This is a genomic window from Silanimonas sp. (assembly GCF_027530345.1).
Taxonomy (GTDB): domain Bacteria; phylum Pseudomonadota; class Gammaproteobacteria; order Xanthomonadales; family Xanthomonadaceae; genus Silanimonas.
Genome location: NZ_JAPZQK010000022.1, coordinates 56,894 through 114,564 on the forward strand (window position 1 = coordinate 56,894; position 57,671 = coordinate 114,564).

At 69.8% G+C, this 57,671-nt stretch carries 43 protein-coding genes (2 of these 43 running past the window's edge); 28 read left to right on the forward strand and 15 right to left on the reverse strand.

Going from position 1 to position 57,671, the window contains the following annotated elements; genetic code table 11:
• The 4 genes from O9255_RS11615 to O9255_RS11630 form a co-directional block, all read right to left on the reverse strand.
• Positions 1–803 carry the 5' portion of a transporter substrate-binding domain-containing protein gene (locus tag O9255_RS11615; protein WP_297867024.1) on the reverse strand. The gene continues 13 nt to the left of window position 1, outside the view, so 803 of the gene's 816 nt are visible here — the first part of the coding sequence; it begins with the start codon at positions 801–803; its stop codon lies beyond the left edge, outside the window.
• A gap of 48 nt (positions 804–851) precedes the next feature.
• The gene (locus O9255_RS11620) at positions 852–4,151 is read right to left on the reverse strand and encodes an amidohydrolase family protein (RefSeq protein WP_297867025.1); all 3,300 of its coding nucleotides are present in this window, start codon (positions 4,149–4,151) and stop codon (positions 852–854) included.
• Positions 4,152–4,229: 78 nt separating this feature from the next.
• Entirely contained in the window at positions 4,230–4,475 is a 246-nt protein-coding gene (locus tag O9255_RS11625) for a DUF1289 domain-containing protein (protein ID WP_297867026.1), read from the reverse strand.
• 5 nt (positions 4,476–4,480) lie between these two features.
• A complete protein-coding gene (locus tag O9255_RS11630) occupies positions 4,481–5,134 on the reverse strand; it encodes a DUF480 domain-containing protein (protein ID WP_297867027.1) in 654 nt (217 codons plus the stop codon).
• A 116-nt stretch (positions 5,135–5,250) separates the two neighbouring features.
• Here O9255_RS11630 and O9255_RS11635 point away from each other — a divergent pair, with 116 nt between their 5' ends.
• On the forward strand, positions 5,251–6,834 hold the full coding sequence (locus tag O9255_RS11635) for an FAD-binding domain-containing protein (RefSeq protein WP_297867028.1): 1,584 nt from the start codon (positions 5,251–5,253) through the stop codon (positions 6,832–6,834).
• 18 nt (positions 6,835–6,852) lie between these two features.
• On the opposite strand, the gene O9255_RS11640 is transcribed toward O9255_RS11635, so the two are convergent.
• The 3 genes from O9255_RS11640 to O9255_RS11650 form a co-directional block, all read right to left on the reverse strand.
• Positions 6,853–9,354 carry a TonB-dependent receptor gene (locus O9255_RS11640; RefSeq protein WP_297867029.1) on the reverse strand — a complete coding sequence of 834 codons (2,502 nt, stop codon included), beginning with the start codon at positions 9,352–9,354 and terminating at the stop codon, positions 6,853–6,855.
• Between the two features lie 193 nt (positions 9,355–9,547).
• Entirely contained in the window at positions 9,548–9,934 is a 387-nt protein-coding gene (locus O9255_RS11645) for an STAS domain-containing protein (protein ID WP_297867030.1), read from the reverse strand.
• Positions 9,931–12,258, reverse strand: coding sequence for a SpoIIE family protein phosphatase (locus O9255_RS11650; protein ID WP_297867031.1), 2,328 nt, complete (start codon positions 12,256–12,258; stop codon positions 9,931–9,933). The genes O9255_RS11645 and O9255_RS11650 overlap by 4 nt, the downstream gene beginning before the upstream one ends.
• Before the next feature lie 88 nt (positions 12,259–12,346).
• On the opposite strand from O9255_RS11650, the gene O9255_RS11655 reads away from it, so the two are divergent.
• From O9255_RS11655 to O9255_RS11665, 3 genes are all read left to right on the forward strand, one after another.
• Positions 12,347–13,654, forward strand: a complete 1,308-nt coding sequence (locus O9255_RS11655; protein ID WP_297867032.1) for a flavohemoglobin expression-modulating QEGLA motif protein — start codon at positions 12,347–12,349, stop codon at positions 13,652–13,654.
• A gap of 693 nt (positions 13,655–14,347) precedes the next feature.
• Positions 14,348–16,627, forward strand: a complete 2,280-nt coding sequence (locus tag O9255_RS11660; RefSeq protein ID WP_297867033.1) for an NADP-dependent malic enzyme — start codon at positions 14,348–14,350, stop codon at positions 16,625–16,627.
• Positions 16,628–16,638: 11 nt separating this feature from the next.
• Positions 16,639–17,646 carry a glycosyltransferase gene (locus O9255_RS11665; protein ID WP_297867034.1) on the forward strand — a complete coding sequence of 336 codons (1,008 nt, stop codon included), beginning with the start codon at positions 16,639–16,641 and terminating at the stop codon, positions 17,644–17,646.
• Positions 17,647–17,649: 3 nt separating this feature from the next.
• Here O9255_RS11665 and O9255_RS11670 read toward each other — a convergent pair whose 3' ends face one another.
• Entirely contained in the window at positions 17,650–18,597 is a 948-nt protein-coding gene (locus O9255_RS11670) for a glycosyltransferase (RefSeq protein ID WP_297867035.1), read from the reverse strand.
• Between the two features lie 195 nt (positions 18,598–18,792).
• Here O9255_RS11670 and O9255_RS11675 point away from each other — a divergent pair, with 195 nt between their 5' ends.
• The 7 genes from O9255_RS11675 to O9255_RS11705 all read left to right on the forward strand — a co-directional run bounded on the left by O9255_RS11675 (position 18,793) and on the right by O9255_RS11705 (position 26,233).
• Positions 18,793–19,212, forward strand: coding sequence for a universal stress protein (locus O9255_RS11675; protein WP_297867036.1), 420 nt, complete (start codon positions 18,793–18,795; stop codon positions 19,210–19,212).
• Between the two features lie 98 nt (positions 19,213–19,310).
• The gene (aceE, locus tag O9255_RS11680; RefSeq protein WP_297867037.1) at positions 19,311–21,995 is read left to right on the forward strand and encodes a pyruvate dehydrogenase (acetyl-transferring), homodimeric type; all 2,685 of its coding nucleotides are present in this window, start codon (positions 19,311–19,313) and stop codon (positions 21,993–21,995) included.
• Between the two features lie 25 nt (positions 21,996–22,020).
• Positions 22,021–23,169, forward strand: coding sequence for a GGDEF domain-containing protein (locus O9255_RS11685; protein ID WP_297867038.1), 1,149 nt, complete (start codon positions 22,021–22,023; stop codon positions 23,167–23,169).
• Between the two features lie 65 nt (positions 23,170–23,234).
• Positions 23,235–23,609, forward strand: a complete 375-nt coding sequence (locus tag O9255_RS11690; RefSeq protein WP_297867039.1) for a hypothetical protein — start codon at positions 23,235–23,237, stop codon at positions 23,607–23,609.
• Positions 23,610–23,642: 33 nt separating this feature from the next.
• Entirely contained in the window at positions 23,643–24,395 is a 753-nt protein-coding gene (locus O9255_RS11695) for a TerC family protein (RefSeq protein ID WP_297867040.1), read from the forward strand.
• A gap of 24 nt (positions 24,396–24,419) precedes the next feature.
• Positions 24,420–25,481 (forward strand): methyltransferase, encoded by a 1,062-nt coding sequence (locus O9255_RS11700; protein ID WP_297867041.1) that lies wholly within the window; start codon positions 24,420–24,422, stop codon positions 25,479–25,481.
• Positions 25,482–25,492: 11 nt separating this feature from the next.
• Complete coding sequence (locus tag O9255_RS11705; RefSeq protein ID WP_297867127.1) at positions 25,493–26,233, forward strand: pseudouridine synthase; 741 nt, start codon at positions 25,493–25,495, stop codon at positions 26,231–26,233.
• A 17-nt stretch (positions 26,234–26,250) separates the two neighbouring features.
• Here the strand turns inward: O9255_RS11705 and O9255_RS11710 are convergent, their stop codons facing one another.
• A complete protein-coding gene (locus O9255_RS11710) occupies positions 26,251–28,161 on the reverse strand; it encodes an aspartyl/asparaginyl beta-hydroxylase domain-containing protein (RefSeq protein ID WP_297867042.1) in 1,911 nt (636 codons plus the stop codon).
• Positions 28,162–28,174: 13 nt separating this feature from the next.
• A complete protein-coding gene (locus tag O9255_RS11715) occupies positions 28,175–28,756 on the reverse strand; it encodes a 2OG-Fe(II) oxygenase (protein WP_297867043.1) in 582 nt (193 codons plus the stop codon).
• Between the two features lie 57 nt (positions 28,757–28,813).
• Between O9255_RS11715 and O9255_RS11720 the strand changes: the two genes are divergently transcribed.
• Positions 28,814–30,685 (forward strand): tetratricopeptide repeat-containing sulfotransferase family protein, encoded by a 1,872-nt coding sequence (locus O9255_RS11720; protein ID WP_297867044.1) that lies wholly within the window; start codon positions 28,814–28,816, stop codon positions 30,683–30,685.
• Positions 30,686–30,781: 96 nt separating this feature from the next.
• Here the strand turns inward: O9255_RS11720 and O9255_RS11725 are convergent, their stop codons facing one another.
• Complete coding sequence (locus O9255_RS11725) at positions 30,782–33,688, reverse strand: TonB-dependent receptor (RefSeq protein ID WP_297867045.1); 2,907 nt, start codon at positions 33,686–33,688, stop codon at positions 30,782–30,784.
• Positions 33,689–33,966: 278 nt separating this feature from the next.
• The gene (locus tag O9255_RS11730) at positions 33,967–34,902 is read right to left on the reverse strand and encodes a carbohydrate kinase family protein (RefSeq protein WP_297867046.1); all 936 of its coding nucleotides are present in this window, start codon (positions 34,900–34,902) and stop codon (positions 33,967–33,969) included.
• A 185-nt stretch (positions 34,903–35,087) separates the two neighbouring features.
• On the opposite strand from O9255_RS11730, the gene O9255_RS11735 reads away from it, so the two are divergent.
• The 15 genes from O9255_RS11735 to O9255_RS11805 all read left to right on the forward strand — a co-directional run bounded on the left by O9255_RS11735 (position 35,088) and on the right by O9255_RS11805 (position 54,519).
• Positions 35,088–36,134 carry a rod shape-determining protein gene (locus tag O9255_RS11735; protein WP_297867047.1) on the forward strand — a complete coding sequence of 349 codons (1,047 nt, stop codon included), beginning with the start codon at positions 35,088–35,090 and terminating at the stop codon, positions 36,132–36,134.
• Positions 36,135–36,165: 31 nt separating this feature from the next.
• Positions 36,166–37,155 carry a rod shape-determining protein MreC gene (gene mreC, locus O9255_RS11740; protein WP_297867048.1) on the forward strand — a complete coding sequence of 330 codons (990 nt, stop codon included), beginning with the start codon at positions 36,166–36,168 and terminating at the stop codon, positions 37,153–37,155.
• Positions 37,152–37,646: a rod shape-determining protein MreD gene (gene mreD, locus O9255_RS11745; RefSeq protein ID WP_297867049.1), complete on the forward strand. Its 495-nt coding sequence runs from the start codon at positions 37,152–37,154 to the stop codon at positions 37,644–37,646. The genes mreC and mreD overlap by 4 nt, the downstream gene beginning before the upstream one ends.
• Positions 37,643–39,604, forward strand: a complete 1,962-nt coding sequence (gene mrdA / locus O9255_RS11750; RefSeq protein WP_297867050.1) for a penicillin-binding protein 2 — start codon at positions 37,643–37,645, stop codon at positions 39,602–39,604. The genes mreD and mrdA overlap by 4 nt, the downstream gene beginning before the upstream one ends.
• The gene (rodA, locus tag O9255_RS11755; RefSeq protein WP_297867051.1) at positions 39,601–40,707 is read left to right on the forward strand and encodes a rod shape-determining protein RodA; all 1,107 of its coding nucleotides are present in this window, start codon (positions 39,601–39,603) and stop codon (positions 40,705–40,707) included. The genes mrdA and rodA overlap by 4 nt, the downstream gene beginning before the upstream one ends.
• A 602-nt stretch (positions 40,708–41,309) precedes the next feature.
• A complete protein-coding gene (gene mltB, locus O9255_RS11760; protein WP_297867052.1) occupies positions 41,310–42,311 on the forward strand; it encodes a lytic murein transglycosylase B in 1,002 nt (333 codons plus the stop codon).
• The gene (locus O9255_RS11765; protein WP_297867053.1) at positions 42,311–43,369 is read left to right on the forward strand and encodes a septal ring lytic transglycosylase RlpA family protein; all 1,059 of its coding nucleotides are present in this window, start codon (positions 42,311–42,313) and stop codon (positions 43,367–43,369) included. The genes mltB and O9255_RS11765 overlap by 1 nt, the downstream gene beginning before the upstream one ends.
• Before the next feature lie 113 nt (positions 43,370–43,482).
• Positions 43,483–44,736 (forward strand): D-alanyl-D-alanine carboxypeptidase family protein, encoded by a 1,254-nt coding sequence (locus O9255_RS11770; RefSeq protein WP_297867054.1) that lies wholly within the window; start codon positions 43,483–43,485, stop codon positions 44,734–44,736.
• Between the two features lie 15 nt (positions 44,737–44,751).
• Entirely contained in the window at positions 44,752–45,030 is a 279-nt protein-coding gene (locus tag O9255_RS11775) for a DUF493 family protein (protein WP_297867055.1), read from the forward strand.
• A complete protein-coding gene (lipB, locus tag O9255_RS11780) occupies positions 45,018–45,695 on the forward strand; it encodes a lipoyl(octanoyl) transferase LipB (RefSeq protein WP_297867056.1) in 678 nt (225 codons plus the stop codon). The genes O9255_RS11775 and lipB overlap by 13 nt, the downstream gene beginning before the upstream one ends.
• 16 nt (positions 45,696–45,711) lie before the next feature.
• Positions 45,712–46,707 carry a lipoyl synthase gene (lipA, locus tag O9255_RS11785; protein ID WP_297867057.1) on the forward strand — a complete coding sequence of 332 codons (996 nt, stop codon included), beginning with the start codon at positions 45,712–45,714 and terminating at the stop codon, positions 46,705–46,707.
• A gap of 69 nt (positions 46,708–46,776) precedes the next feature.
• A complete protein-coding gene (locus O9255_RS11790; protein ID WP_297867058.1) occupies positions 46,777–48,969 on the forward strand; it encodes a carboxy terminal-processing peptidase in 2,193 nt (730 codons plus the stop codon).
• Positions 48,970–48,985: 16 nt separating this feature from the next.
• Entirely contained in the window at positions 48,986–49,873 is an 888-nt protein-coding gene (gene yedA / locus O9255_RS11795) for a drug/metabolite exporter YedA (RefSeq protein ID WP_297867059.1), read from the forward strand.
• 158 nt (positions 49,874–50,031) lie between these two features.
• Entirely contained in the window at positions 50,032–50,910 is an 879-nt protein-coding gene (locus tag O9255_RS11800) for an ABC transporter ATP-binding protein (RefSeq protein ID WP_297867060.1), read from the forward strand.
• A 12-nt stretch (positions 50,911–50,922) separates the two neighbouring features.
• Positions 50,923–54,519, forward strand: a complete 3,597-nt coding sequence (locus tag O9255_RS11805; RefSeq protein WP_297867061.1) for a M1 family aminopeptidase — start codon at positions 50,923–50,925, stop codon at positions 54,517–54,519.
• Between the two features lie 100 nt (positions 54,520–54,619).
• Here O9255_RS11805 and O9255_RS11810 read toward each other — a convergent pair whose 3' ends face one another.
• The gene (locus O9255_RS11810; protein WP_297867062.1) at positions 54,620–55,333 is read right to left on the reverse strand and encodes a WYL domain-containing protein; all 714 of its coding nucleotides are present in this window, start codon (positions 55,331–55,333) and stop codon (positions 54,620–54,622) included.
• Positions 55,334–55,344: 11 nt separating this feature from the next.
• On the opposite strand from O9255_RS11810, the gene O9255_RS11815 reads away from it, so the two are divergent.
• Positions 55,345–55,734 (forward strand): hypothetical protein, encoded by a 390-nt coding sequence (locus O9255_RS11815; protein WP_297867063.1) that lies wholly within the window; start codon positions 55,345–55,347, stop codon positions 55,732–55,734.
• A 174-nt stretch (positions 55,735–55,908) separates the two neighbouring features.
• On the opposite strand, the gene O9255_RS11820 is transcribed toward O9255_RS11815, so the two are convergent.
• On the reverse strand, positions 55,909–57,087 hold the full coding sequence (locus O9255_RS11820; RefSeq protein WP_297867064.1) for an ABC transporter permease: 1,179 nt from the start codon (positions 57,085–57,087) through the stop codon (positions 55,909–55,911).
• Positions 57,084–57,671, reverse strand: the 3' end of a protein-coding gene (locus O9255_RS11825) for an ABC transporter permease (RefSeq protein ID WP_297867065.1). The gene runs 675 nt beyond the window's last position; only the last 588 of its 1,263 coding nucleotides appear in the window; its start codon lies off the right edge, out of view — the gene reads right to left on this strand; it ends in the stop codon at positions 57,084–57,086. Before O9255_RS11825 ends, O9255_RS11820 begins: the two co-directional genes overlap by 4 nt.

A 57,671-nucleotide genomic window follows, 5' to 3' on the forward strand; every position in this document is an offset into this window, starting at 1 on the left:
CCGCCATCCGAGGCGCCGCGGGCGCGGGCGAGCTCGCCCTGGTAGGCCTCGCTCTCGCGCACTTCGGCCACGGCCTGCCAGACGCGACGGGCGAGTTCCGGGTGCCGGGCCACCAGTGGCTTCGACAACGCGAGGAAGTACGGCTTCTCCACCAGCGGGCGCTCGACCACCTCGAGCTCCATGAGCCACGGGTGTCGCTGCTGGCGGAGCTGGTGCATCTGGTCGGTGCCCACGGCAGCGGCGCCGATCCGTCCGGCCGCGAGCTTGCGCAACAGCGCCTGCGGGCTCGGCGCGGCGTCATCCACCGCGTAGCCGCGCCGGCGCAGGTCCTGCGCGATCGACGTGGCGGGTTCGGCCCCGATGGTGCCGACCAGGCCGGTGATGCGCTCGCCGTCGAAGCCGAGCGGCGTGCCGCGCCGCCGCACCAGCACGTAGCCGCCCTCGAACATGCGCTGCGCCGCATCGGGCGCTTCGCCGCCGGGAAACGCTGCGAAATCCTGCCGCTCCGGCGTGACGCTGATGCCGAAGGTGCCATCGACGCGGCCGGCGCGTAGGTCGTCGTGGCAACGGCGCCAGGGCCGTCCCTGGTACTCGAAGCGCACGCCGGTGCGGGCGGCAACGGCGTCGAGCATGACGAAGTTCAGGCCGACCTTGCCCCGCGTGCGCCACGGCAACACGTCGCTGTCCTCGAAGCACAGCACGAGGGTCCGGGGCGCGTCGTCCGCCGGCGCGGTGGACGGAGGCGCCGGGCGGGACAAGGCCACGCCCGGAAGCATCGCGAGGATCAGCAGGAGACGTCGCATGGCCGCGAGCCTATCGATTTCTTGGGCGACTTTGCGCCCATTCGCACGTCAATTCCTGCCAGCGTCCTCCACCCGGCTGGCGTTCACGCGGCCGGCCCAGGACCCGCCGTACTCCCAGGGCATCGGCGCTCGGTGGCCCTTCGGGCAGTGGCAGGGCGCGGTGGGGCCCCACTCGGCGCCGCGCATCAGGCCGTTGCCGAGGCGCTGCCAGTAGAACGTCGGGGCCGGGGCTTCACGCCCGCCGATCTCGGCGAGGGTGGTGGCGTCGAACAGGCGACCGTTGACCATGACGTGCGTGGTCTTGGCACTGTCGTGCAGGTTCTCGAGCGGATTGCCGTCGACGATGACGAGGTCGGCCTTCTTGCCGGCTTCGATCGAGCCGAGGTCGGCGCTGTAGCCGAGATGGTCCGCGCCGTCGATGGTGAATGCCCGCAGCGCCTCGAAGTTCGTGAAGCCGCCCTGCGCCAGCGACCACATCTCCCAGTGCGAGCCGAGGCCCTGCAGCTGGCCGTGGCCCCCCACGTGCACGCGCACGCCGGCATCGCGGAGTGTCTTGAGCGATTCGGCGACGGTGATGTGCCAGTAATCCCAGTCCGGGCCGGTCTCGCGGCGGATGGCGCGGGCCTCGAGCGTCTCGCGCGGGAAGAAGCGCAGCAGGCGCTCGTTCTGCCAGACGTTGTCGCGGGCGTACCACCAGTATTCGCCGGAGAGTCCGCCGAAGCTGACGTTGAGCGTCGGCGTGTTGCGCACGTCGGTCTGCCGCCACAGCTCGATCACGTCGCGGCGCAGCGGCGCCACGGGCAGGTTGTGCTCGATGTTGCTGCTGCCGTCGACGATCATCGTCAGGTTGTGCTGGAAGGTGCTGCCGCCTTCCTCGACGGTCATCATCCCCAGCTCGCGGGCGGCCTGGTTGATCTGCTGGCGCTGGTCGCGGCGCGGCTGGTTGTAGCTCTTCACAGCGAACACGCCGTTGGCGCGCAGTCGGCGCAGGTGCGCGCGGGCATCGTCGATCGAGTTCACCACCGCCTTGAAATCGCCGTCGGCGCCATAAAGGATGGTGCCGGTCGAGAACACGCGCGGGCCGAGCAGTCGCCCGGCCTCCACCAGCTCGGCCTGCGAGAACACGGTCTCGGTGTTGGCCGATGGATCGAACATCGTGGTGACGCCGAAGGCGAGGTTGGCCGCGTAGCTCCAGTTCGCCTGCGGGATCACGCCGCTGAAGAAGTGGCTGGCGTGCGCATGCACGTCGATGTAGCCGGGCAGCACGGTCTTGCCGCTCGCGTCGACCACGCGAGCGCCCTGCGGGACGTCGACTTCGCCGGCCCGGCCGACGGCGACGATGCGGTCGCCGCGCAGTAGGACCACGCCGTCCTCGATCACCTCCTGCTCGCTCTGCGCGTTGCGCATCGTCACCACGCGGCCGCCGGTGATGGCGACGACGTCGGTGGGCGTGTCGACCGGAACGCGCAGGCCGAGCGCCCTGCCGCCGTCGTCCTTCGACGCGGCGACGTCGCGGCTCACGTAGCGCTCGCCGACCAGCCAGTGCAGGGTGTCGGCGTCCGACCAGTGCAGGTAGGCACCGACATCGGTCGAGAGCGCGGTGACCGGCACCGCCTTGGTGTCCTTCGACAGCGCCACGGCCGCGCCGGTCTGCGGCAGCGGCGCCACGTAAGCGTTGTAGAGCTCGGTGAAGGCGACGCGCAGGCCGTCGGGCGAGACGCTGACCGCGTCGACGTACTTCAGGTCGAGCACGTCGCGGCGGTCCTCGCCGTGCATTCCCACCGACGCGAGCTTCTTCGACAGCCCACCGCCGGTCAGGAACAGCACGCGCGTGCCGTCGGCGTTGAATTGCGGCTCGCGGCCATCGTCCGCCAGCTTGCGCGGCTCCCCGCCTGCGGCGGGCATGACGAACACCCCGGCGTCGCGGCCCCAAGCGCTGCCGATCACCGAGTTGCCGCGATCGCGAACGAAGACGATGTTGCGGCCGTCCGGCGAATAGCGAGGGCCGTAGTAGACGCCGCGCACGGTCGTCAGCACGCGCTCGGTGCCGCTGGCGATATCGCGCTCGACGATCTGGCCACGCGCCTCGTCGTTCCACGTGGTGAACAGCAGCTTGCGACCATCCGGCGAGAACGCCGGCTGGTACTCGAAGCGGTCGTCGTGGTCGGTGAGTGCGCGCGGCGTGCCATTGCCCTCGCGCAGCCACAGGCGGCCGACCGCGTGGAAAGCCACGCGGCGGCCGTCATTCGACGTGGCGACGTCGCGGACCATCCGCGGCGCGAACGTGCCGGTCGGCAGGGTCTTCTGTTGGCGCGGCGCCTCGGTGACGCGCTGCTCGACCTCGGCGCTGAACGGGATGTTCGTCGCCTCGCCGCTGCCCGCGTCGACCCGCCAGAACTTGCCGTCCTTGCCCCAGACCACGAGCGCGGCGCCGTCCGGCGTCCAGTCGAAATTGGCGTAGGGCCCGAAGATCGCCCAGCCCTCTTGCTGGTCGCGCTCGAGGCCGTCCCACAGCGGCCGCACCTGGCCCGATTCGAGGTCCATCAGGTGGAGCACGGACTTCTCGCGCACGCGCTTCACGAAGGCGAGCGTCTTGCCGTCCGGCGAGGGCTGCGGGCGCACGGCGCCGCCGGGGCTGCTCACCATCGTCTCGATCTCGCCGGTCTGGCGGTCGAGGCGCTTGATGGCGTAGATCAGGCCGTGCGGGTTCTTGTTGTACTGGAAGGACGGGCCTTCGCTGACGTCCTCGCTGAAGTAGACGTAGCGGCCGTCCGGCGACACGGCGGGTTCGCCGAGGTCCTGCTGGTCGTTCTTCTGCGTCGTCAGCTGCAGGCCGTCGCCGCCGTCGCGGTGGTAGAGCCACAGCTCACCGGCGCCGAGCGAGCGCATGCCGGTGAAGTGCTTGCGGCCGACGAGGTACTGGCCGTCCGGCGTCCAGGCCGGGTTGTTGAGCAGGCGGAAGCGCTCCTTCGTCACCTGCACCGGGCGCGTGCCATCGGCCTGCATGCGCCAGAGGTTGTTGCCGCCGTCGCGGTCGGAGGTGTACGCGATTTCGCGGCCATCGGGCGAGTAGCGCGGCTGCACGTCCCAGGCCGGCCCCGAGGTGAGGCGCGTGGCGCGGCCGCCGGCGATCGGCAGGCGGTAGAGGTCGCCGAGCATCGAGAACACCATCGCCCGGCCATCGGGCGCGACGTCGAGGTCGAGCCAGGTGCCTTCGTCCGTCGTGAAGCGCACGGTCTTCGTCGGACCGTGTTCGCCATTGACGTCCCAAGCCGGGCTGTCGGCGGCGAACGGGGCGGAGGCGGCGAGGGCGAGCGCGGCGGCGATCGCGAGTCGGGTGTGGCGCATGCGTGGGTTCCCCTGGGGCGAGCCTCCGAGCGTAGCGGCAGTGGCGTGGCCCGGCCTGTGCCGAAGCGCAGGGTTCGCTCAGCGGGCGTCGGGGAAACGGCGGGCGCGAGCGTCGCGCCGGGCGGCGGCGGCTCCCAGGATCCGCGACCGTTCCTCGTCCGTCGCCGCATGCCAGGCCTTGATCTCCTCCAGCGTCCGCCCGCAGCCGACGCATTCGTCGGCATCGTCGAGGCAGCACTGGCGGATGCAGGGCGACGCCGACGTGGGCGCCTCGTCGATGGGGCGACGAGGAGGCAGGGCCATCGGCGGCCGAGCCGGCGCCATGCGGCTCAGTCCCCGGGGCGCTCGCCGGCGGCGAGCCGGGCTTCCAAGGCACCCAGCCGGGCCTCGAGCGCCTCGATGCGAGCGAGCAGCGCATCGTCGCTCCGCGAGGCCGGTTCGCGCGCGGGCGCGGCGCCGGTGTCGAGGGCCAGGGCGCTGAAATCGATCGGCCCGCAGAGGAGGTGCGCCCAGCGGCCCTCGCGCTGCCCGGCGGCACGCGGCAAGGCCACGGCGAAGCCGCGGGCCGCGAGACGCTCCAGCGCATGGGCGAGGTCGTCAGCGTCCGCGTAGCGATGCAGGCGCTCGCTGCGCGAGAGCAGTTCGGCCGCGGTCTGCGGGCCGCGCAGCATCAGCAGGGCCAGCGCCACGAGCTGGCCACGGGTGAGCTCCAGCGTGCGCGCAGCGCTGTGCTCGAAGCGCAAGGCGCGGGCACCGTCGACGCGCCGCGCGAGGCCCTTTGCTTCCAGTCCGCGCAGCGCGCGCGCCACCTCCCCGGTCTCCAGCGCCATCACCGGTTCACGGCTGGTCTTCTGGTTGGCTGCTTGAAGGGCCCCGTTCTCGGTCAGCGGGTACTGCTCGGGCGTGGTGGCTTCCTTCTCGACGAGGCAGCCGAGCACGCGGGCTTCGGCGGCGTCGAGCAGGAGGGTGGGGGCATCGGTCATCGCTAGGGCCTTGCGGCGACGGGCCGCGCGGGAATCAGAGGCCGCCAGACTAGCCGAGCGCGCCACCTTGCGGCCGTTTCACCCGGGCTGCAGCGCGGCTTCGGCAGCATCGCGCCATGCCCCATGCCCTCGTCTGGTTCAAGCGCGACCTGCGCACCGTCGATCACGCGCCCCTGCTCGCTGCCGCGGCCAGCGGGCGGCCGGTGCTGCCGGTGTACGTCATCGAGCCAGACCTTTGGCGGCAGGACGACGCCAGCGCGCGGCAGTGGGCGGTGGTGCGTGAGGCCCTCGACGAATTGCGTGCCGCCCTTGCCGCGTGCGGCACGCCGTTGCTCGTGCTTCGCGGCGATACCGTCGAAGCCTTCGACGCATTGCATCGCGCCTTCGGCCTCGTCGAAGTCCATGCCCATGAGGAAACCGGCAACGCCTGGACCTTCGCCCGCGACCGCCGCGTGGGTGCGTGGCTGCGCGAGGCCGGCATTCCCTTCATCGAACATCAGAACGGCAGCACGGTGCGCCGTTTGCGCCGCCGCGATGGCTGGGCGCGGCACTGGGAAGGCCACAACGGCGAGGCGCCGCTGCCGGCGCCTGTCGCGCTGATGCCGGCTCGCCCGCTGAACACGATCGATCACGCCTCCGGGCCTGCCCTCGCCGACCTCCGCTGCGAGGCTTTGCCCGACGCCCGCGACCTCGGCCTCCCCAGCGACCCCTGCCCCGGCCGCCAGCCCGGCGGTCGGGCTTCGGCGCTGCGCCTGCTCGGCAGTTTCGTCGACGGCCGTGGTGCGACCTACTCGCGCGGCATGAGCAGCCCGATCAGCGCGCCGAAGGTGTGTTCGCGGCTGTCGGTGCATTTCGCCACCGGCACGCTGTCGATCCGCGAGGCCGTGGCCGCCTCGCGCGCCGCGCAGTGGGCCGGGCGCGGCACGCCGGCGAGGGCCCTGCAGAGCTTCGAATCACGCCTGCACTGGCAGGGCCACTTCATGCAGAAGCTCGAAAGTGAACCGGCGATCGAATTCCGCAACACGCACCGCGGCTTCGACGGCCTGCGCGAAGGCGAATTCGACCCGTCGGCCTTCGAGGCATGGCGCACGGGGACCACCGGCTGGCCGTTCGTGGACGCGTGCCTGCGCATGCTGGCCGCGACCGGATGGATCAACTTCCGCATGCGCGCGATGCTCGTGGCGGTGGCCAGTTACCACCTGTGGCTGCACTGGCGCGAGACCGGCCTGCACCTCGCGCGGCAGTTCACCGACTACGAGCCCGGCATCCATTGGCCGCAGGTGCAGATGCAGAGCGGCGTCACCGGCATCAACATCCCGCGCATCTACAACCCGGTGAAACAGGGGCTCGACCAGGACCCCGAGGGCACCTTCGTGCGCCGCTGGGTGCCTGAACTCGCCGCGTTGCCGGCGCCTTGGATCCACCTGCCGTGGCAACTGCCGCCGGCCCAGCTCGCGAAGCACGGCGTGGTGTTGGGCCGCGACTACCCCGAACCGGTCCGAGACCACGAGCAGGCCGCGCGCGAAGCGAAGGCAAAGCTCACGACGTTGTGGCGCGAGCACCCGGGCATGCGCGAGCTGGCGCGCGGCGTGCTGCGGAAGCATGGCAGCCGGATGAAGCAGACGAGGCCGCGACTGGAGGGCCGGAAAAAAGAAAGCCCTGCGCCGCACGGGGCGACGCAGGGCAGCTTGTTCGACTGAGGCCGATTCGGCGGGCGATCAGAAGCTGTAGTTGATGCGGCCGTAGAGGAAGCGGCCCGAGCGGCCGAACGGCGAGAAGTTCGAGAACGGCGTGTTGCCGGTGGTGTTGAGGCTGGCCGGCAGCGGGTCCGGGTACTCGTCCGCCAGATTCTCGACGCCGATCGCCAGCTCCAGACCTTCCCACAGCCTCACCCGGCCCTCGAGGTCGACCAGCACCTTCGGGCTGAGCACGAAGTCGTTGGCCGCCGTGGTGCCCGGGGCGAGCACTTCGCCGTAACGCGTCGCCCGCAGCGTCGCGCCGAAGCGGTCGAGCGACCAGCTGAGGTTGGCGCCGTACTTGTCCTTCGGCGAGCCTTCCTCGAAGGTGAGGACGTTGACGCGGTCGAACAGGCGGATGGTCGGGTCGATGGCGGCGATCGGCGCCGTGGTCGGCACGCGGGTGACGTCAGTGTTGTTCCAGTTGGCGAGCAGCGTCACGTCGAAGCGGCCGGCCGTGGCGGTCTCGAACGGCACGGTGAACACCACGTCCACGCCCTGCGTCTCGGTATCGACGCCGTTGATGAAGAAGCGGCCGCCGCCGATGCCGACGAAGCCCTGCGCGGTCAGGAAGTTGCGGACGCTCACCTGCGTGAGGTTCTCCGACAGCACGATGCGGTTGTCGATGTCGATGCGGTAGGCGTCGATCGTCAGCGTGGCCTCGCCGAAGTTGAACACCGCGCCAAACGAGACGTTCACCGACTCCTCGGCCTCCAGCGGGCGCGCGCCGAGGGCCGCCGCCACCGGGCTCGTGGCCGGGAAGGTGGTGATCTCGAAGGGCACGCCGTTGATGAAGTTGGTCGACGTGGCGGTGAAGAACTGCTGCTGCGGCGAGGGGGCGCGGAAGCCGTTCTGCAGCGAGCCGCGCAGCGCGAAGGCCTCGCTGAAGTCGTAGCGCATCGCCACCTTGCCGCTCAGGTTGCTGCCGAAGTCGGAGTAGTCCTCGCCGCGGATCGCCACCGAGCCGAGCAGCTGGTCGGTGAGGTTGGCCTCGAGGTCGACGTACAGGCCGACGGCGTTGCGCGATTCGTCCACTTCGTTCGACGGCCGGAAGCCCGGGAATACCTGGGCGCCAGAGGCGGTGGGCGCGCCGTTCAGCAGGGCGCCGCCGTTGATGTAAGAGTTCGGCTCGCCGGCGAAGATGCGGTAGGTCTCCTCGCGCGCTTCGAGGCCGGCGCTCAGATAGAGGTCGGAAGCGAAGGCGTCCAGCGCGAAGCTGCGCGTGCCGCCGAAGTTGAACGTCGCCTGCGTGTAGTCGAAGCCGCCGGCCTGGAAGGTGCGCTGGCTGGACGGGCCGATCGAGCGGTTCAGCGTGTTCTCGATGGTGAAGTCCATCTCGTTGCGGCCCCAGACCACGGAGCTGTCCATGGACCACTCGCCCCAGTTCCACTTCACGCCGCCGGCCGCGCTCGAATCGATCACGGTCGGCGCGATGATCGGCAGGAAGCCGTCGGGGTAGATCGAAGTGATGTTGCGGGCGTCCTGCGCCGGGCGGTAGAAGCCGGCGGAACGCGCGTCGCGGTCCTGCCGACTGGCCCAGCCGTACAGGCGGGTGCCGTTCTCGAAGTCGATACCGGCGTTGGCGAACAGCGTCTTCTGGTCGAGCTCGGGTTCGCCGTACCAGGCGTTGAAGCGGTTGAAGGTGCGCTCGCGCGGATCGAAGGCGCCGCCCACCAGCGGGTACTGCTGGCGCACGTCGTAGCCGCCGCGCTCGGTGCGCTCCTGGTCCTTCAACTCGGCCGCGATGGTGAGGAAACCGGCGCCGCCGAGGGAGAGGCCCTTCCACGCGGAGATGGTCGTGGTCTCGCCGTCGGTGACGCTGCGCGAGATGCGGCCGGGCGACGGCCACGTGGCATTGGCCGGGGCCGTTCCGGTGATCACCTCGTAGTCGCTATCGCGCTGGCCGTAGCTGACGGTGATGCCGCCGCCCGTGTCGTCCTCGCGCAGCAGCACGTTGATCACGCCGGCAATGGCGTCGGAGCCGTACTGCGCCGAGGCGCCGTCGCGCAGTACTTCGACGGTGCGCACCGCAGCGGTGGGGATGGTGTTCAGGTCGACGGCGGCGGAGCCGCGGCCGGCGGAGCCGTTGACGTTCACCAGCGAGGCCGAGTGGCGGCGCTTGCTGTTCACCAGCACGAGGGTCTGGTCGGGGGCAAGGCCGCGAAGCTGGGCCGGTCGCACGGTGTCGGTGCCGTCGGTGAGGCCCGGGCGCGGGAAGTTGAAGGAGGGCAGCGCGACCGACAGCGCCTGGTTGATCTCGGGCGAGCCGGTGCGTTCGAGTTGCTGGACGCCGATGGCGTCGACCGGCGCGGCGGTGTCGTTGCGCGAACGGCCGGCAACGCGCGTGCCGGTGACGACGATGGCGTCGAGGGTCTGGGTGTCGTCGGCGGCCTCGGTGCTGACGGCGGCGTTCGACTGGGCATGGGTGGCGCCGGCGGACAGGGCCGAGGCGATGGCAAGAGCAAGCAGGGCGGGTCGGTTCATGGCGACATCCTTGGGCTGGCGGTTCGGCGCGGCAAGACGGAGCGGGATTCCCATCGGGAATATGGAAGTTCCGTGACGGAAGATGCGCGGCGCCGGCGCCTGCGACAAGCCCCTGGAGCCTGCCGACGCGTGTTCCTCACGCCACGCACACGCCCCTGCCCCCCCGTAGGCGGCCCCGGGGCCCTGTGGGCTCTCAGTCGTCGTCGCCGGAAAGCACGCGCTTCTGCATGGCGTCGAGGTAGGCGTCGGCCTCGGCGGTGGAGCTGAAGATCTCCGAGAACGGCACGGCCTTCACCAGGTCGAAGACCTTGCGGATCTGCGGCTGGGGGTTTGCCACCAGCACCTTGCCGCCGCGGCTACCGAGACTCTTGCGGGCGCGGAACACCGTGCGCAGGCCGGCGGAGCTGATGTACTCGAGGTCCGACAGGTCGAGCACCAGCAGGTTGACCGAGGCGTCGGCCAGCACCGGTTCCAGTTCGCTGTCGGCGCTCTGGTAGGTGTGGGTGTCCAGGTGGCCGGCGAGGCGGCAAGTGCGCTTCGGGCCGCTGCCCTCGATGGCGATGCGGAGGTCGTCGGTCATTTCGGCGGATTCCTTGGCAGGACGAGGGTGAGTCGGTTGCGGTCATCCTCGCGCGCGTAAACCGCATCGAGGCTCATGGTCTTGATCAGGTGCAGGCCGAGGCCGCCGATCGGGCGGTCGAGGTCGTCGGGGTCCAGCTCGAGGTCCGGGGCGTCGAGCGGATTGAAGGCGCTGCCATCGTCGATGATCCGGAGCGTCATCGTGCGCTCGGTGAACGACAGGTCGACCGTGCATTCGGCGGCCCCGCCATGGTCGATGGCGTTGGCGACGAGTTCCTCCAGTACCAGGCGGACGTCCGACTGCCCCTCGGTGTCGATGCCGTGGCTGCCCAGGCATTCGTCGATGGCGCGATTCATCGCCCGCAGGCCGGACGGCCAGATCGAGAAGTGCAGGGGGTCGTTGGCGGGCTTCTCGGGGGCGACCAGCCCGACCGCCAGCACGGTGATGTCGTCGGCGGGCTCGGCACCGGCCGCGAAGGCCTCGACGGCGGCGACCACGTCGGCCACCACCTGCTCGGCGCTCCGACCGGGCTTCAGCGCGTCGCGCAGTCGCGCTTCGCCGAAGAGCTCGCCACTGCGGCTGCGCGCCTCGGTGACGCCGTCGGTGAAACAGAACAGCACGTCGCCCGGCGCCAGCATGCCGGCATAGCCCTCGCCGTAGGCGTCGGGGTCGATGCCGAGCGGGGCGCCGGTTTCCATCTCGAACAGCTCGATGCGGCCGTCGGCGCGAACGATGAAGGGCAGCTCGTGGCCGGAACTCGCCAGCTCGAACATGCCGGTGTGGGGGTCGACGAGCCCGCACAGGGCCGTCGCGAACATGCAGCTGTCGTTGCCTTCGGCCAGCCGCGGCGCGGCCCGTGCCAGCATCAGGGCCGGGGAGTCGGTGCTGCGGGCCGTGGCCTCCAGCACCGCGACCGTGCGCGCCATGAAGAGCGCGGCGGGCACGCCCTTGTCGCTGATGTCGCCGATGCCGAACCACAGCATCCCGTCGTCGCGCGGGTGGAAAGCGTAGAAGTCGCCGCCCACGCTCTTCGCCGGCTTCAGCACGGCGTGGATGTCGAGATGGCCTTCGTGCACGTCGACCGCGGTGGCCGGCGGCAGCATCGACTGTTGCAGGTCGTGGGCGAGGCGCAGTTCGCTGTCGAGCTTCTGCTGCTCCTGCGCCATGCGCTGGGAATGCGCCATCTGCTGGCGCAACGCGGAATCGGCGCTGTCCAGCACGCGGGCCAGCTGGCCGACCTCGTCCTTCCGCACCAGCAGGAGCGTCGGCATCTCGAAGCCGTCTTGCGCCAGCCGCTGCGCCGCGTGGCCCAACTGCACCATCGGCCGGGTGACGCTGCGGGCCAGCGCATTGCTGAGCAAGGCGAGCAGCGCGATCACCACCATCGTCGCGCCGACGAAGCGCCACGCCGTCTCGCGCAGGGGCGCCAGCACGGTGTCCTCGTCCATCAGCACCATCAAGCCCCAGCCATCGCCGAGGGCTTCATGGACGCCGCGCAGCCCCGGGCCGAGCGGGCGAAGGGCGACGCCCGCGTCCACGCCCTGGAGGGCACCGCGATGCTCGTCGAGCGCGGTGGCAGTGGGCGGCGGTGTGCCGATGGAGAGCCAGTCGGAATCGCCGATCCACAACGGGCCCTTGTGCAGCACCGCGCGGAACCGCTTGTCGTTGCGGAACGGCGCCAGCGCCTGGTTGAAGCGGTCGATGGGCACGTCGAGGCTGACCATGCCGCGGCGCTCGCCGGCGGGGCCGGGCGGCAACGGCTGGTTCAACGTGATCATCCAACGACCGCCGGCGGTGTCGTTGAAGTAGGGCGCCGACCAGCGCGCCTGGTCCGCCGCCAGCGTGTCGCGGAACCAGGGCTGCGCTTCCACGTCGAGGCCGCGCGCCGTGAGGTCGGTTTCCGCCAGCCCCCGGCCCTGCTTGCCGACGTAGCGGGCCCAGACCGCGCCCGGCGTGGGCGAGGCCGCCGGCGCAAGCGCCACCAAGCCGCCCGCGGTATTCGGCTCGCTCAGCACGGTGGCATCGAGCAGGGCGCGCAGACGCGTGGCATCACCGCCGGCCGCGGCCTCGCTGCGGGCCAGCGTGCCCGCGCTGACTTCGACCGCCTGCAGCAGCGCCTGGAGTTCCGCCGAGGCGCGACGCAGCTCGCGAAGTGCCGAGGCTTCGGCATCCTCGAGGGCGCGACGCTCGGCGACCGCATGGATGGCCAGTCCACCCGCGGTCGCGACGGCGGCGGCCAGCACGCCGAACCACAGCGCGATGCGCGTCCGCAGGCTGTGGCGCCAGGAGGGGCGGGCGGACGAAGCGAGGGCGGAGGCGGCCATGGGCCAAGGCTGCGGCGCGCGGCGGTGGCGGTCAACGGGGGGGATGCCGGGGGTATGCTGACCGTCGCACTTCCGAGGAGGGCTGCCGATGCCCGACGGCACCGCGCTGCAGAGCCTGGCCGAACTGGACGCCCGGATGGTGCGGGCGACGCGCCGCCTGCGCCTGTTGCAGGCGGTGAGCTGGAAACAGCGGGTGCAGCGCGAGTTCCTCGACCGCTGGCGCCGCGGCGTGCACCGGCTTCCCGAGCCCGACTACGTGGCCGAGGACCACGCAGAGGTCCGCGCCGAGCTGCGCGCGATCGCCCAGGCCTGCGACCCACACCAGCCCTTGGGGCTGTACATCCGCCGCACGGCCGACAGCTGGCACACCGCCGCCCTGTTGCTCGAATCGGTCGGCACCGCGGCGGTCACCGACCATTCCATCCGCCTGTTCGGCCGTCCGGGCGACGCGCTGCCGGGTGGCACCGTGTCCGGCGTTGACGCGGCCATGCACTTCATCCGCATCGCCGACGAGCTCGATGCCGAGTTGCGGGCCGTCGACACCGACGACGATGCCGTGGAGGCGCCGGTCGTCCGCGAGCGCCTGCAGCAGGACATGGACGGCTTCTTCGGGCCCGGCAAGGTCAGCGTCGAACTGGACGCCGACCTCATCGCCAAGGCCGCGGCCGGCCCCACGCGCATCCGCCTGCGCACCGGGGCGGCCTTCAGCGAGTACGACATCCACCAGCTCCGCGAGCACGAGGCCTTCGTGCACACGCTGACGGCCCTCAACGGCCGGGAGCAGCCGCATTTCGCCTCGCTTTCGCGCACCTCGCCGCGGATCATCGCCACGCAGGAAGGCCTGGCGACCTTCGCCGAGCTGATCACCGGGCATATCGATATCGAGCGCATGAAGCGCATCAGCCTGCGCATCCTCGCCATCGACATGGCCCTGCGCGGCGCCGATTTCATCGACGTGTTCCGCTTCTTCCTCGACGCCGGCCAGCGCGAACCGGAGAGCTTCTCGTCCGCGGCCCGCGTGTTCCGCGGCGTGCCGGTGACGGGCGGCGCGGCCTTCACCAAGGATGGCGTCTACCTCGCCGGGCTCGTGCGCGTGCACACCTTCTTCCGCTGGTGCCTGCGGCAGAAGAAGCTGGCCCTGACGCACCGGCTGTTCGCCGGGAAGATGACCCTCGAGGACGTGTTCGACCTCGCGCCGGCCTTCGAGAGCGGGGCCATCGCCCCGCCGCACTACCTGCCGCCCTGGGCGAAGCGCGCCAACGGGCTGGCCGGGATCCTCGCCTTTTCGCTGTTCGCGAACACGATCCGGCTCGACAAGGTCGACATCGAGAACCTCGATGCGGTGCCGCGGCTGTTCGGCGCGGCGGCGTCGGAGCCGCGGGAGGCGGGGCGGTAGCGGACGTTGGCGAGCCTCGCCCAGCCAGTGCCAAGCCCGGGGTGCGAGGCTGGTCCGCCCCGTCGCCATCACAGCAAGAAACCCGGCTGTCCGGCCGAAGGGGTCATCCTGACCCTCGGCCGGATGGCGCATCCCTGCGCCACCGCTTCGCGGCGGGCGCCTGGTTGGCGCGTCGGGGCTCCTTATTCGCCTCGCACCCCGGGCTTGGCACTGGCTGGGCGCGTTCCCTGCAAGTTCGCGGCACAGCGCCATGGGTGCCTCACGTAGCGAGGCTCCGCCCTGACTGAAGCCGCGAGGTGGGCGTGTGAGCCAGTTCCGTCCGCGTGTTCGCGCTGTACTGCGGGTTGTTGCAAGCGAGCTCGCGCACCAGCCGCAAGGGATTGTGAGCGAGGCGAATAAGGAGCCCCGGCGCGCTGTTGAGGCGCAAGCCCCGAAGGGGTCGCTCAGGATGAGCGATCGATCCGAGGGGCATGGATGCCCCCTTCGGATCGACCGCCGGCAACCTCGAGAGAGAGGTGACGGGGCGGGCCAGCCTCGCTTCCAATCCCTTGGGGCGAAGCGCGTTGGGTGCTGTAGTCCATCCCGGCACCGGAGCTGGCCTTGCGATGAGCCGCCATGCGCCCATACGCCGCCGTCCGCTGCCGTCACGAAGCCGTGGCTAGAATGCGGATTCGCCTTCGAAAGACCCCAGTGATGTCCGAACACGACGCGTTCAAACAGGCCGCCCTCGACTACCACCGCCAGGCCCCGGCCGGGAAGATCAAGGTCATGCCGACCAAGGCGCTGGTCACCCAGCGCGATCTCTCCCTCGCCTATTCGCCCGGCGTCGCCGCGGCCTGCGAGGCGATCGTCGCCGACCCGGCCACCGCCAGCGACTACACCGCGCGCGGCAACCTCGTGGCGGTCATCTCCAACGGCACCGCGGTGCTCGGCCTCGGCGACATCGGTCCGCTGGCCGGCAAGCCGGTGATGGAAGGCAAGGGCGTGTTGTTCCAGAAGTTCGCCGGCATCGACGTGTTCGACCTCGAAGTGGCCGAGAAGGACCCGGACAAGCTCGTCGACATCATCGCCTCGCTGGAGCCGACCTTCGGCGGCATCAACCTCGAGGACATCAAGGCGCCGGAGTGCTTCATCGTCGAGCGCAAGCTCCGCGAGCGGATGAACATCCCCGTGTTCCACGACGACCAGCACGGCACGGCGATCATCGTCGGCGCGGCGATGACCAACGCCCTGCACGTCGTCGGCAAGCCGATCCACGAGGTGAAGCTGGCGGTCAGCGGCGCCGGTGCGGCGGGCATCGCCTGCCTCGACATGCTGGTGACGCTCGGCATGCGCCGCGAGAACATCCTCGTCGTCGACAAGGATGGCGTTCTGCATACCGGCCGCACCGACCTCAACGAAGGCACGGTGCGCTACGCCCGCGAGACGCCGTTCCGCAGCCTCGCCGAGATCGTCAACGGCGCCGACGTCTTCCTCGGCCTCTCCGCCGGCGGCGTGCTGAAGCCGGAGATGGTGGCGACGATGGCGCCGCGCCCGATCATCTTCGCGCTGGCGAATCCCAACCCCGAGATCCACCCGGCCGACGCCAAGGCCGCGCGCCCGGACGCGATCATCGCCACCGGCCGCAGCGACTACCCGAACCAGGTCAACAACGCGCTCTGCTTCCCGTACATCTTCCGCGGCGCACTCGACGTCGGCGCGACGACGATCAACGAGGAGATGAAGCGCGCCTGCGTCATCGCCATCGCCGAGCTGGCCCGCCGCGAGGCCACCGACCTCGGCAGCGCCTACGGCGGCGAGCCGGTGCAGTTCGGCGCCGAATCGCTGATCCCGCGGCCCTTCGACCCGCGCCTGCTGGTGTCGCTGGCCCCGGCCGTGGCCGAGGCCGCGATGCGCTCCGGCGTGGCCACGCGCCCGGTCGATATCGCGCAGTACCGCGATCGCCTGAGCCAGTGGGTGTTCCGCACTGGCCTGATGATGAAGCCGGTGTTCGACCGTGCCCGCGTCAACCGCCAGCGCGTGGTGTACGCGGAAGGCGAGGAGGAGAACGTCCTGCGCGCCGTGCAGACGGTGGTGGACGAAGGCCTGGCCTTCCCGATCCTCGTCGGCCGCCCGGCGGTCATCGAGCGCCGCATCCAGCGCCTCGGCCTGCGCATCCGTCCCGGCGTCGACGTGCAGATCACCAACATCGACGACGACCCGCGCTTCAACGAGTACTGGCAGCTCTACCACCAGATCATGCAGCGCAAGGGCGTCACGCCCTCGGCCGCCAAGGCGATCGTGCGCGGCCGCGACACGGTGATCGCTGCGCTGATGGTGCGACGTGGCGAGGCCGACGCGATGCTCTGCGGCATCGTCGGCCGCTACGCCCGCAAACTGCGCTACGTGCGCGAAGTGCTGGGCCTCGATGACGGCAGCAAGGGCCTCTCGGCGCTCTCGGCCGTGCTCAACGACAAGGGCGTGTTCTTCTTCGCCGATACGCACGTTCAGGTCGATCCAAGCGCCGAGCAGATCGCCGACTGCGTGCAGCAGGCCGCGTTCCGACTGCGCCTGTTCGGCGTGGCGCCGAAGGTGGCGCTGATCGGCCATTCGAACTTCGGCAGCTCCGAGGCCCCGAGCGCGCAGAAGCTGCGCGACGCGCTGGCGATCCTGCACGAGCGGGCGCCGAAGCTCGAGGTGGAGGGCGAGATGCACGCCGACCTCGCCTTCAACGAGGAGCTCCGCGAGCGCGTGTTCCCGAATTCGCGCCTGAAGGGCCGCGCCAACCTGCTGGTGTTCGCCAACATCGACGCCGCCAACGCGGCCTACAACATCACCCGGGCGATGACTGACGGCGTCGGCCTCGGCCCGATCCTGATGGGGCTCTCGAAGTCGGCCCACGTGTTGACGCCCTCGGCCACCATCCGCCGCATCGTCAACATGACGGCCGTCGCGGCGGTGGATGCACTGATCCGCGCGGAGCGCGCGGTCTGATCCGCGTCGGGATGGTGGGCGCGGTCACCACTGCCGAGGCGGGCGAGGCCGCGGCCCCGCGCGCCACCATCCTGCTGCTCGCCTACCGGATGGGCGGCACCATCCGCGAGGCCCTCGAGAGCGCCGTGGCGCAGACCGTGCCCTGCGAGATCATCGTCTCTGACGATGCCTCGCCCGAGCCCGACGACGGTTTCGCCATCGCCGAGGCCTTCGCCCGCGAGTACCGCGGCCCGCACCGGCTGGTGGTCCGGCGCAACGAGCGCAACCTCGGCCTGTGTGCCCACATCAACGTGGTCGCGGCCGAGGCGACCGGCGCCATCCTGCTGTTCCAAGCGGGCGACGACCGCTCCCATCCCGATCGTGTCGCCCGCGCGCTGGCGTTCTTCGACGCCCATCCCGACGTCGCCCTCGTCGGTACGACGGTCGACGAAATCGATGCCCAAGGGGCGGTGATCGCGCGTCGCGCCCGCGACCCCGGCTTCCGTCGCGCCGACCAGCGGTGGCTGCTCGAGCGCGGCAGCTTCGTCTGCCTGCTCGGCGCCTCCATGGCGATGCGCCGGTTCGTCCTCGATGACCTGCCACCCCTGCAGGGCATGGTCGAGGACAACATGATCACGTTGCGCGCGGCCCTGTTCGGCGAGGTGCACTGCCTCGACGAACCCTGGCTCGATTACCGCATCCACGCGGGGAACCTGCATGGCTGGGTGTTCGCCCACGGGGGTGGCCCGGACGCGAAGCGCCAGCGCTACGAGCGCACGCTGCGGATGTACGCCGAGATCGCCGACGACGCCGAGCGCTGCGCTCGCACGGCGGCCGTGCCGGAGCCTCGGCGCGCGCTGGGCCTGCAGCTCGCCGCGATGTACCGCATCGAGGCCAACGCCCGTCGCGCCATGCTGGAGGGCCGCAAGCGCGACTGGTGGCCGCACATCGTGGCGGGATTCCGCCATCCCGGGCTGCGGCGCAAATCCTTCGAGCGCCTCTTGAAGCTGGCGGTGCCGCGGCGATTCCTGAAGCTCTGACGCTCAGGCGTTCGACCGCGCCCGTCGGATGCGGCTGAGAATCCGGCCGCCGAGGCGCATCGCCAACAGCAGCGCCGGCCCCTGATTGCCGTACAGCATCTGCCGGTAGCGCCACAGGGCCCGCCACAGCGGAGTGGCCCGCCGCCCGCTGGTGGTATCGGCCAAGGCGCTCGAGAGTGCGCCGGCCGCCTCCCGGCAGGGCCATGGACGCGCCGCCGCGGCGTCGAGTGCCGCCGCGCAGGTGGACAGCCATTGCTGGGCCTCGCGCGCGCGACGCTGGTGTCGGTCCGGAGCGCCGCCGCGCGGGGCATGGCCGATGCGGGTCTGGGCGTCGGCGTGGCGGCGGAAATCCACCATCACTTCGTCGACGTAGACCACGCCCGCGCGCTGCGATGCGGCGAAGGCCAGCCAGCCGTCGTACCAGACGCCTTCGGGGAAGGGCAGGGCCTGCGGAAGGAGGGTGTTCCGGAACAGCGCGGCATGGCCGGACACGCTGTTCTCGAAAGCGAGGGCGACATTGCCGCGGCCCCGCACCATGCGCCGCTGCCCGCCGAGGGTGTTTCCGGTGGGGCGGCCCGTCGAATCGACGACGGCGGAATCGCCGTAGGCGAGGTCGGCGTCGCCGATCGCCGCCATGAGGGTTTTGAGCTTGCGGGCGGACCACACGTCGTCCTGGTCGCAGGGCGCGATGAAGTCGCCGCGGCACAGGGAAAAGGCTCGCGCGAAGTTGGCGTTGACGCCCAGGCGCCGGGGGTTCCGATGCAACTGGATGCGGTGGTCGCGGCGCGCGGCCTCCTCGACGATCTCGACGGTGCGGTCGTTGGAGGCGTCGTCGACCACCACCAGCTCCAGCTCGCGGTGGGTCTGCGCGAGTACCGAGGCCAGCTGGGCTTCGATGTAGGCCTCGCCGTTGCAGGTGCACAGCGCGACGGAAACGAGCGGGGAGGGCACGTGGGCGGGCGGGGAGCGGCTGGGGTGCGGCCATGATCGCCGAAACGCATCGATCGCGCACTCCGTGGGGCCTGCCGGACTGCCCCGCGACGGCGATTGCAGCACGCCGGTTCCGGAATTGATCGACGCCAAATGGAGGGTCGTCGCCCCGGGGCATTCTGGTGACCACCCCTTCCAACGACGAGGAGCACCACCATGAACGTCCTGATCGCTGTCGACGGCAGCGCCTTTGGCACCAAAGCCCTCGACTACGTGCTCGCCCGGCCCGCCATGTTCGGGCAGGCGGCGCTTACGCTGATCCATGTTGCACAGCCGCTGCCGCCGCGCGCTGCGGCCGCCGTGGGTGCCGAGATCGTGGCGGCGCAGTACACCCATGAGCATGACGACGCGCTCCGTGAAGCGCGCGGGCGACTGGCGGCGGCGGGGCGCACGGCTCGGGAAGTCGTGAAGGTGGGCCATCCGGGAAGCTTGGTGGCCGAGGAGGCTGAAGCCGGCGGGTACGACGCGGTCGTGATGGGATCGCACGGCCACGGCGCCTTGGCCGGCCTGCTGCTCGGCAGCACGGTCAGCAAGGTGCTCGCGGGCTGCCGCACGCCCGTGCTCGTGGTGCGCTGACGCCTGCCGTACGCCCGCGTATTCGTATGCAGCCCCGCCGGCGTCGCGCCGGCCACTGTTAGACTTCCAGCTCTAGTTTCCACGCGGAGCGGGAAGGCATGAACTGGCTGCAGGACGTTTTGGCAAACGACATCGACCCCACCGAGACCCAGGAGTGGCTGGAGTCGATCAAAGCGGTCATCGATGCCGACGGCCCGGAGCGCGCGCACCACATCCTCGAGCGGATGGTGGAGCTCACGCGCCGCGCCGGTGCGCACCTGCCCTTCGTGCCCACCACCGAGTACATCAACACCATCCCGGCGCATCTCGAAGCGAAGATGCCAGGCGATGCGCAGATGGAGTGGAAGCTCCGTTCGCTGATCCGCTGGAACGCGCTGGCCATGGTGGTGCGGGCCAACCGCAAGCCCGGTGAGCTCGGTGGCCACATCGCCAGCTTCGCGTCGGCGGCCACGCTGTACGACGTGGGCTTCAACCATTTCTGGCGCGCGCCGAACGAATCGCATCCGGGTGACCTGCTCTTCATCCAAGGCCACAGCTCGCCGGGCGTCTACGCCCGCGCCTTCCTCGAAGACCGCCTGACGGAAGACCAGCTCAACCACTTCCGCATGGAAGTCGACGGCAAGGGCATCTCGAGCTACCCGCACCCGTGGCTGATGCCCGACTTCTGGCAGACGCCCACCGTGTCGATGGGCCTGGGGCCCATCGCCGCGATCTACCAGGCGCGCTTCTGGAAGTACCTCGAAGCCCGCGGCCTGATGCCGGTGAGCGACCGCAAGGTGTGGTGCTTCATGGGCGACGGCGAGTGCGACGAGCCCGAGAGCCTCGGTGCGATCTCGCTGGCCGGTCGCGAGGGCCTCGACAACCTCGTGTTCGTCATCAACTGCAACCTGCAGCGTCTCGACGGCCCGGTGCGCGGCAACGGCAAGATCATCCAGGAGCTGGAAGGCGTCTTCCGTGGCGCCGGCTGGAACGCGCTCAAGGTGGTCTGGGGCAGCTACTGGGATCCGCTCCTTGCCAAGGACACCAACGGCGTCCTCAAGAAGCTGATGATGGAGACCGTCGACGGCGAGTACCAGAACTGCAAGGCCTTCGGCGGCGCGTACACGCGCGAGAACTTCTTCGGCAAGTACGAAGAGACCAAGCAGATGGTCGCCTCGCTGTCCGACGAGGACATCTGGCGCCTGAATCGCGGCGGCCACGACCCGCACAAGGTCTACGCGGCCTATGCCACCGCCACGGCGCACAAGGGCCAGCCCACCGTGATCCTCGCCAAGACGGTGAAGGGCTACGGCATGGGCAAGGCCGGTGAGTCGATCAACATCACCCACCAGCAGAAGAAGCTGGACGACGCGGCGGTGAAGGCCTTCCGCGACCGTTTCAACATCCCGGTCAGCGACGAGCAGCTGCCCTCGGTGCCCTTCTACCACCCGGGCCCCGATGCGCCGGAAGTGAAGTACTTGAAGGAGCGCCGCGCCGCGCTCGGCGGCTCGCTGCCGCAGCGCCGCGTCAAGGCCAGCGAATCGCTGCCGGTGCCGGAGCTGGCCGTGTTCGACCGCCTGCTCAAGGACAGCGGCGACCGCGAGATCAGCACCACGATGGCCTTCGTGCAGGCCCTCAACGTGATCCTGCGCGACAAGGCGATCGGCCCGCGCACCGTGCCGATCATCTGCGACGAAGCGCGCACCTTCGGCATGGAAGGCCTGTTCCGCCAGATCGGCATCTACTCGCCGTTCGGCCAGAAGTACAAGCCGGTCGATGCCGACCAGCTGATGTTCTATCGCGAGGACACGGCCGGCCAGGTGCTGCAGGAAGGCATCAACGAAGCGGGAAGCTTCTCGAGCTGGATGGCCGCGGCCACCAGCTACAGCACCAACGACGTGCCGATGCTGCCGTTCTACATCTTCTACTCGATGTTCGGCTTCCAGCGTATTGGTGATTCGGCCTGGCAGGCTGCCGACATGCGCGCCCGCGGCTTCCTGCTTGGCGCCACCGCCGGCCGCACGACGTTGAACGGCGAAGGCCTGCAGCACGAAGACGGCCACTCGCAGCTGCTGGCCGGCAACATCCCGAATTGCCGTCCGTACGACCCGACCTTCGCCTACGAAGTGGCCGTGGTGCTGCAGTACGGCATGCAGCGGATGATGGCGGAGCAGGTGGACGAGTATTACTACCTGACCCTGATGAACGAGAACTACACCCACCCGGAGATGCCGGAAGGCGCCGCGGAGGGGATCATCAAGGGCATGTACCTGCTGAAGGACGCCGGCAAGCCGAAGAAGGGCGAGCTGCGCGTTCAGCTGATGGGCTCGGGCACGATCCTGCGCGAGGCGATCTTCGCGGCGGAGCTGCTCGACAAGGAGTTCGGCGTGTCGTCCGACATCTGGAGCTGCCCGAGCTTCACCGAGCTGCGTCGCGACGGCTTCGACGCCGAGCGCTGGAACCGCCTGCATCCGGAAGCGAAGACGCCGCGCAAGGCCTACGTCACCGAGCTGCTGGAAGGCCGCCAGGGCCCGGCCATCGCCGCCACCGACTACGTGCGCCAGTTCGCCGACCAGATCCGCGCCTTCGTACCGATGAAGTACACGGTACTCGGCACCGACGGTTTCGGTCGTTCGGACACCCGCGCCAACCTGCGTCGCCACTTCGAGGTCGACCGCTACTACATCGCGCACGCCGCCATCGCCGCGCTCGCGGCCGAGGGCAAGATGAACGCCAAGGACGTGGCCCGCGCGATCAAGGTGTTCAACATCGACGCCGAGAAGGCCAACCCGATCGGCGTCTGACGGTCGAAGGCGAGGGGGAAGGCCGATGCTCGACCAACCGACCCTGCTGTTCGTGCTGGCCCTGTTGCAGGGCCTGCTCGCCGTGGTGGCCCTGTCGCTGCGTGTCGGCCTCGGCGAGAACGCGCGCGGCCTCGGCACCTGGACGGCCTCGCTGGTCTGCGTGGCCGCGCCAGCCGCCCTGCTGGCCATGGGTTTCTCGCAGAGCACGGAAGCCATCCTCGTGCAGAACGCGCTGTGGGTCCCGTCGATGGTGCTCACCGCCATCGCCATTCGGCGCTTCTTTGGCTTTCCGGGCCGGGAGCGGGTGTTCGCCGCCATCGCCCTGTGCACCTATGGCGTGGCCGCGATGGCTACCGTGCTCGCCGGATGGGCGGAGTTCCGCCTGGTGGTGCTCGCGTCGCTGCACGTGGCCTGCCTGGTCGTGGGCCTGCACGCCTTGTTGCGGGCGCATCCGCGTCTGGCCGGCCTCGGCCCCCTGCTGATGGCGGTAGGCCTGGTGATGCTCGCCCTCGTGCAGAGCTGGCGCGCGGCGACCGTGCTGTTCGAAGGCGCGGACGCCGTGCGTTTCCTCGTCGGCGGGCTGGTTGTGCCCGTGCTGCTGGTCTCCACCATGCTGGCGCTGACCTGCATCACCGTCGCTTTCATCCTGCTCGCCACGGACCGGGTGCGTCGCGACCTCCACAGCATGGCCTCGCGCGATCCGCTGAGCGGGCTGCTGAACCGTCGTGGTTTCCATGAGCTCGCCGACCCGCTGCTTGCGCTGTCAGCGCGGCGCGACGCCCCGGTGGCGCTGGCCGTGATCGACCTCGATGACTTCCGCCGGCTCAACGACGAAGGGGGGCACAGCCTGGGCGACCACGCCATCGCCCGGGTCGGGGCCCGCCTGCTCGCGGAGTCGCGGGCCGAGGACGTCGTGGCCCGTTTCGGCGGCGAGGAATTCGTCGTGCTGATGCCGCTGACCGACGCCGAGGGGGCGAAGCGGTTCGCCGAGCGCCTGCGGCTGGCCGTCGCGGCGGAGTTGGCGGGCCTCGCGTTCGCGCCAAGCGGCTTGACCGCGAGCATCGGGCTCGTGGCGGCCCGCGGCCCGGCCGAGTTTCCAGCCCTGTATCGTCGCGCCGACGAAGCGCTCTACCAGGCCAAGGCCGAGGGCAAGAACCGCGTCGTCCTCGCCTGACGACGCCACGGTGACGGCCTGCCCCTCAGGCTGCGCCTCCCGACGCCCTGATCCGGACCGCTTCCATGCCCAAGACCACGCTGATCCTCGCCGCCCTGCTGATCGCCCTGGGCGTCGGTGCTTTCGCGATCTCGTCTGGTGACGGTTCTCCGAGCCGCACCGCCCTGATGCCGGCCTACGTCGGTGCCGCGCTGGCCCTGCTGGCCGGTCTTTCGCTGGCCTTCGAGGGCGCCCGCAAGCACCTGATGCACGTGGCCGCGCTGGTCGCGCTGCTTGGGGCCTTGGCACCGGCCGCGGCGCTGGTGATCCGCGCCGCGCGCATGAGCCCGCTGGCGCTGGGCGTCAACCTCGGCATGCTGGTGCTGTCGGCCACGCTGCTCGCGCTCATGGTGAAGTCCTTCATTGCCGCCCGTCGCGCGGGCGCCATCGGCCTGCGCTAATCTCGGCGGGATATCGGCAGCGAGGAGATCCAGATGTTCGAGTGGTTGGCGTCCCCCGAAGCGTGGATGGCGCTCGGCACCCTGATCGCGCTCGAGGTCGTGCTCGGCGTCGACAACATCATCTTCATCAGCATCCTCGCGGGCAAGCTGCCCGAGCACCAGCGCGCGACGGCGCGGCAGGTCGGCATCGCCGTCGCCGCGGTCAGTCGGCTGGGCCTGCTCTTCGCCATCGCCTGGATCGTCTCGCTGACCGCCCCGGTGTTCACCCTGTGGGGCAACGAATTCTCCTGGCGCGACCTCATCCTGATCGGCGGTGGCGTGTTCCTGATCGGCAAGGCCGTCAACGAGATGCACGGCAAGCTCGAAGGCCCCGACGGCAGCGCGGGCCAAGCCGTGCAAGCAACCTTCGCCGTCGTGATGCTGCAGATCGTCGTGCTCGACATGGTGTTCGCGCTCGATTCGATCCTCACCGCCGTGGGCATGACCGAGCACGTCAGCATCATGGTGATCGCCATCCTCGTGGCGACCGCGGTGATGGTGTTCCTCGCGAAGGCGATCCACGAGTTCGTGCAGCGCCACCCGACGGTAAAGATCCTCGCGCTGGCCTTCCTGCTGCTCATCGGCGTGGTGCTGATCGCCGACGGCATGGGCGAGGCGGTGCCGAAGGGCTACCTGTACTTCGCGATGGCCTTCGCCGTGTTCGTCGAGCTGCTCAACATCCGCTACCGCAAGGTGAGTGCCGAGCCGGTGCGGCTGCATGAGACCCTCCGGGGTCCCGGCACCTGAGCGGCGCTCGTTACACTGGCGGGCATGCCGTCCCATCCCGCCCTGCGCACCATGGAAGCCGCCCTCGGGCGGCTGCTTCCCCTTCCCTCCGGCGAGCTTGAGTTCTGGAGCGCCGACGCGGCGGCCACGCTGCCGCAAGCGCCGTCGCGCTGCGAACAGGGCTTCCGCCCGGACGTCGATGCGCTGTCGGCGCGCGACTGGTCGGCGCAGAGCGGCGTCGAGGGCATTGGCGCGGGCTTTCCCGCCGCGCCTTCGCCGACCGTCATCCTGGTGCTGCTGCCGCGCAGCCGCGAAGTCGGCCGCGGCTTGCTTGCGCGAGGCGTGGCTCGGCTTGAAGCCGGCGGCGGCCTGCTGCTGGCCGCGGCGCATAACGACGAGGGCGCGCGAAGTTTCGAGAAGGACCTCGCGCTCCTGGTGCCGCTCTCCGGCAGCCTGAGCAAGCACCACGGCCGCGCATTCTGGGTGCGGATGGCGCCCGGCGCCGGTGCGTTCGACAAAGCCTTGGCCGAGGCATGGCTCGCCGCCGACGCGCCGCGCCGCGATGCGACCACCGGCCTCTGGCAACGTCCCGGCGTCTTCAACGAAGGTCGCCTCGATGCCGGCTCGGCCCTGCTGATCGAACACCTGCCGAAGGACCTGCGCGGCCGCGTCGCCGACCTCGGCGCCGGCAGCGGGCTGCTCTCGCTGGCGGTGCTTGAGCGCTGTCCGGCGGTGGCCGCGCTCGAGCTGTTTGAAGCCGAGGCCCGCGCCGTCGATCTCGCCCGGCGCAACCTCGCCGGCGCGCGCGTGCCGGTCGGCATCCACTGGCATGACGTGTCGGCCGGCGTGCTTTCGGACGGCCGCGCGCGCTTCGACGCCGTTGTCTGCAATCCGCCGTTCCACGTGGGCAGCCGCAGCGTGCCGGCGCTCGGCCGCGCCTTCATTGCCGCCGCCGCCCGCGCGCTCAAGCGCGATGGCCAGCTCCTGATGGTCGCCAACCGGCACCTGCCCTACGAGGACGAACTGCGAACGGTCTTCGGCCGCGGCGAGCTGCTCGCGGAACAGGGCGGCTTCAAGGTCTACCGCGCGTGGGAGCCCAAGCCATGAGCGGCAAGGCCGTGAAGCTGCGGCAGTACCTGCAGTCGCTGGGCTACGGCACGCGTCGCGAGGTGGAGGCGCTGATCGCCGAGGGCCGCATCACCGGTGCGGAAGGCGAAGCGCTGTACGTGGATGACGAAGTCGGCGAAGGCGCGCCGTCGCGCGGCGGCCACCGGCTGCCGCACGCGGCCATCCGCTTCGATGGCGAGGCGCTCGACGCGCCGCCGGGCTTGTTGGCGGTGCTGCACAAGCCGGTGGGGGTCACCTGCTCGACGAAGGATCCCGGCCGCCTCGTCTACGACCTGCTGCCGCCGCGCTGGAAGGCGCGTGATCCGATCGTTTCGCCGGTGGGGCGGCTCGACAAGGACACCTCGGGACTGCTGCTGTTCACCGACGACGGCCAGTTGCTGCACCGCCTCACCAGCCCGAAGTACCACCAGCCCAAGGTGTATCGCGCCACGTTGGCCGAAGACCTGCGCGGCAACGAAGCCGCGCTGTTCGCCGCCGGCACCTTGATGCTGGAGGGCGAACACAAGCCGCTGCTGCCAGCGGAGTTCGACGTGCTGGGCCCGCGCGAGGCGCGGCTCACGCTGCACGAGGGTCGCTACCACCAGGTGCGGCGGATGTTCGCCGCCACCGGCAATGCCGTGGCCACCCTGCATCGCGAGGCGATCGGCGGGCTCACGCTCGACGCGCTGCGGCTGGACCCCGGAACGTGGCGGATGCTCACCGCGGCGGAGCGCGCGCTGCTGGGCAGCTGACCCCGGCGAGGGGGCGATCAGCCGCGGTTGAAGTCGCCGATGCCCTCGACGATGGCCTTGATCGCGACGCGCTCGGCGTCGGTCAAGTGCGGGTTCCACGCATCCATGAGCAGGATCACGCGGGTGTCGCCGCTCGCATTGCGCGCCTCGTGCAGGAAGGTGTCGTCGAACGCCCAAGCCTCGCCTTCGCGCCAGTGCCGCTCGTCGCCGCCCACCGTCAACGTGCAGCCGTCCGGCACCACCAGCGGCAGGTGCACCACCACGCGCGCGTTGGTGACGCCGTAGTGCGGCTTGATGTGGGTCCCGGGCGCGAGGATCGAGAAGCAGATCTCCGGGGCGTGTTCATGGATCCGCACCAGCGGCAGCGTTTCGAGCGCCGCGGCCGTCCGCGGGGCCTGCTGCGCGGCATCGGCATGGTGCTGGCCGTCGCGGTAGAAGAAGTACGCGTCCCAACGCGCTTGATCGCCGCCCAGGTACGGTTCGAGCGAGGTGCCGTCCGGTGCCTGCAGGAACGGCCGCACGCCGTCGCGTTGGGCGAGCACTGCCATCGCTTCCTCGCGCATCGCTGGAAATGCGGCTTCAAGTGCGGGCAGCCACGGAAACAGCCCCCGGTCGAACCAGGGCGTGGCGGGCAGGCCCGGGATGTGGAGGAAGCGCGGCGCTTGGCGTGCGTCCTGCGGCGGATGCGCCTCGGCGCCCAGGTGGTGGGCGAGACCGGCGCGGACGCGCGCCATCGCCTCGCGTCCGAAGCGGGCTTCGAGGGGGTCCATCAGACCCATCAGCACCGGAACCCGCTGCTCCCGCACGACGGCCATCGCATGGAGGACGTCGGCGCGGAGACCGGGCGGCGTGCTCGCTTCATCGAGCCAGAGGCCGCGCCCCTGCGCGATCATCAGCGCCCTGAAGTAGGCGCCGACCGCCTCGGTGGCTCGACCGCTGGATTCCAGCAGCTGGCCGAGCTGAAGGTGCGCGGCCGGCATCTGGGCATCAAGGCGGATGGCTTCGCGGAACGCGGCTTCGGCCTCCTCGAGGCGTCGTTCCGCCCTCAGCACCACGCCGCGGCGGCGGGCCTCGTGCGCCGGCGTCGGCATCGGGATGGCGGGAGCGGCCGGCGCGAGCGCTTCGACGAACAGCGAGTAGTGGCCGCCCTCGTGCGTGGCACCGGCCACGGCGCTCTGGTCGTCGAGGCGGAGCGCCGGGTCGTCGCTGGCCATGTAGCCACTGCGCACCACGCTTTCGAAGCCGGCTTCGCGCAGCAGGTGCGACAGCGTTTCGAAGTCGTAGCCGAACTTGTGCGCCTCGAAGAGGTAGCCCGGATCCGGGCCGGCGCCGGCGTAGTTGAGGAACTGGGCCAGCAGCGGACCCTCGCCGTGGGCGTTCGCCCAATGCGCGGCCCGTTTCGCGAAGAAGGCCCGGTCGCCGCGCTGGTAGGCGTCAATCAGCTGGCGCACGTCGGGCACCACGAGGCGCACGCGGCCGCCCGGCGCGAGCACGCGCTTCAGCTCGGCGAGGAAGGCCATCGCGTCGTGCGGGAAGAACAGGTGTTCGAACAGGTGCGAGACAAACACGTGGCTGGCTGACTCGTCGGCGAACGGCAGGCCCCACTGGACGTTCCAGCACAGCGGGGCCGGATGCACGTCGAGGTTCACCCAGCCGGGCAGCGCGTGGGCGCCGCAGCCGATGTGCAGCTTCAGGCCGCGGGCGTTGGCATCGAGGCCCAGTCGCGCGCGCTGCGCGGCGAGCCAAGCCGGCCGCGTCGCCGACAGCGCTTGTCGCAGGTCGTGCACCTGCGCGAGCAGATCGCGCACGCGCGCATCCGCCGCTCCGCTGCCGCCCAGCACCGCGTCCGCCTCGGGGCCGAAGGCGCGGAGGTCGCCGGACAGCTCGTAGACGGCACGCGCGAGCGCGGCGAGGGTGGGGTGGCTCATCGCGACGCGGCCTTCAGAACAGCAGGTAGGTGGAGAGAATGTACTTGTCGCCGCTGATCGGCGGGCGGCCCTCGTGCTGGAACATCCAGTACGGCGGGAAGACGACGAGGCGCCCCGCCTTCGGCCTGACCGCAAGATCGAGGTCGACGAAGGCGGTTTCGCCGCCGTCCGCCACGTCGTTCAAGTACCAGAGGAACACGAGGTAGCGATTCGCGACCGGCCCCACCGAATCGAAATGCGGCTGGAAGCGTTCGTCGCCGTCGTTCCGGTAGCGCTTCAGGATCCACTCGCTGGTCTTGGTCGTCGCCGGCACCGGCAGCGTCAGCCCGAGCGCGGCGTTGTAGCGCGCCAGGAAATGGTGCATGCCGTCGAGCAGCGACTGGCGGAAGGCGGCGTCGGACAGCGGGCCGATGTCGAGTTCGGTCCAGGCGCTGCCTGACAGCCAATCGCGACGGTGGCGGCCATTGGCCACCTGCTGCTCGCCGAGGGCTTCGAAACCCCGCACCAGCTGTTGGCACACGGGCCGGGGCAGGGCGTCGTCGAAGACCTGCACGAAGCGCGACAGGCGGTCACGCGGATCGGAAGCCGGTGTCACGGGAATCCTTTACGATGCGGCGCGCCGCCGCAGGCGAATCATAGACAAGGAGCCCGGATGGCCGCAGGCCAGAGCAACGAGGCGCAGACCGCGGAAGCGGCGCTCCAGGCGGCCTTCGAAGCGCTCGGACAGGGCGATGCGACCGGAGCCGAGTCGTGGGCCCGCCGTGTCCTCGCGATCGCCGGAGCGAGCGACCCCCTGACGGCGTCCGTGGATGCCGTGGTCGTCCTTGCGCTGGCCTTGGCCCAGCAGCGCCGCGCCGCCGAAGCCTTGCCGCTGTTCGAGGCACTGGTGGCGCGGCAGCCGCAGGTGCCCGAGCACTGGTCGAATCTCGGTAACGCGCTGTGCGAGCTCGGCCGCGAGGCCGACGCGCTGCCGCCGCTGCAGCAGGCTTTCCAGCGGGGCGACCGCAGTGCTGCGCTTTTCTATGCGCTGGCGCGTGCGGAGCTGGCGAACGGCCGGCCGCTGCCGGCCTTGACCTGCATCGACCGCGCCCTTGCGCTCGAAGCGCTCGACCCGGAATTCCTTCTGTTCCGCGCGCGCGTGCTGTTCGCGATGGACGAAACCGACCAGGCGGCCGCGACCTTGGCATCGCTGCGCTCGCCGGCCCTGCCCTTCGACCTTCGCGTCGAGGCCGCCGAAATCCAGCTGAACCTCGCGAATTACGCGGACGCGCAGCGCGCCTTCGAGGCCCTGCTGGTGGAAGACCCGGGGCATCCCGGCGCACTGATCGGGCTTTCGACCTGTCATGAGCGCCACAACCGGCTGGACGAGGCCGAGGCGGTACGCGCCCGGGTGGACGAGGCGCGCGCGCGCGCCGTGCCGGACGTCGGAAGCGCGCTGGCGCAGCTCGACGCGCGGCTGGCCGCCCGCCGCGGCCGCCCCGAGGTCGCCCGCGCGCTGTTCGAAGCCGTGCTCGTCGATCCGCCGCGTGATCCCGCGCTGCGCACCAACCTCCGTTTCGAACTCGGCAAGGCCTGCGTGGAGATGCGCGACCACGCCGCGGCTTTTTCGGCCTTCTCCCTGGGCCACGCGGAGCGCCTCGCGCACGTCAATGCCGCGCATCCGAATCTGATGCGCGAGGACGGGCTGCTCGCCGCCTTGGATCGCGCCGTGCCGGCGTTCCGCACCGGCGTTCGCGAGGGAGCCGACGACGGCCACCGGGATCCGCTGTTCGTCGTGGGTTTCCCGCGCTCGGGCACGACGCTTCTCGAGCAGCTGCTGGACGCGCACCCCGGCCTCGCCTCCTTCGACGAGCAGCCCTTCCTGCAGCGCCTCGTGACCCGCATGAACGCTTCGCCAGCCGGCTACCCGGGCGGCCTGGTCGACCTCCCCGCCGCGCATCGCCGCGACTTCCGCGCCCAGTACTTCGCGGACGTGCAGAGGCAGCGGCCGGATCTCGCGGCTCGGCGCCCGGTCGACAAGAATCCCCTCTACCTCGTCCGCCTGCCGCTGGTGGCGGCGCTGTTCCCCGACGCTCAGGCCGTGCTGGCGCTGCGCCACCCCTGCGACGTCGTCGTCTCCTGCTGGATGCAGAACTTCCGCGCGCCCGCCTTCGCGGTGACTTTCGAGACGCTGAAGAGCACGGCGCGGATGTACGACCGCGTGTTCCGCACGTATTTCGATTTCCGCGACGCCATCGGCGTGCCCACCCACGTGCTGCGCTACGAAGACCTCGTCGCCGACGTGGCGGGGGAAGGCCGCCGGCTGTTCGCCTTCCTCGGCCTCGACTGGCGCGATGAGCTGCTTGGCTTCACCGAGCGGGCGAAGTCGCGCGGCGTCATCAGCACGCCGAGCTACACGCAGGTCGTGCAGCCGGTGAACCGCCGCGCGGTCGGTCGCTGGCAGGCCTGGCGGCCGTGGTTCGATAGCGAGACGCTGGAGCTGCTCGCGCCCTGGGTCGAACGTTTCGGTTATTCGCTCGACTGACGACGCCGCGGCGTCCGTCCCACGACGGGACATCGCGCAAAGAAAAACCGCGCGGGTCGCCCCGCGCGGTCTTCTTTCACTACGACTGATCGTCGATCAGAACTTCACGGTCGCCGTCGCCCAGTAGTAGCGGCCCACGGTGTCGAACGTGCGCTCATCGGTATTACCGTTGAGCGAGTTGTTCTGGTAAATGATCGGCGGCTGCTTGTCGAACACGTTGTCGACGCCGATCTGGAACTTCGTCTTCCACGACTCGAGGTTATAGCCGACCTGCAGGTTGTGGTAGGTCTGCGAACCGCGATCGAACTGGCAGCCCGGCGTGCCGCCCGCGACGATGGCAAGGCCAAGGTCGGCGCAGACGTTGGTGCGGGTGTTCGGGAAGATCGCGCCGACGCTGAAGCCGCTCACGTAACGCGAGGTCCACTGCGCGTCCCAGTCACCCATCGACCACCCCAGCGAGCCCAGCGAACGGACGCGGCTGTAGTTGCCGAGGCCGCCGTTGGCCGAGGACAGGAAGGTGCCGGCGAGGTACTGCTGCGCGACCACCTGGCCGAGGACGATCGTCTTGACGTCGAACTGCGCGGTGTAGGTCGTGTCCAGCGAGAACTGGAAGCTGCCGAACGCGGTGTCCTCGAGGCGGTACTTCAGGCCGAAGTCCACGCCCTTCGTGTCGGTGCGGCCGACGTTGGCGTTGCGGTCGAACAGGCGGAGGATCTCGCCCGACGCGTTGCGCGAGAACAGGTTGCAGAACTGCCCGTTGTTGAAGCAGTTGTTCAGGATGGTCTGCGTACCGACCGTGCCGATCGTGTCGTTCAGATAGATGCGCCACAGGTCGACCGAGACCGACGCACCCTCCAGCCAGCTCGGATCGTAGATCACGCCGTACGTGAACACCTTGCCTTCTTCCGGCTGCAGGGTCGAGTTGCCGCCCTTGATCGCCGAGAGCTGCGTGTCGGTCTGGTTGAACGTGCCGTCGGTCGGGACGTTCGCGCAAGCGAGGCGCTGCGGGCTGCCGACCGGCGCACCGCGCCAGCGGTTGCAGGGGTCGGAGAAGCTGTCCGACGAAGCCGAATCACCCTGGAACAGGTCGTCGATCGTCGGGGCGCGGAACACCTTGTCGACGGTGCCGCGGACGAGCAGGCCGTCGATCGGACGCCACTCGAGGCCGACCTTCCAGTTGGTCGTGCTGCCGAAGGTCGAGTAATCCGACCAGCGGGCACCGGCGATGGCGTTCAGGCTCTGCGCCAGCGGGGCGTCGGCGAGCAGCGGGAACAGCACTTCGCCGTAGACCTCCGTCACGTCGAACTCGCCGACGGCGCGCGTGGTGCAGGCTTCCGACGAGATGAGGCAGGTGTAGTTGGTGGGGTCGACGACGGCGAGGAAGCTCGGTTCGAACGCCGAGGATTCCTTGCGGTACTCGACGCCGAAAGCACCACCGACGACGCCGGCCGGCAGCTCGAACAGGTCACCCGAGGCGTTGGCGTAGAAGTTCTTCAGCGTCGCGTCGGTCTTGTTGATCGACGGCGACGAAATGCGCGCCAGCGCCGCCTGGTCGGCCGGCGACGACAGGTCGCCGAAGAAGTTGACGGGAGTGCAGTTCGCGATCGGGGCCGCCGGGGTACCGCAGCGGATCACGCCGCCCGCATCGCGGAAAGACGGGCCGAGCGCGCTGGCCAGCGCCGGGGTGAACAGGTAGCCGGTCGACAGGCCGCTCTGCTCGAGCTTGCCGTAGGTCATGCCGACGTCGTACGACCACGAGCTGTCGCCGATCGCGCCTTCGAAGCCGGTCGAGATCTGCGTCACGTCCGTGTTGAAGGAGAAGCGGCGGTTGCCGATGGCCGACAGGCGCAGGCGCAGGTCGTTGCCGACGAGCCCGCCGGTCAGGCCCGCGAAGGGCCAGAACACGCTGTTCGGGGAGATCGTCACTTCGTCCTGGCCCGGGCGGGCGTCGAACGGCAGCGGGGCGATCTGGCCGTAGGCGCGGGTGCTCTGGTTGTAGAGCTCGGCGTAGGCCGTGACGTTGTCATTGATGTTGAAGCGGCCGGAGAAGAACGCGCCGGCGCGCTCCTGCGGCGTCAGCTGCAGGTTGCCGACGGCCTGGTAGTTGAACAGGTCGGTGGCGTTGTTGAAGCAACGGAAGTCGGACCACTGCGTGCCGGGGCGGCCGGCGATGCGGGTCAGCGCGACGGTGGCGCCGGTGCCGGCGCAGTTGATGCCGTTCGCGGCGGCGTTGGTGCGAGGCACCGAATAGCGGCCCGTGGTGGTGCGGCTCGAGCCGCCGACGGTGACCGTGCCGGAGTACAGGGTCAGGGCGTTGCGCGAGTACTCGCGGTCGGCGGCCAGAACCTCGCGCTGGTCGTTGTAGTTCAGGTTGAGCAGCACGTTGCCGCGCTCGCCGGACCAGCCGTAGGTCACGTTGCCGGTCGTGCGCTCGGCGTCACCTTCGCTCGACTGGCCGTAGCCGACCGACAGCTCGCCGCCGTCGAAATCGCGCTTCAGGATGAAGTTGACGACGCCGCCGATGGCGTCGGTGCCGTAGATGGCCGAGGCGCCGCCCTTCAGGACTTCGACGCGCGCGATGGCGGCCATCGGGATCGAGTTGATGTCGTTGTAGACCATCCGACGGCCGTTGAGCAGCGTCAGCGTGCGCTCGTCACCGATGCCGCGCAGCGAGACGGTGGCCTCGCCGGTGCCGCCGCCGTTGTTCACGGAGGGGTTGGTCGCCGCGCCCGAGATGGCGGGGATGTCCTGCAGGAAGTCGCCGATCGTCGCCGCACCGGTGCGGTCGATGGCAGCGGCGTCGATGGTGAAGACCGGAGTCGCGGTCTCGGCGTCGACGCGGCGGATGCGGCTACCGGTCACGACGACGGCGTCGAGGGTCTGGGCTTCTTCGCCGGCGGGGGCGGTCTGCGCGAAGGTCGGGGCGCCGATGGCGGCGGTGCTGGCGATGCCGAGCACCAACGCGCGCTGAACGCTTGCGGCGAGCGGATTACGTTGCGTCATGGGGTTGTAGTCCTTGCTGGTCGATCATGAAGGAGGCTGGCTGACGAGACGCTGCCGCGTCGACGCCCGGTCAAAAGGCTGTGCGGGCCGTGTGACCAGCGACAACGTTTAATACTTCCTTCACTTCAAGTCCAGTGCCGCCCCGCGAGGAGCGCCCGCGATGCTCGCGCCGCGTGCCAAGTGGTTGATTGAAAAGAAAACACCCGCCGGGGAAGGCGGGTGTCGACGGGCTTGTCAAGGGGGCGCGTACCGGCCGCTCGCGCGGCGGCAGCGGGCCGTCAGAGCGCGTAGCCGAACTGCTGGCGGAACTGCTCGGCGAACTGGGCGTAGTCGAAGCGCTGGTTCTGCGGGCCCAGGTGCTCGATCTTCAGGGCGCCCATCAGGCTGGCGATGCGGCCGGTGGTGGCCAGGTCCAGGCCGTTCATGAAGCCGAAGATCAGGCCGGCCCGGTAGGCGTCGCCGCAGCCGGTGGGGTCCACGACCCGCATGGCGGTGGCCGAGGGGATGTGGATCATGCCGTCCGGGGTGTGGACCTCGGAGCCCTTCGGGCCGCGGGTGATGAAGTAGGCCTTCACCTTGCTGGCGATGACCTCGGCCGACCACCCGGTGCGCTCCTGCAACAGGCTCGACTCGTAGTCGTTGACCGTCACGTAGGTCGCCTGGTCGATCATCCGGCGCAGTTCCTCGCCGTTGTAGAGCGGCATGGCCTGGCCGGGGTCGAAGATGAAGGGGATGCCGCACTCGGCGAACTCGGTGCAGTTCTGCAGCATGGCCTCGTAGCCATCCGGCCCGACGATGCCGAAACCCACGCCCGGCACGTCGCGCACGTGGTTCTCGTAGCTGCGCATCATGGCCCCGGGATGGAAGGCGGTGATCTGGTTGTCGTCGAGATCGGTGGTGATGAAGGCCTGTGCCGTATAGAGGTCGGCGATCTCCTTCACATGGGTCAGGGGGATGCCCAGATCGCTGAAGTGGGCCCGGTAGGGGGCGAAATCGGCGCCCACGGTGGCCATGGGCAGCGGTTTGCCGCCGAGCAGATGCAGGTTGTAGGCGATGTTGCCGGCGCAGCCGCCGAACTCGCGGCGCATCCGCGGGACGAGGAACGACACATTCAGGATGTGCACCTTGTCCGGCAGGATGTGGTTCTTGAACTGGTCCTGGAACACCATGATGGTGTCGTAGGCCAGCGAGCCGCAGATCAGGGCAGCAGTCATCGGATCGGTCCTCAGGGGTCGTCGTAAGCGCGCCCCGGCCGGATGACGGGTGCCGCGCGGTGCCCGGTGGCGGCCGGGCGGGCCGCGAAGGATACCCGCATTAACGGGCTTTTTCCTTGTGGGGCAGGGTGCGCGGTTGCTACCCTTGTCCGCTTGTTTCCAGCGACTTTCCGGCCCGATCCCCGATGTTCAAGAAGCTCCGCGGTCTGTTCTCCAACGACCTGTCGATCGACCTCGGCACGGCCAATACCCTGATCTACGTCCGCGGGCAGGGCATCGTCCTCAACGAGCCCTCCGTCGTCGCCGTCCGCCAGGACCGCGGCGTGGGCTCGGCCAAGTCGGTGGCGGCCGTCGGCGCCGAGGCCAAGCGCATGCTGGGCCGCACGCCGGGCAACATCATGACCATCCGGCCGATGAAGGACGGCGTGATCGCCGACTTCACCTATACGGAAGAAATGCTCAAGCACTTCATCCGCAAGGTGCACACCAGCCGCCTGCTGCGCCCCAGCCCGCGCGTGCTGATCTGCGTGCCCTGCGGCTCGACCCAGGTCGAGCGCCGCGCCATCAAGGAGTCGGCCCTCGAGGCCGGCGCCCGCGATGTCTTCCTTATCGAAGAGCCCATGGCCGCCGCGATCGGCGCCGGCATCCCGGTGGGCGAGGCCTCGGGTTCGATGGTCATCGACGTCGGCGGCGGCACCACCGAAGTGGCGGTGATCTCCCTCAACGGCATCGTCTACGCGCAGTCGGTGCGCATCGGCGGCGACCGCTTCGACGAGGGCATCATCAACTACGTGCGCCGCAACCACGGCACGCTGATCGGCGAAGCCACGGCCGAGCGCATCAAGCTGGAGATCGGCTGCGCCTACCCGCAGAAGGAGGCCCGCTCGATGGAGGTCTCCGGACGCAACCTCGCCGAGGGCGTGCCGCGCAACATCACCATCACCTCGGCCGAAGTGCTGGAAGCCCTGCACGAGCCGCTGTCCGGCATCGTCACCGCGGTGAAGCAGGCGCTGGAGCAGACCCCGCCGGAACTCTGCGCCGACGTGGCCGAGCGCGGCATCGTGCTCACCGGCGGCGGTGCGCTGCTGAAGGACCTCGACAAGCTGCTGTCCGAAGAGACCGGCCTCTCGGTGCACGTGGCCGACGACCCGCTCACCTGCGTCGCCCGCGGTGGTGGCCGTGCGCTCGAGCTGGTCGACATGACCGGCAACGAGTTCTTCTCGCCGGAGTGAACCCCGGCACGCCGACGACCGCCCGGCACCCGTGATCCACTCCGGCTCGCCATCGCCGAAACTTTCGGAAGCGGCCGCCGGCACGCTGCCGCTGTTGGCCTGCATCACCCTCTCCGCCGTGCTGATGGTGGCCGACCATCGCGGTGACCTTTCGCCGAAGGTGCGCGCCGCGCTGTCCACGGCGGTCGAGCCGGTCTGGCGTTTCGCCGCCCTGCCGGCCGCGCTGTGGCGGTGGGCCGACACGGCGCTGAGCCGCCAGCAGGTGCTGGCCGACGAGACCATCACCCTGCGCCGCGAGCTGCAGCTGCGCGATGCGCAACTGGCACGCCTCGAGGCGGTCGCCCGCGAAAACCAGCGCCTGCGCGCCTTGCTCGGGGGCACCGGCGATTTCCGCCTGGCCGTACAGATGGCCGGCATCGTCGACGTGGACCTCGACCCATGGCGCCAGCGCGTCCGGCTCGACCGCGGCAGTGCCGAGGGCGTCGAGGTGGGCCAGGCCGTGATCGACGCCGGCGGCATGCTGGGGCAGGTGGTGCAGGTGTCCGAGCATGGCGCGACGGCCCTGCTGCTCACCGACGCCAGCCATTCGGTGCCGGTGCAGGTGGTGCGCACCGGCTTGCGCCTCGTCGCCGTCGGCACCGGTCGAAGCGACAGCCTGCGCGTGCCGAACATTCCGCAGTCGGCCGACATCCGCGCGGGCGACCTGTTGGTCACGTCGGGCATCGGCGGTCGCTTTCCCGCCGGTTTCGCGGTGGGCACGGTGCGGGCCGTGGGACCGGAAGACACCCGTCTGTTCCTCGTGGCTGAAGTGACGCCCGCCGCCCAGCTCGATCGCGGCCTCGAAGTCCTGCTGGTGATGCGGGGCGAGATCGACATCGACGTGGGGCCGCCGATCCCGGAGGGCTACCGTGATCCCGAACCGGGCGCGTCGGAGACGCCTCCCGCGGCGCCGGTGATCCCGTCCACGCCGTCGGCTGACGCCCCGGCGCCAGCGCCAACGGCACCGGAGGCGCGCGAATGAATCGCGACACGCCCGTCTGGCTCCGGCTGGGCAGCCTCGCCTTCGGCCTGCTGTTCCTCGTACTGCCGCTGCCAGCGCCCTTCGACACGCTGCGTCCGCACCTGCTGGCGCTGGCGCTGGTGTATTGGGCGCTGGAGTCGCCGGGCCGCGGCGGCATGGCGCTGGCCTGGGTCGCCGGCCTGTTGGCCGACGTGGTGGCCGGCACGCTGCTGGGCGAGCAGGCGCTGCGCATGGCCGTGCTGGTGTTCCTGGTGCAGCGCTTCCGCGCGCAGTTGCGCTTCTTCCCGCTGTGGCAGCAGTCGGCGGCGGTGGGCCTGCTGCTGGTCAACGACTTCGCCCTGATGGCCTCGATCCGTCTGATCGCCGGGGCCGGCCTGCCCGGCTGGGGGCCGGCGCTGGCGCCGCTGGTCGGGCTGGTGGTGTGGCCCTGGGGCTTCCTGCTGCTGGATTCGCTGCGCCTGCGGCATCGCGAGCGGGCCGGCGGCCGATGAGGCGGTGGCGCGCCCGTCCCGTCCGCAATGCCGCGGCCGAAGGCGAGCAGTTCCGCCGCCGCGCCCTGCTCGCGGCTGTCGGTGTCGCCTCGGCCCTCGGCGCCCTCGCGCTGGGCTACGGCCGGCTGCAGATCCAGCAGCACGAGGAGTACGCCACGCGCTCCGAGGAAAACCGCATCCGGCTCGATCCCATCGTGCCGGCGCGTGGCCTCGTCTACGACCGCAACGGCGTGCTGCTGGCCGACAACGCGCCCGCCTACCGGCTCGACATCGTTCCCGAGCGCGTCGAGGACATGCCACAGCTGCTGGCCGCGCTGCGCGAGCGCGTCGCGCTGTCCGAGGATGAACTCCGCCGCTTCGATAACGCCCGCAAGGGCTCGCGGCGCTTCAAGCCAATCGCCTTGAAGCTGCGCCTCTCCGAAGAAGAGATCGCTCGGCTCGCCGTCGACCGTCACCGCTTCCCCGGCGTCGAGGTGGTGCCCTACCTGACGCGGCGCTACCCCTTCGGCGAACTCACGGCGCACATCGTCGGCTACGTCGGGCGCATCGACCAGGATGACGTCGATGCCTTGGAGGCGCGCGGTGAGTCGCGCTTCGCGGCGCTGCCGCACATCGGCAAGACCGGCCTGGAGCGCTACTACGAGAGCCGGCTGCGCGGCGACGTCGGCTACCAGGAGGTCGAGACGAATGTCGAGAACCGCCCGCTGCGCGTGCTGCGCCGGCACGACGCGAAGCCCGGCGCCGACCTGCACCTGAGCATCGATATCGCCCTGCAGAAGGCCATGGTCGAAGCTTTCGAGGGCAAGCATGGCGCGGCGATCGCGATCGATCCCAAGACCGGCGAGATCCTCGCCATGGTCAGCCTGCCGAGCTACGACCCGAACCTGTTCGTCGGCGGCATTTCCTTCGACGACTACCGTCGGCTCAACGAGGACGTGGCCCGTCCGCTTTTCAACCGCAATGTCCTTGGCGGTTTTCCGCCGGGCTCGACGCTGAAGCCCTTCATGGCGCTGGCGGGCTTGGACGAAGGCTTGATCACCCCAGAGACCACCGTGTTCTCCAGTGGCGCCTACCGGTTGCCGGGCCAGGCGCGCGAGTACCGCGATTGGCGCCCGGGCGGCCACGGCACGATCAACCTGCGCGAGTCGCTGGCGCAGTCGGTCAACACCTACTACTTCGACCTGGCCATGAAGCTGGGCATCGACCGGATCAGCACCGATTTCGATCGCATGGGCTTCGGCAAGCCGACGGGCATCGACCTCACCGGCGAAGCCTCAGGGGTATTGCCCAGCCGCGAGTGGAAGCAGCGCCGCTTCAGGCAGGTCTGGTACCCCGGCGAGACGGTGATCGCCGGCATCGGGCAGGGCTACTGGGTGGTGACGCCGCTGCAACTGGCGCAAGGCACGGCGATGCTGGCCGGCGACGGACAACTGCGACGCCCACACCTCGTCCGAGCGACGCAGGCCGGCTTCGGCGCACCCCGTCTGCCCGAGCCGCAGCCGGCGCCGCTGCCGGTGGTCCACGATCCGGCGCACCTCGCAGCGGTCCGCGACGGCCTCGTCGCCACCATGCACGGGCCGACCGGTTCGGGCGCTCGTGCCGCCGTCGGCGCGCATTACCTGATGGCGGGCAAGACCGGCACGGCCCAGCGGGTGAGCCGGCAGGGCACCGAGCGCCTCGACCCCAACAAGCTGCCCTATCACCTTCGCCACCAGGCCCTGTTCGTCGGATATGCGCCCGCCGAGGCGCCCACCATCGCCGTGGCCTTGGTCGTTGAACACGGCGGATCGGGCTCGCTGGCGGCTGCGCCGGTGGCCCGACGCATCTTCGATGCCTGGATCGGCCCGCCGCCGGCGGCCCCACCGACGTTGCCAGCGGAGGCTCCCGGGGCGACGGCGGCGCCGACGCCCGCCGAACCCGCCGTGCTCCCGCCCGCCGCCCCGGAGTCGCGCGAATGAACGTACTCGTGCGCGTCTTCAGCGCCTTCGCCTGGCGTTGGCTCGACAAGGTGGATCTGCCGCTGCTGCTCGGGCTCTGCGCCATCATGGCCATCAGCCTCGTCGTGCAGGCCAGTGCGGGCGGCGACGTCGATTCGGTCGTGAAGCAGGCCGCGCGCTTCGCCGTCGGCCTCGGTGCCCTGCTGATGCTGTCGCGCCTCGCGCCGTCCACCCTGCGGCAATGGACGCCGTTGGCCTACCTCGCCAGCCTCGTGCTGCTGGGCCTGGTGTTCGCCGTCGGCACGGGCCGCAGCGCGAACCTGTGGATCGACCTCAAGGTGTTCTATCTGCAGCCCGGCGAACTGCTGAAACTCAGCGTGCCGATGATGGTGGCCTGGTTCCTCCACCAGGCCCACCTGCCGCCGCAGTGGCGCACGCTGGGCATCACCGCCGTGATCATCGGCTTGCCGGTCGGCCTCACCATCCTGCAGCCCGACTTCGGTACGGGCCTGCTGGTCGGGGCCTCGGGCGTGTTCGCCGTCTTCCTCGCCGGCATCGCCTGGTGGCGTATCGGGCTGTTCGCCGGCCTTGGCCTCGCCGCGCTGCCGGTGGGCTGGCAGTTCCTGATGCCCTACCAGCGCGACCGCATCCTCACCTTCCTTGACCCGGAATCCGACCCGCTCGGCACCGGCTGGAACATCATCCAGTCGAAGATCGCCATCGGCTCCGGCGGCGCGACGGGCAAGGGCTGGGGGCAGGGCACCCAAGCCCACCTCGATTTCCTGCCCGAGCACACCACGGATTTCGTGTTCTCCGTGTTCTCGGAGGAATTCGGCTGGCTCGGCGTGCTGGTGCTGCTGGCGCTGTACTTCTTCGTCGTGGCGCGCTCCCTGTGGCTGGCCTCGCAGGCCCGCGACACCTACGGCCGCCTGCTGGCCGGCGCGTTGGCGCTGACCTTCTCCGTCTACGTGATCGTGAATGCCGGCATGGTGGCGGGCTTCCTGCCGGTCGTGGGCGTGCCGATGCCGTTGCTGAGCTACGGCGGCACGTCGGCGGTATCGCTGTTGGCCGGCTTCGGCATGGTGATGGCGGCGGGTGCGCACCGGCGGACGTGGGGCGGCTGAGCAGAGCCGCTGCGAGCGCTCGCGCACGGTGCCACGGCCGGCATGCGAGGCTGGCCCGCCCCGTCACCTTCCCGATGGTCTGCCCGGCGGCCCGCTCGAAGGGTACGTCCGTGTACCTCGAGCGGCGGCGCATCCATGCGCCGCCCTCCGGGCTATCGCCTGGGCACCGCGTCGGGGCTCCTTATTCGCCTCGCATGCCGGTCGTGGCGCTGGCGCGGCGCTCCACCACCCACTCCGCGACCCCTAGCACGTGCAAGCAACTCGCGAGATGGCTGACGTGTCGCAAGCCTTCAAACTTGCGGAGAACTCGCGACCTTGCGCGGAGCGGCCCGCGTGCGGCGAATCAGGAGCCCCGGCGCGCTGTTGAGGGGCAAGCCCCGAAGGGGTCGCGCAGGGATGCGCGATCGGCTCAAGGGGCAGGAGCCCCCTTTGGGCCGACCGCCGGAAATCTCGCCGAGAAGGTCATGGGGCGGGCCAGCCTCGCGCCGCTGGCTTTGCGCGTGGACTCTGCGGGCTTTCCTCGCGCGGCTCGCATGCGGCTGCATGGTAAATTCCGCAACACAGCGCGACCTTCGTCGCGCGGATGTCCCGGCCTGATCCCGATGCGTTTCGCCCTGCTGTCCGCCGCGCTGCTCGCGGCCCTCGCCCTCCCGGCTTCGGCCGCCGAGACCGACCCTGCGGCGAAGGCGGCCTTCATCGCCGAAGCCACTGCCAAGTACGGGCTCACCGACGCCGAGATCGAGGGCTGGCTGGCGAAGGCCACCTACCAGCAGAGCATCGTCAATGCGATGTCGCGTCCGGCCGAGCGCGTGAGGCCGTGGAAGGACTACCGGCCGATCTTCATCACCGACGCCCGCATTGCCGGCGGCCAGCGCTTCCTCGCCGAGCACCGCGAGGCGCTGCAGAAGGTCGAGGACGAGACCGGCGTGCCGAAGCAGTACATCGTCGCGATCATCGGCGTCGAGACCGCCTACGGCCGCATCACCGGCAGCTTCGAGGTGCTGGATGCGCTGTACACGCTGGGCTTCCACTACCCGAAGCTCGGCAACCCGGAGCGCGAGGCCATGCGCGGCGCGTTCTTCCGCGACGAGCTGGCGCAGTCGCTGCTGCTCGCGCGCGAGGAAGGCATCGACATCCCGGCGCAGAAGGGCAGCTATGCCGGCGCGATGGGCTGGGGCCAGTTCATGCCGTCCAGCTACCGCGCCTACGCGAAGGACGGCGACGGCGATGGCAAGCGCGATCTCTTCGGCTCGCTGCCGGACGTGTTCGCCTCGATCGCCAACTACTTCATCGCGCACGGCTGGGAGAAGGGCAGCCCCGTCGTCGCGCGCGCCACCGCGAACGAGGGCGCGGCCTTCGCGCCGCCCGACCTCGAGCCGCGCTACGGCCTCGCCGAACTCGGCGAGAAGGGCTTCCGCCCGGCCGAGGCACAGGGCCATGACGCGCCGGCCACGCTGGTGACGCTGGAGGGCGCGGAAGGCACGGAGCACTGGCTGGGCTTCCGCAACTTCTACGTGATCACCCGCTACAACCGTTCGCCGATGTACGCCTTGGCCGTGCACCAGCTGGCCGACGAAATCATCGCGGGCGACGCCGCCCCGTGATGTCGCGCGTCGCCGGCCTCGTCGTCGCCTCGCTGCTGCTCGCGGCCTGCGGCAGTGCCCCGAAGCCGCGCCCCGACCCGTATGCCGGGGAGGCGGGAAGCCGCGTGCGTCCGCTACCTGATCGCGGCGCCGCCAGCGTCGATGCGCTGCCGCCGGCGCCGAACTGCGTGCCGCCGCGCGAGCACGACGAATCGCTGTACACCGCCGGTGGCCTGTACGCGCCGGGCGTGGCCGACAGCGCGCCGCCCGTGGCCATCGACGTGTCGAACATCCCCGAGCCGGTGCCGCGCCGCGAGCCGAAGTCGCGCTACGGCAACCGCGAGACCTACAGCGTGCTCGGCCGCACCTACCGCGTGATGGATTCGGCGGAAGGCTACAAGGAGCGCGGGATCGCCAGCTGGTACGGCTACAAGTTCCACGGCCGCCACACCTCCAGCCGCGAGCGCTACGACATGTGCGCGTTCACGGCCGCGCACAAGACGCTGCCGTTGCCGAGCTACGTGCGAGTCACCAACCTCGACAACGGCCGCAGCGTCGTCGTCCGCGTCAACGATCGCGGCCCCTTCCATGCCGGGCGCATCATCGACATGAGCTACGCCGCGGCCACGCGCCTCGACATGAAGCGCTCCGGCACCGCCCGCGTTGAAGTCGAGGCGCTGATGGGCCCGGACGACACCCGCTTCGCCGATGCCGTGCCGCCCACGCCGGCACGACCCGCCCCGCCGCCGCGTGCCGCCGCGCCCGTGCCGGCCAACCGCTGGCGCGGCCCGGTGCCCCCGGCCGCGGACCGCCCGCTCGCGCCGCCCACCCCGATGGGCATCGGCCCGCAGGTCGTGCAGGTGGGCAGCTTCGGCGACCGCATGAATGCCGAACGGCTGGTGCAGCGCCTCGCCGAGGCCGGCCTCGCCGGCGCCGAACTCGACCACGCCATCGTCGGCGAGCGCAGCGTCTGGCGCGTGCGCTTCCCGGCGCAGGCCGTGGAGGCGGCGCAGGCGCTGGCGGCCCGCATCCTCGACAGCGGCTTGGCCACGCCACGGCTGTTCGGCGCGGAGCCTTGAAACTGCCGCTCTTCCGCCGCATTCCGGCCCGCGATTCAGCCGCTGCGCCGTAACCTTCCACTCTTTCCACGCGCGGCCACCGCGCGCCCAGCACTCCGGAGTCCCGTCGTCCCATGCGTCGCCCGTCCCTGCTCGCGCTTCCCCTGATCGTCGCTGCCACGTTCGCCGTCGCCCAGACGCCCACGCCGCAGCCGGTGCCCCAGCCCGCGGCCGCCCCGGTGCCGCAGCCGAGCGCGCCGGTTCCGGCCGCTGTCCCCGTGGCGATTCCGCCGGCGCCGGCATCGCAGGGCGCGGCCTGGATCCTGATGGACGCGACAAGTGGCCAGGTGCTCGCCGGCCAGAACATCGACACCCCGCGCGCGCCGGCCTCGATGACCAAGGTGATGACCGCCTACGTCGTCGCTGCCGAGCTGGCCGCTGGCCGCATCAAGAAGGACGACCAGGTGCTGATCTCCGAGCGCGCCTGGCGCGAAGGCGGTGCCGGCACCGCGGGCAGCTATTCCGGTTTCGACGTGAACACCCGTGCGCAGCTGGATGCCGTGCTCACCGGCATGGTCGTGCAGAGCGGCAACGACGCCTCGATCGCGATGGCCGAGCACGTGGCCGGCACGCAGGAGGCCTTCGCCGACTTGATGAACAGCTATGCCGCGAAGATCGGCATGACGAACAGCCGTTTCGTCAACGCCCACGGCCTCGACGCCGAAGGCCAGGTGGTGAGCGCGCGAGACATGGCCCTGCTGGCCCGCGCGATGATCCGCGACTTCCCCGAGGCGTATGCGCTGCACTCGCTGAAGGAATTCACCTGGAACGGCATCACCCAGCACAACCGCAACGGCCTGCTGTGGAAGGATCCGAGCGTCGACGGCATCAAGACCGGCCACACCAACAGCGCCGGCTACAACCTCGCGGCTTCGGCCAAGCGCGGCGACATGCGCCTGATCTCGGTGGTCATGGGCATCGAGACCGACTCGCGCGCCGATGCCTTCCGCATCCGCGAAGGCGACAACCTCGCGCTGCTGAACTGGGGATTCCGCTTCTACGAGACCCACGCACTGTTCGGCGGCAGCGCCGCGCTGGCGACCCAGCCGCTGTTCAAGGGCGAAACGGAGACCGTCGAACTCGGCGTCACCACGCCGGTGCTGGTCACGCTGCCGCGCGGCCGCTACGGCGACCTCAAGCCGCAGATCGACGTGCCGAAGCAGATCGTCGCGCCCATCACGCAGGGCCAGGCCATCGGCACGGTGCGCGTGATGCTCGACGGCAAGGAAGTGGCCTCGGCGCCGCTGGTGGCGCTGAAGCCGGTGGCCGAAGCCGGCTTCCTCGGCCGCATGTACGATGAATTCCTGATGTGGTGGAACGCCGAGTAATCGGCCGGAGCGCGCATGTCGATCACCTCCGACAACCCCGAACACGGCCTGCAGTTCCCGGGCACCTTCGAGATCAGCGCGATGGGCGCGGCGGGCGCTGGGCTCGACGTGAAGATGGCTGACGCGCTGGAGGCCGCCGGCTTCGTCGTGCATCGCGAGCGCCAGCGCAGCCGGCCTTCCGCCAAGGGCAACTGGGTGTCCGTCACCTACGCCTTCGACGCCGCGACGCGCGCCGACTACGAGAAAGCCCACGAGACCCTTCGCGCCCTGCCCGAAGTGAAGTGGACGCTCTGACGCCGGTGCGCGTCCGCTGGCTCGGCCGGCAGGCCTATGCGCCGGTGTGGCGCGCCATGCAGGCGCTCACCGACCAGCGCGGCGCCGACACGGTCGACGAACTCTGGCTGGTCGAACACGACCCGGTCTTCACGCTCGGCCAGGCCGGCAAGCCCGAGCACGTGCTGGCGGCCGGCGACATCCCGGTGATTCCCGTCGATCGCGGCGGCCAGGTGACCTACCACGGCCCCGGCCAGCTGGTGGCCTATCCGCTGGTCGACCTGCGGCGGCTCGGTATCGGCGTGAAGGCGCTGGTCGAGCGCATCGAGCAGGCCATCATCGACACCTGCGCCACCTACGGCTTCGCCGCCTTCCGCAAGGACGGTGCGCCCGGCGTGTACACGTCGGATGGAGCGAAGATCGCGGCCCTGGGCCTGCGCGTGCGGCGTGGATGCAGCTTCCACGGCCTGGCGTTCAACATCGCGATGGACCTCGAACCCTTCCAGCGCATCAACCCCTGCGGTTACGCCGGGCAGCCCGTGACCACGCTGCTAGACTGCGGTGGCCCCGGTGAGCTGCGCCTTGTGGCCGACGTGCTGGTGCCCCATCTCTGCCGACAGCTCGGCCTTGCCGCCGAGTGGCGCGACGACCCGCCGGACCTCGGCGCGGCGCCCGCCGGCCCCTGACGACGCGAACCGAACCATGTCCACGCCGACCAAGACCATCCCGCTCACCGTGCTCACGCCCGACGCGCTCGAAGCGGGCAAGAAGCAGCTCGGTGGCGACAAGATCGGCAAGAGCCCGGTCCAGTTCGACGAGGCGCCCAAGCTGCGCAAGCCGAGCTGGATCCGCGTGCGCATCCCGGCCGGCAACGCCGTGCAGCAGCTGAAGTCGAAGCTGCGCGAGAACGCGCTCGTCACCGTCTGCGAAGAGGCGAGCTGCCCGAACATCCACGAGTGCTTCAGCCACGGCACCGCCACCTTCATGATCCTCGGCGAGGTCTGCACGCGCCGCTGCAGCTTCTGCGACGTGGCCCACGGCCGGCCGAAGCCGCCGGATGCCTCGGAGCCGCTGAAGCTCGCGCAGACGATCGCCGATATGCGCTTGAAGTATGTCGTGATCACCTCGGTGGACCGCGACGACCTGCGCGACGGCGGCGCCCAGCATTTCGCCGACTGCATCCGCGAGGCCCGCGCGCTGTCGCCAGCGCTGAAGATCGAGATCCTCACGCCGGATTTCCGCGGCAAGGGCCGGATGGACCGCGCTCTCGAGATCCTCGCGACGAACCCGCCGGACGTCTTCAACCACAACCTCGAGACCGTCCGCCCGCTGTACCCGAACGTACGCCCGGGTGCCGACTACGACTGGTCGCTGCAGCTGCTGCAGCGCTTCAAGGCCCAGCATCCGTCGGTGCCGACCAAGAGCGGCATCATGCTCGGCCTCGGCGAGACCATGGACCAGGTGAAGGAGTGCCTCGAGCACCTCCGCGCCCACGACGTCGACATGATCACCATCGGCCAGTACCTCCAGCCCACGGCGCATCACCATCCCGTGATGCGCTACTGGACGCCGGAAGAGTTCAAGGAACTCGAGGCCTTCGGTTACGGTCTGGGCTTCAGCCACGTCGCTTCCGGGCCGATGGTGCGCTCGTCCTACCACGCCGACCGTTCGGCGGCCGAGGCCGGCGTCATCGCCTGATGCGACGTCCGGCACATTGACCGGCCGCCCAATCGCGGCATGCTGCATCGAACGGACGGACCACATCCCATGCTGAAGCCGCTGCCCCTCGTACTCGCCCTCGCCCTGCCGCTGGCCCTCGCCGGCGCGGCCTTGTCGCCGCAGGTCGCCACCGGCAGTGCCGCCGCGGCCCCGGCTTCGGCCGCCACTGCCACTCCGGCCTTCCGCCCCACCGTCGACCAGCAGGGCGCCGCCCGCATGGTCTACGGCGTGCTCTCCGACAGCCGCTACGCGTACGCGCCGAAGCCGCTCGACGATGCCCTGAGCACCGCCATCTTCACGCGCTACCTTGAGAGCCTCGACGGCCAGAAGCTGTTCTTCAAGCAGTCGGACATCGATGCCTTCCAGAAGAACGAGCGCCGCTTCGACGACGCCATCAAGGGCCAGAGCCTGCAGCCGGCCTTCGACCTCTACACCCGCTACATGCTGCGCGTCTCCGAGCGCGTGGCCTTCGCCCGCGAGCGCCTGAAGGGCGAGTTCGACTTCAGCGCCGACGAGGTGTGGCGCTATGAGCGCGAGGACGCCGCCTGGGCCAAGGACAGCGCCGAGCTCGACGCGCTGTGGGAGAAGTACGTCAAGAACGACTGGCTGCGCCTGAAGCTCGCTGGCCGCGCGCCGGAGGAGATCCGTCGCACGCTCGACCGCCGCTACGCGCAGATGGCCACGCGAGTGAACCAGCTGAAGCCCGAGGACGCGTTCGAGACCTTCATGAACGCCTACACGGAGTCGATCGATCCGCACACCGGCTACATGAGCCCGCGCAGCGCCGAGAACTTCAATATGTCGATGCGCCTCTCGCTCGAGGGCATCGGCGCGGTGCTGCAATCGCAGGACGACTACGTGGTCGTGCGCACGCTCGTGCCGGGCGGCCCGGCCGCGAAGACCGGCCAGCTCACCGTCGGTGATCGCATCGTCGCGGTGGCGCAGGGCAATGGCCCGATGGTCGACGTGATGGGCTGGCGCATCGACGACGTCGTGCAGCTGGTGCGCGGCGCCAAGGGCACCACGGTTCGCCTCGACACCATCCCCGCGGTGAACGGCATCGACGGCGCGCATCGCATCGTCGAGATCGTCCGCGACCGCGTGAAGCTGGAAGAGCAGGCCGCGCGTCGCCAGCTCATCGAGGCCGACGGCAAGCGCATCGGTGTCATCCGCCTGCCGACCTTCTATGCCGATTTCGAAGCGAAGCGCCGCGGCGACGCCGATGCGCGTTCCGCCACCAACGACGTCGCCAAGCTGCTGGCCGAGCTGAAGGCCGAGAAGGTCGATGGCGTGGTCGTCGACCTGCGCGGCAATGGCGGCGGCTCGCTCACGGAAGCCGTCGAGCTCACCGGTTTGTTCGTCGATACCGGCCCGGTCGTGCAGGTGCGAGAGGCGGGCGGCCGCATCAGCATCGAGAGCGACGACGTCGCCGGGGTGGCCTGGGACGGCCCGCTGGCCGTGCTGGTCGACCGCAGCTCCGCCTCGGCCTCTGAGATCTTCGCCGCCGCCATCCAGGATTACGGCCGCGGCCTGATCATCGGCGAGACCACCTTCGGCAAGGGCACGGTGCAGAACCTCATCGACCTCGACCGCTTCCAGAACACCCGCGAGCCGCGCTTCGGCCAGCTGAAGCTCACCGTTGCGCAGTTCTTCCGCATCGATGGCGGCACCACACAGTTCAACGGCGTCGTGCCGGACCTGGCCTTCCCGGTGACGCTCGATGCCAGCGAGTTCGGCGAGAGCAGCTACGACAACGCCCTGCCGGCCAGCCGCATCCAGCCCGCCACCCATCGCACCTACGGCAATTTCGCGCCGATGCTGTTGCCGCTGGCGCAGCGGCATGAATCGCGCATTGCCAAGGACGTCGAGTTCGGCTGGTGGCGCGACGACGTGGCCGAGTTCCGCAAGGATCGCGAGGAGGGCACGATCTCGCTCAACGAGGCCACCCGCCGCACCGAGCGCGAAGAAGCCGAGGCGAAGCGCATCGCCCGCACCGCCGAGCGCAAGCGCCTGGGTCTCGACGACAGCCTGCCGAACCGCGCCGACGACGGCCTGCAGGCCGACGAGCGTGACGTGGCCGAGCAGGTGGCCGAGGAGAAGGCCGCTGAGAACCACATCGACCCGCTGCTGCGCGAGTCGGCCCACGTGCTGGCCGACGCGCTCGGCCTGCTTGCCGGCAACCAGCGCCTCGCGACGCAGGTGCTGCCGGAGTCGCGCCAGGCCACGCTCTGGGCGGATTGATCCCGCTCGCGTTTTCGTGGCGGCGCGCTTGAGCGCCGCCGCGCCGTCGCGCCTCGCCGTTGCCGCCGCGCTCGCGGCGGTCTACCTCGTCTGGGGCTCGACCTACCTCGCCATCGCCATCGGCGTGCAGGGCTACCCGCCCTTCGCGATGGGCGCGATCCGCATGCTCGCCGCCGGCGCGCTGTTCTACGCCGTGCTGCGCTGGCGCGGCGTAGCGCCGCCCACCCGCGCGCAGTGGCGCAACCTCGCGGCGATGGGCGTGTTCATGGTGCTGTTCGCCAACGGGCTGGTGAACCTTGCGCAGACCGAAGTCAGCAGCGGCCTCGCCGCGATTGCGGTGGCCTCGATGCCGCTGTTCGTCGCGGTGTTCTCCACCCTGCGTGGGCGCAAGCTCGGTGCGTTGGAGTGGACGGGGATTGTCGTCGGCCTCGGCGGCGTCGCGCTGCTGAACTTCGGCAGCGAGCTGCGCGGTTCGTGGCTCGGCATGGTCTGCCTGATCGTCGCGCCGCTGTCCTGGGCCTGGGGCTCCGTGTGGAGCCGCGACCAGGACCTGCCCACGCCCTTCATGAGCGCCGCCGGCCAGATGCTTGCGGGCGGCGTGCTGATGGCCATCGCGTCGCTACTGCTCGGCGAGCGCTTCGCCGGCGTGCCGCCGCTGGATTCGACGCTGGCTCTCGTCTACCTAGCGCTGTTCGGCTCGATCGTGGGCTTCACGGCCTACGTGTGGCTGCTGCACCACGTGCGCCCGGCGCTGGCGACCTCGTACGCCTACGTGAACCCGGCCATCGCGGTGCTGCTCGGCACCGTGGTGCTGCACGAGCGATTCGACGCCGACACCTGGGTGGCGATGGGCGTCATCCTCGCGAGCGTCGTGCTGGTGACGCGGGCGCCGAAGCGGGGCTGAGCTGCGCTTCTTGCCGCCCGATGCCGCGGCGCAGGCGTTCTCCGTGACCAAAGTCACCCCATGACCTGCCGCACATGCCCGTGGACGTCAAGCGGGACCAGCATGATCCCGTTCCATGACGGCGCCGAATGCGCCGGCCCATCCTGCCGGGGAAGACCATGCTGACCATCCACGATCTGTCGAAGACCTACGCCAACGGCGTGCGCGCGATCAACCACGTCACGCTCGACATTCCGAAAGGACTGTTCGGACTGCTCGGACCCAACGGGGCCGGCAAATCGTCCCTGATGCGGACCATCGCCACCCTGCAGGATCCCGACGAGGGCACGATCACCTTCGATGGCATCGATGTGCAGCGCGACAAGGATGCCGTGCGCCGCACGCTGGGGTACCTGCCGCAGGACTTCGGCGTGTACCCGAAAGTCAGCGCCGAAGACCTGCTCGACCACTTCGCCGCGCTCAAGGGCTACCGCCAGCGCAAGGAGCGAAGGGAGGTGGTCGAGTCGCTGCTGCACCAGACCAACCTGTGGGACGCCCGCAAACGGAAGCTCGGTACCTACTCCGGCGGCATGCGCCAGCGTTTCGGCATCGCGCAGGCGCTGATCGGCAACCCGCGCCTCGTGATCGTCGATGAGCCGACCGCCGGCCTCGACCCCGAGGAGCGCAATCGCTTCCTCAACCTGCTCAGCGAGATCGGTGAGCAGGTGGTGGTGATCCTGTCCACCCACATCGTCGAGGACGTGACCGACCTCTGCCCACGGATGGCGATCATCAGCCGAGGCACGGTGCTGCTGACCGGCCGCCCGCAGGAGGCCATCGAGGCCCTCAACGACCGGGTGTGGAAGGCGACCGTGAACAAGTCCACGCTGGCCGACTACCAGGCGCGCTTCGACGTGCTCTCCACGCGTCTGGTCGGTGGCCAGCCGGTGATCCATGTCTACGCGGAGTCCCAGCCGGAAGCCGGGTTCACGAAGATCGCGCCGGACCTCGAGGACGTCTACTTCCAGCGACTGCGCCAGCATGCGCAGGCCGCCTGAGGGAGCGCACCCATGTTCGGTGAATTCTTCCGCTTCGAGCTGCGCTACCAGCTCAGCTCCCCCTTGCTGTGGGTGGTGGCCGTGGTCTTCGGCCTGCTCGCCTTCGGCGCGACGTCGTCCGACGCGATCCAGGTCGGCAGTGCGATCGGCAATGTGCATCGCAATGCGCCGACCGTGATCGCCAACATGCTCGGCGTGTTCAGCCTGCTGGGGCTGTTCCTGATCGTGCTGTTCATCGCCAACGGCCTGCTGCGCGACCATGAGTTCGGAACGGCCGAACTGTTCTTCGCCACCCCGATGCGGAAGGCCGACTATCTATTTGGGCGTTTCGCTGCAGGACTGGTGGCTTGCCTCGCGATCTTCGTCGCCGTGGCGATCGGCATGATCGCCGGCCAGTTCATGCCCTGGATCGACCCCCAGCGCCTCGGCGCCTTCTCGCTCGATCCCTTCCTGTGGTCGTTCGCGGTGCTGGTGTTGCCGAACCTGCTGTTCGGCGGTGCGCTGCTGGCGCTGTTGGCCGCGGTCACGCGCAGCCTGCTGATGGTCTATGTGGGCATCCTTGCGTTCTTCGTCTTGTGGATCGTGGCCGGCAACCTGACCAGCGACATCGACAACGCCTGGATCGCCGCGCTGATCGATCCCTTCGGGCTGCGTGCGATGGGCCGCGCGGTGCGCTACTGGTCGGTCGAGGAGCAGAACACCCGCCTGCCGGAACTGACGGGATACCTCATCGCCAACCGTGCGCTGTGGGGTACGGTGGCGCTGTCGCTGCTGGGTGCGACCTATGCGCTGTTCAAGCCGATGCGCGCCGGCACGGGGTCGGGGCGTACCTCGAAGCGCAAGGGGTCCGTCGCGCAGGCGACGCCGGCAGCGACCACAAAGCCGCACGCGATCGCTGCGCATCCGCCACGCGCCTTCACCCTGCGTACTGCGCTCTCCCAGTTCTGGCGCCTGCTTCGCTTCGACACCTGGGGCGTGCTGCGCAGCGTGCCCTTCCTCGTGATGCTGGTGTTCGCGGTGGTGAACTTCTTTGGTGCGGCGCAGTTCATCGACACCATGTTTGGCGCCAAGGTCTTCCCAGTGTCCTACCTGATGGTGGAGGCGCTGCAGGGCAGCATGGCTCTTTTCCTGTTCCTGGTCGTGACGTTCTACGCCGGCGAGCTGGTGTGGAAGGAGCGGCAGGCGAAGATCAGCGACGTGTCCGATGCCTTGCCGGTCCCCGACTGGGTGCCGCTGGCCGCGAAGTGCGGCGCGGTGCTGGCGGTGGTGGCGGTGTTCAGCACGGCCGGGGTGCTGGCCGGCATGGGCTTCCAGTTGATGCGCGGCTATACCCACTTCGAGCCCGGCGTGTATGCGGCGTCGCTTGCGATCGCCGCGGTGCCCTTCGTGCTGATGGGCCTGCTCGGCGTGGCCGTGCAGGTCTTCACGAACAACAAGTTCGCGGGCTACCTGGCCGTGATCCTCATCTATGTCTCGCAGATCGTGCTGGGCGTGTTGGATATCGACCACAACCTGGTGCAGTTCGCGAGCGCGCCGACGCCGACCTATTCCGACATGAATGGCTTCGGCCACTACCTGACGGGCTGGGCCTGGTTCTCGGTCTACTGGCTGATGTTCGTGGTTTCGCTGCTGCTGCTGGCGGCTGCGTTCTGGGTACGCGGCACCGCGCCGTCCGGCCGCGAGCGGCGGCGGCATGCGGCCCAACGACTGCGTGGGCCGCTGGGCACGGCACTGGCCGTCGCCGTCGCAGCCTGGGCCGGGGTCGGCGGCTGGGTGTTCTGGAACACCAACGTGGTCAACGACTACATGTCCGGCGACACCGCGCTCGATCTTCAGGCCCGCTACGAAAAGGAGTACGCGCAGTACGCCGGCCTGCCCCAGCCGCGCATCAAGGCCATCGACACCGAGGTCGACATCCGTCCCGAGACGCGCAGCGTCACGATCCGCGGCAGCTACCGGCTGGTGAACCAGCACAAGGTCCCGATCGAGGCCTTCCACGTGCTGACCACGCGTGGGATCGAGCTGGCCTCGATCGACTTCGCGCCACACGAACTCGAGCGCTTCGACGAACCCCTGGGCTACCGCATCTACCGCCTGCGCGAGCCGATGGCGCCGGGGGCCGAGATGACCCTGCGCTTCGAGGTGCGCGCCGCCGAGCGCGGCTTCGGCAACAACGTGCTGCAGACCCAGGTGGTCGGCAACGGCACGTTCTTCAACTCCGGTGTTCTGCCGACTTTCGGCTACAGCACCGGGATGCAGATCGTCGACCGCAACGAACGCCGCGAGCGCGGGCTGGGCGAGGTGCCGCGGATGGCGAAGCTGGAGGACGAGGCGGCACGCGCCAACACCTACATCAGCGACGACGCCGACTGGATCGACTTCCGCACCAAGGTCTGCACGTCGCCCGACCAGATCGCGCTGGCGCCGGGTTACCTCGAGGCCGAGACGGAGGAGAACGGCCGTCGCTGCTTCGCCTACGCGATGGACCGCCCCATGCTGCCGTTCGCCGCCTGGCTTTCGGCGCGCTGGGAGGTGAAGCGTGACACGTGGAACGGGATCCCGGTCGAGGTCTACTACCACCCCGCCCATTCATACAACGTCGATCGCATGATCGAGGCGACGAAGGACTCGCTCGACTATTTCACTGCGAACTTCACTCCCTACCAGCACAAGCAGGTACGGATCATCGAGTTCCCGCGTTATGAGCGCTTCGCGCAGAGCTTCGCCAACACCATCCCGTTCTCGGAGTCGATCGGCTTCATCGCCGACCTGCGCGACGAGGACGCCATCGACTACGTCTACTACGTGACTTCGCACGAAGTGGCGCATCAGTGGTGGGCGCACCAGGTGATCGGTGCCGACGTGCAGGGCTCGGTCATGCTCAGCGAGTCGCTGTCGCAGTACTCGGCGCTGATGGTGATGGAGAAGAAGTACGGCCGTGACAAGATGCGTCGGTTCCTCAGGTATGAGCTGGACAACTACCTCGACCGGCGCGGCGGCGAACTGGTGGAGGAACTGCCGCTGTACCGCGTCGAGAACCAGGGGTACATCCACTACAACAAGGGCTCGCTGGTCTTCTATCGTCTGCGCGAGGAGATGGGCGAGGAAGCCCTCAATCGTGCGCTGCGCCGCTACCTGCAGGACAAGGGCTTCCAGCAGCCGCCCTACACGACCTCCGCGGAGCTGCTCGAGTACATCCGCGCCGAGGCGTCGCCCGAACTGCAGAGCCTGATCACCGACCTGTTCCAGAGGATCACCTTCTACGACAACCGGGTGGTCGATGCGAAGGCCACGAAGCGCGCCGACGGTCGCTGGGACGTCACTCTCTCGCTCAGGGCCGGAAAGATCTACAGCGACGGGCTGGGCAAGGAGACGCCGGCGCCGATGGATGACCAGGTCGAGGTGGCGGTGTTCGCGCGCGCGCCGGGCGCCGACGAGGCGGACGAGCGGGTGCTGTTCCTCGAGCGGCGTCGGATCACGGAGGCCGAGCCGACGATCACTGTGACGGTCGACGAAGCACCCTACGAGGTGGGTTTCGACCCCTACAACAAGCTGATCGACCGCGTGCCTTCTGACAACCGCAAGCGGGTGGCGGTGGTCGAGCCCTGATCGGATCCGGGGGCCCCGTTTCGGGGCTCCCGTTCCAAGTGCGTTGATCGGCCTTCCGGTCACTGCGCGAAACAGGCCCTGGCGTTGGAATCGGCAGCACCTAGAGGCCATCGAAGAACGTGTCGACGTCGGGCATCAGTTGTTTCGACGGGCGCAAGGTGAACGGCTCCTCCGCGACCCCGGCATCGGTCAGGCGATCGAGTCGAAAGTGACGGGCGGCATCCTTCCCGGAGTCCCATGCCAGCAAGTACCAGCAGGGCGGATTGAACAACAGATAGTGGGGCTCGACCTTTCGGGCCGAGGTGGCACCCGACCCATCCCGATACGCGATGCGCAGGGCGCGCTGGGCAAGGAATGCCTCCTGGATTCGAACCGCGATGCTTGGCTTGATGCTTCCGTACTTCGACGCGACGGCCGGTGAGGCGGACGCGCCCACGAGGACCCGACGCCTGAGTCGGGAAACGGCGCTTCGCTGTTGCTGGGGCAGCGCCAGGCCAAGCCGCTGCCGCACCGCGGGGAGCCTCGCCGTCATGAGTGGCCCCCCGACCCGCTCGGCAACGGCCAGCGCAAGAAGCACCTGCAGCGTGTCCCGGTGCCCTAGCCGGAGTCCGTCGAGGCCGTAGGTCCACCCCAGTCGGATGCCGCCACCGGCGCCGCGGGAGGCCTCGATCGGCAAACCACGCTCCCTGAATTCCGCGAGCAGCCGGTGGACGGTGCGCACGCTGACTCCCAATTCGTGCGCCAGCGAAGGTGCTGTCCAGTCATCGCGGGAGCGCAGCAGTCCGAGCGCACGCTCGCCGGTCTCTGATCTCATTGGCGTTTGGCATGAGTGAACATGCCATTTTCTGGCATGTCCATGGAGATTCTTCAAGCGCCGGCGATGACGCCGGTCCAACACGGAGAAATCAGCCAATGAACGACAAACAGGTGCACGAGATCGCGCTGCTACGGTTCATCAGTGGCGTCGACGCTGCTGACCAGAGGGCAGGGATGGAAACCCTCGGCGACTTCATCAGGGCACAGCCCGGCCATGTGTCACGCTCCATGTACCGAGACGAGGCCAACGGATGGTGGATCGACCATGTCGCTTGGGAGGACGCCGAAGCGGCGGAGCGCGCGATGCGGAGGTCCCAGGATGCGCCGGAGTTGGCAGGGGTGTTCGCCCTGATTGATCTGGACTTCCTGAGGATCTCGCACTACCAGCGTGTCTCCTGACGCCTCGCGCGAAAGGCATTGGTGCAATCATCGGGAGTGAGGCGGTTTTCCGGCCACGGCAGGTCGCTGCCGTCGCCTAACGGCACCTGCGGTCAGCGTGCGGGAGCGTAACGGTCCGCCTGCTGGTCCGATGCGCCATGGCGGCGACCCCGTGGTACACCGGTGGCGCCGGCGCTACTCCCGCAGCGCCGACGTCACCGGAATCCGCGCCGCGCGGATCGCGGGCGCAAGCCCGCCGATGAAGCCGATGCCGATCGCCAGCCCCAGCCCGATTGCGACGAGCTGCGGCGTGACCGCGAACTGGAATGCCACCTGCGTGAATCCGCCGCCGAGCGTGCTCACGGCATAGCCGTTGAACACGAGGTAGGCGAACAGCGCGCCGAGTGCGCCGCCGGAGGTGCTGAGCAGCAGGGCTTCCGCCATCACCGAGGCCACCACCGGCGAGGCACCGAAGCCGAGCGCGCGCAGCGTGCCGATCTCGCGGGTGCGGGCGGAAACGGCGGAGTACATCGTGTTGAGTGCGCCGAAGGTGGCGCCGAAGGCCATGATCAGCGCGACAATGCCCGCAAGAATCCCAATCGTCGCGGTGAGCTGGCCGCTCTGGCCCTGGTAGAAATCGAGCTGGGTCTTGGCTTCGACGTCGAGCTGGGGGTCTTCCTTCAAGCGCGCGGTCATCGCCGGCAGCACCGTTGGGGTCTTGAGCTGCGCGAGGATCGACGACACGCCACTGCGCCGCCAGGCGCCCTGCACGGTGCCGATGTCGCTCCACAGCTCGCTGTCGTACTTGCCGCCGCTCTCGAAGTGGCCGACGACGGTCCACGTCGAACCGCGGAAGCGCAAGGTCCGCCCGACCTCGAGGCCGCTGAACTGCGAGGCGGCGCCGTTGCCGACGATCAACTCCTGCACGCCGGGACGGAACAGCCGGCCGCGGGTGATGCGGAAGCCTTCGCGAAGCGTGAGACCCACCGGTTCGACGCCGCGCAGCGTCACGTTGGCGCCGGTGCGCTGCCCAGGGCGGGGCACTTCGGTGATGACGATCAGCTCGCTGCTGGCCAGCGGCGTGCCGTCGTCGGCGCGGGCGATGCCCGGGTCCTGCTTGATCAGCGTCGCCGAGCCGATGGCGAGGAAGCTCGCCAGCTCGCCGTTGCTGCCGCCGCGGGTGATCACCACCTGGTCGGTGCGCCCTCCGCTGCCCAACGTTTCGTCGAGGCCCGAGGACATCGACAGCAGGGCCACGAGCACGCCGACCACGCCGGCGATGCCGACCACGATCACCAGCGAGGGGCCGAGGCGCTCGGGGATCGAGCGCAGGTTCATCAGCGTGATCTCGCGCACCTGCGTCCACGTGCTCATGCGTCGGCCTCCGCGGGGCGCAGCGGACGGCCCATCACCCAGCGCCAGCCCATGGCCGGCCATTCGATGGCCTTGCGCAGCGCGAGTTCGAGCGGCGAATCCCCGGCGCGGCCGGCCAGCGCATCGACGATCTTCAGGCGCTGGGCGGTGAGCGCCGGCGGCAGGCCGACGAGCACGGTGAGCACCAGCACGCTGACGCCGGCCACGCCCCAGACGAAGGCGTTGGCGGTGATCGGGAATTCGGGGGGCAGGCCCTTCATCACTACGCTCGCCGTCAGCATGCCGGCCAGTGCGCCGAACAGGCACAGCGCGAAGCTCTCGGCCAGCACCAGCCACATCACCTGCTTGTCCTTGAAGCCGAGGCACTTCAACACCGCGAGTTCCGGGATGCGCTCGCGCACGGCCTGCGACATGGCCACACCCGTGAGGAACAGGATGGAGAAGAACACCGCGCCAGTGATCAGGTTGACGATCAGGCCGATGTCACCGAGCTGGCGGATGAAGCCGAGCTGGAATTCCTGCTCGCTCTGCGTCTTGGTTTCTTCGGAGGAGTTGGCGAACTTCGCGTCGATGGTGCTGGCGAT

Excerpts from the sequence above, each read along its gene's own strand:
- O9255_RS11620 (WP_297867025.1), bottom strand. The coding sequence starts at position 4,151 with ATGCGCCACACCCGACTCGCGATCGCCGCCGCGCTCGCCCTCGCCGCC.
- O9255_RS11625 (WP_297867026.1), bottom strand. The coding sequence starts at position 4,475 with ATGGCGCCGGCTCGGCCGCCGATGGCCCTGCCTCCTCGTCGCCCCATC.
- O9255_RS11630 (WP_297867027.1), bottom strand. The coding sequence starts at position 5,134 with ATGACCGATGCCCCCACCCTCCTGCTCGACGCCGCCGAAGCCCGCGTG.
- O9255_RS11635 (WP_297867028.1), top strand. The coding sequence starts at position 5,251 with ATGCCCCATGCCCTCGTCTGGTTCAAGCGCGACCTGCGCACCGTCGAT.
- O9255_RS11640 (WP_297867029.1), bottom strand. The coding sequence starts at position 9,354 with ATGAACCGACCCGCCCTGCTTGCTCTTGCCATCGCCTCGGCCCTGTCC.
- O9255_RS11645 (WP_297867030.1), bottom strand. The coding sequence starts at position 9,934 with ATGACCGACGACCTCCGCATCGCCATCGAGGGCAGCGGCCCGAAGCGC.
- O9255_RS11650 (WP_297867031.1), bottom strand. The coding sequence starts at position 12,258 with ATGGCCGCCTCCGCCCTCGCTTCGTCCGCCCGCCCCTCCTGGCGCCAC.
- O9255_RS11655 (WP_297867032.1), top strand. The coding sequence starts at position 12,347 with ATGCCCGACGGCACCGCGCTGCAGAGCCTGGCCGAACTGGACGCCCGG.
- O9255_RS11660 (WP_297867033.1), top strand. The coding sequence starts at position 14,348 with ATGTCCGAACACGACGCGTTCAAACAGGCCGCCCTCGACTACCACCGC.
- O9255_RS11665 (WP_297867034.1), top strand. The coding sequence starts at position 16,639 with ATGGTGGGCGCGGTCACCACTGCCGAGGCGGGCGAGGCCGCGGCCCCG.
- O9255_RS11675 (WP_297867036.1), top strand. The coding sequence starts at position 18,793 with ATGAACGTCCTGATCGCTGTCGACGGCAGCGCCTTTGGCACCAAAGCC.
- aceE (WP_297867037.1), top strand. The coding sequence starts at position 19,311 with ATGAACTGGCTGCAGGACGTTTTGGCAAACGACATCGACCCCACCGAG.
- O9255_RS11685 (WP_297867038.1), top strand. The coding sequence starts at position 22,021 with ATGCTCGACCAACCGACCCTGCTGTTCGTGCTGGCCCTGTTGCAGGGC.
- O9255_RS11690 (WP_297867039.1), top strand. The coding sequence starts at position 23,235 with ATGCCCAAGACCACGCTGATCCTCGCCGCCCTGCTGATCGCCCTGGGC.
- O9255_RS11695 (WP_297867040.1), top strand. The coding sequence starts at position 23,643 with ATGTTCGAGTGGTTGGCGTCCCCCGAAGCGTGGATGGCGCTCGGCACC.
- O9255_RS11700 (WP_297867041.1), top strand. The coding sequence starts at position 24,420 with ATGCCGTCCCATCCCGCCCTGCGCACCATGGAAGCCGCCCTCGGGCGG.
- O9255_RS11710 (WP_297867042.1), bottom strand. The coding sequence starts at position 28,161 with ATGAGCCACCCCACCCTCGCCGCGCTCGCGCGTGCCGTCTACGAGCTG.
- O9255_RS11720 (WP_297867044.1), top strand. The coding sequence starts at position 28,814 with ATGGCCGCAGGCCAGAGCAACGAGGCGCAGACCGCGGAAGCGGCGCTC.
- O9255_RS11725 (WP_297867045.1), bottom strand. The coding sequence starts at position 33,688 with ATGACGCAACGTAATCCGCTCGCCGCAAGCGTTCAGCGCGCGTTGGTG.
- O9255_RS11730 (WP_297867046.1), bottom strand. The coding sequence starts at position 34,902 with ATGACTGCTGCCCTGATCTGCGGCTCGCTGGCCTACGACACCATCATG.
- O9255_RS11735 (WP_297867047.1), top strand. The coding sequence starts at position 35,088 with ATGTTCAAGAAGCTCCGCGGTCTGTTCTCCAACGACCTGTCGATCGAC.
- mreD (WP_297867049.1), top strand. The coding sequence starts at position 37,152 with ATGAATCGCGACACGCCCGTCTGGCTCCGGCTGGGCAGCCTCGCCTTC.
- mrdA (WP_297867050.1), top strand. The coding sequence starts at position 37,643 with ATGAGGCGGTGGCGCGCCCGTCCCGTCCGCAATGCCGCGGCCGAAGGC.
- rodA (WP_297867051.1), top strand. The coding sequence starts at position 39,601 with ATGAACGTACTCGTGCGCGTCTTCAGCGCCTTCGCCTGGCGTTGGCTC.
- mltB (WP_297867052.1), top strand. The coding sequence starts at position 41,310 with ATGCGTTTCGCCCTGCTGTCCGCCGCGCTGCTCGCGGCCCTCGCCCTC.
- O9255_RS11765 (WP_297867053.1), top strand. The coding sequence starts at position 42,311 with ATGTCGCGCGTCGCCGGCCTCGTCGTCGCCTCGCTGCTGCTCGCGGCC.
- O9255_RS11770 (WP_297867054.1), top strand. The coding sequence starts at position 43,483 with ATGCGTCGCCCGTCCCTGCTCGCGCTTCCCCTGATCGTCGCTGCCACG.
- O9255_RS11775 (WP_297867055.1), top strand. The coding sequence starts at position 44,752 with ATGTCGATCACCTCCGACAACCCCGAACACGGCCTGCAGTTCCCGGGC.
- lipA (WP_297867057.1), top strand. The coding sequence starts at position 45,712 with ATGTCCACGCCGACCAAGACCATCCCGCTCACCGTGCTCACGCCCGAC.
- O9255_RS11790 (WP_297867058.1), top strand. The coding sequence starts at position 46,777 with ATGCTGAAGCCGCTGCCCCTCGTACTCGCCCTCGCCCTGCCGCTGGCC.
- O9255_RS11800 (WP_297867060.1), top strand. The coding sequence starts at position 50,032 with ATGCTGACCATCCACGATCTGTCGAAGACCTACGCCAACGGCGTGCGC.
- O9255_RS11805 (WP_297867061.1), top strand. The coding sequence starts at position 50,923 with ATGTTCGGTGAATTCTTCCGCTTCGAGCTGCGCTACCAGCTCAGCTCC.
- O9255_RS11810 (WP_297867062.1), bottom strand. The coding sequence starts at position 55,333 with ATGAGATCAGAGACCGGCGAGCGTGCGCTCGGACTGCTGCGCTCCCGC.
- O9255_RS11815 (WP_297867063.1), top strand. The coding sequence starts at position 55,345 with ATGAGTGAACATGCCATTTTCTGGCATGTCCATGGAGATTCTTCAAGC.
- O9255_RS11820 (WP_297867064.1), bottom strand. The coding sequence starts at position 57,087 with ATGAGCACGTGGACGCAGGTGCGCGAGATCACGCTGATGAACCTGCGC.